At 67.4% G+C, this 56,309-nt stretch carries 48 protein-coding genes, 1 tRNA gene and 3 pseudogenes (1 of these 52 only partly in view); 24 read left to right on the forward strand and 28 right to left on the reverse strand.

The features are described 5' to 3' along the window. Positions 1–315 precede the first annotated feature (315 nt). Positions 316–1,113 carry a TIGR02391 family protein gene (locus LGM42_RS11895; RefSeq protein ID WP_059833452.1) on the forward strand — a complete coding sequence of 266 codons (798 nt, stop codon included), beginning with the start codon at positions 316–318 and terminating at the stop codon, positions 1,111–1,113. A gap of 124 nt (positions 1,114–1,237) precedes the next feature. Here the strand turns inward: LGM42_RS11895 and LGM42_RS11900 are convergent, their stop codons facing one another. The 3 genes from LGM42_RS11900 to LGM42_RS11910 form a co-directional block, all read right to left on the reverse strand. Beyond that, positions 1,238–2,452 (reverse strand): tyrosine-type recombinase/integrase, encoded by a 1,215-nt coding sequence (locus LGM42_RS11900; RefSeq protein WP_226232287.1) that lies wholly within the window; start codon positions 2,450–2,452, stop codon positions 1,238–1,240. A gap of 163 nt (positions 2,453–2,615) precedes the next feature. Next, positions 2,616–2,690: transfer RNA gene (locus LGM42_RS11905), tRNA-Arg, on the reverse strand. 147 nt (positions 2,691–2,837) lie between these two features. Then, complete coding sequence (locus LGM42_RS11910; RefSeq protein WP_006478164.1) at positions 2,838–3,020, reverse strand: rubredoxin; 183 nt, start codon at positions 3,018–3,020, stop codon at positions 2,838–2,840. Positions 3,021–3,218: 198 nt separating this feature from the next. Between LGM42_RS11910 and LGM42_RS11915 the strand changes: the two genes are divergently transcribed. From LGM42_RS11915 to LGM42_RS11935, 5 genes are all read left to right on the forward strand, one after another. Then, positions 3,219–3,623 carry a DUF4399 domain-containing protein gene (locus tag LGM42_RS11915; protein ID WP_059583762.1) on the forward strand — a complete coding sequence of 135 codons (405 nt, stop codon included), beginning with the start codon at positions 3,219–3,221 and terminating at the stop codon, positions 3,621–3,623. 230 nt (positions 3,624–3,853) lie between these two features. Then, entirely contained in the window at positions 3,854–5,839 is a 1,986-nt protein-coding gene (locus LGM42_RS11920; protein WP_179231736.1) for an ATP-binding cassette domain-containing protein, read from the forward strand. Between the two features lie 220 nt (positions 5,840–6,059). Continuing rightward, positions 6,060–8,042 carry a DNA topoisomerase IV subunit B gene (parE, locus tag LGM42_RS11925; protein ID WP_059583758.1) on the forward strand — a complete coding sequence of 661 codons (1,983 nt, stop codon included), beginning with the start codon at positions 6,060–6,062 and terminating at the stop codon, positions 8,040–8,042. A gap of 227 nt (positions 8,043–8,269) precedes the next feature. Further along, a complete protein-coding gene (gene parC / locus LGM42_RS11930; protein ID WP_059583757.1) occupies positions 8,270–10,591 on the forward strand; it encodes a DNA topoisomerase IV subunit A in 2,322 nt (773 codons plus the stop codon). Positions 10,592–10,854: 263 nt separating this feature from the next. Beyond that, positions 10,855–11,313, forward strand: coding sequence for a CopD family protein (locus LGM42_RS11935; protein WP_059583755.1), 459 nt, complete (start codon positions 10,855–10,857; stop codon positions 11,311–11,313). Between the two features lie 51 nt (positions 11,314–11,364). Here LGM42_RS11935 and LGM42_RS11940 read toward each other — a convergent pair whose 3' ends face one another. Then, entirely contained in the window at positions 11,365–12,249 is an 885-nt protein-coding gene (locus tag LGM42_RS11940; RefSeq protein ID WP_059583754.1) for a LysR family transcriptional regulator, read from the reverse strand. Between the two features lie 112 nt (positions 12,250–12,361). Between LGM42_RS11940 and LGM42_RS11945 the strand changes: the two genes are divergently transcribed. Then, positions 12,362–12,808, forward strand: coding sequence for a multidrug/biocide efflux PACE transporter (locus LGM42_RS11945; protein WP_226232288.1), 447 nt, complete (start codon positions 12,362–12,364; stop codon positions 12,806–12,808). A 45-nt stretch (positions 12,809–12,853) separates the two neighbouring features. On the opposite strand, the gene LGM42_RS11950 is transcribed toward LGM42_RS11945, so the two are convergent. From LGM42_RS11950 to LGM42_RS11980, 7 genes are all read right to left on the reverse strand, one after another. Next, positions 12,854–14,059 carry a chromate transporter gene (locus LGM42_RS11950; RefSeq protein WP_226232289.1) on the reverse strand — a complete coding sequence of 402 codons (1,206 nt, stop codon included), beginning with the start codon at positions 14,057–14,059 and terminating at the stop codon, positions 12,854–12,856. Positions 14,060–14,262: 203 nt separating this feature from the next. Further along, the gene (locus LGM42_RS11955) at positions 14,263–16,602 is read right to left on the reverse strand and encodes an EAL domain-containing protein (RefSeq protein ID WP_124659339.1); all 2,340 of its coding nucleotides are present in this window, start codon (positions 16,600–16,602) and stop codon (positions 14,263–14,265) included. A gap of 216 nt (positions 16,603–16,818) precedes the next feature. Continuing rightward, positions 16,819–17,703: a PhzF family phenazine biosynthesis protein gene (locus LGM42_RS11960; RefSeq protein WP_059583750.1), complete on the reverse strand. Its 885-nt coding sequence runs from the start codon at positions 17,701–17,703 to the stop codon at positions 16,819–16,821. 13 nt (positions 17,704–17,716) lie between these two features. Continuing rightward, positions 17,717–18,175, reverse strand: coding sequence for a RidA family protein (locus LGM42_RS11965; RefSeq protein ID WP_006478174.1), 459 nt, complete (start codon positions 18,173–18,175; stop codon positions 17,717–17,719). Positions 18,176–18,218: 43 nt separating this feature from the next. Beyond that, on the reverse strand, positions 18,219–19,412 hold the full coding sequence (locus tag LGM42_RS11970; RefSeq protein ID WP_226232290.1) for a PLP-dependent aminotransferase family protein: 1,194 nt from the start codon (positions 19,410–19,412) through the stop codon (positions 18,219–18,221). A gap of 151 nt (positions 19,413–19,563) precedes the next feature. Continuing rightward, entirely contained in the window at positions 19,564–20,472 is a 909-nt protein-coding gene (locus LGM42_RS11975; RefSeq protein WP_226232291.1) for a DMT family transporter, read from the reverse strand. A gap of 54 nt (positions 20,473–20,526) precedes the next feature. Then, positions 20,527–21,219, reverse strand: a complete 693-nt coding sequence (locus tag LGM42_RS11980; RefSeq protein WP_226232292.1) for a VOC family protein — start codon at positions 21,217–21,219, stop codon at positions 20,527–20,529. A 239-nt stretch (positions 21,220–21,458) separates the two neighbouring features. Here LGM42_RS11980 and LGM42_RS11985 point away from each other — a divergent pair, with 239 nt between their 5' ends. The 4 genes from LGM42_RS11985 (at position 21,459) to LGM42_RS12000 (ending at position 26,057) form a co-directional block, all read left to right on the forward strand. Then, positions 21,459–22,919 carry a PLP-dependent aminotransferase family protein gene (locus tag LGM42_RS11985; RefSeq protein ID WP_226232330.1) on the forward strand — a complete coding sequence of 487 codons (1,461 nt, stop codon included), beginning with the start codon at positions 21,459–21,461 and terminating at the stop codon, positions 22,917–22,919. A 158-nt stretch (positions 22,920–23,077) separates the two neighbouring features. Next, positions 23,078–24,976, forward strand: coding sequence for a molecular chaperone HtpG (gene htpG, locus LGM42_RS11990; protein ID WP_060010264.1), 1,899 nt, complete (start codon positions 23,078–23,080; stop codon positions 24,974–24,976). A gap of 8 nt (positions 24,977–24,984) precedes the next feature. Beyond that, complete coding sequence (locus LGM42_RS11995) at positions 24,985–25,581, forward strand: chorismate--pyruvate lyase family protein (protein ID WP_060312136.1); 597 nt, start codon at positions 24,985–24,987, stop codon at positions 25,579–25,581. Then, positions 25,581–26,057, forward strand: a complete 477-nt coding sequence (locus LGM42_RS12000; RefSeq protein ID WP_226232293.1) for a DNA-deoxyinosine glycosylase — start codon at positions 25,581–25,583, stop codon at positions 26,055–26,057. The genes LGM42_RS11995 and LGM42_RS12000 overlap by 1 nt, the downstream gene beginning before the upstream one ends. Positions 26,058–26,092: 35 nt before the next feature. Here the strand turns inward: LGM42_RS12000 and LGM42_RS12005 are convergent, their stop codons facing one another. Both LGM42_RS12005 and LGM42_RS12010 read right to left on the reverse strand, forming a co-directional pair. Further along, on the reverse strand, positions 26,093–26,521 hold the full coding sequence (locus LGM42_RS12005) for a hypothetical protein (protein WP_034174483.1): 429 nt from the start codon (positions 26,519–26,521) through the stop codon (positions 26,093–26,095). Then, on the reverse strand, positions 26,505–27,098 hold the full coding sequence (locus tag LGM42_RS12010; protein WP_060311978.1) for a nucleotidyltransferase domain-containing protein: 594 nt from the start codon (positions 27,096–27,098) through the stop codon (positions 26,505–26,507). The genes LGM42_RS12005 and LGM42_RS12010 overlap by 17 nt, the downstream gene beginning before the upstream one ends. Before the next feature lie 166 nt (positions 27,099–27,264). Between LGM42_RS12010 and LGM42_RS12015 the strand changes: the two are divergent. Beyond that, positions 27,265–27,630, forward strand: a pseudogene (locus tag LGM42_RS12015) (DNA-deoxyinosine glycosylase); the annotation flags it as partial. Between the two features lie 63 nt (positions 27,631–27,693). Here the strand turns inward: LGM42_RS12015 and LGM42_RS12020 are convergent. The 3 genes and pseudogenes from LGM42_RS12020 to LGM42_RS12030 form a co-directional block, all read right to left on the reverse strand. Continuing rightward, positions 27,694–28,017, reverse strand: a complete 324-nt coding sequence (locus tag LGM42_RS12020; protein ID WP_059583733.1) for a helix-turn-helix domain-containing protein — start codon at positions 28,015–28,017, stop codon at positions 27,694–27,696. Then, positions 28,014–28,375, reverse strand: a pseudogene (locus LGM42_RS12025) (type II toxin-antitoxin system RelE/ParE family toxin). Before LGM42_RS12025 ends, LGM42_RS12020 begins: the two are co-directional and overlap by 4 nt. 316 nt (positions 28,376–28,691) lie before the next feature. Continuing rightward, a complete protein-coding gene (locus tag LGM42_RS12030; protein WP_226232331.1) occupies positions 28,692–28,877 on the reverse strand; it encodes a hypothetical protein in 186 nt (61 codons plus the stop codon). A gap of 148 nt (positions 28,878–29,025) precedes the next feature. Here LGM42_RS12030 and LGM42_RS12035 point away from each other — a divergent pair, with 148 nt between their 5' ends. The 3 genes from LGM42_RS12035 to mctP all read left to right on the forward strand — a co-directional run bounded on the left by LGM42_RS12035 (position 29,026) and on the right by mctP (position 31,931). Beyond that, positions 29,026–29,943 carry a spermidine synthase gene (locus LGM42_RS12035; RefSeq protein WP_226232294.1) on the forward strand — a complete coding sequence of 306 codons (918 nt, stop codon included), beginning with the start codon at positions 29,026–29,028 and terminating at the stop codon, positions 29,941–29,943. A gap of 198 nt (positions 29,944–30,141) precedes the next feature. Next, positions 30,142–30,384: a DUF3311 domain-containing protein gene (locus tag LGM42_RS12040; RefSeq protein WP_006490660.1), complete on the forward strand. Its 243-nt coding sequence runs from the start codon at positions 30,142–30,144 to the stop codon at positions 30,382–30,384. After that, complete coding sequence (mctP, locus tag LGM42_RS12045) at positions 30,381–31,931, forward strand: monocarboxylate uptake permease MctP (protein WP_059583724.1); 1,551 nt, start codon at positions 30,381–30,383, stop codon at positions 31,929–31,931. The genes LGM42_RS12040 and mctP overlap by 4 nt, the downstream gene beginning before the upstream one ends. A gap of 89 nt (positions 31,932–32,020) precedes the next feature. Here the strand turns inward: mctP and LGM42_RS12050 are convergent, their stop codons facing one another. The 5 genes from LGM42_RS12050 to LGM42_RS12070 all read right to left on the reverse strand — a co-directional run bounded on the left by LGM42_RS12050 (position 32,021) and on the right by LGM42_RS12070 (position 37,155). Next, positions 32,021–32,476, reverse strand: a complete 456-nt coding sequence (locus tag LGM42_RS12050) for a VOC family protein (RefSeq protein WP_226232295.1) — start codon at positions 32,474–32,476, stop codon at positions 32,021–32,023. Between the two features lie 245 nt (positions 32,477–32,721). Next, positions 32,722–33,675 carry a transaldolase gene (gene tal, locus LGM42_RS12055; RefSeq protein ID WP_059583766.1) on the reverse strand — a complete coding sequence of 318 codons (954 nt, stop codon included), beginning with the start codon at positions 33,673–33,675 and terminating at the stop codon, positions 32,722–32,724. 168 nt (positions 33,676–33,843) lie between these two features. Next, positions 33,844–35,055: a benzoate/H(+) symporter BenE family transporter gene (locus LGM42_RS12060; RefSeq protein WP_226232296.1), complete on the reverse strand. Its 1,212-nt coding sequence runs from the start codon at positions 35,053–35,055 to the stop codon at positions 33,844–33,846. A gap of 55 nt (positions 35,056–35,110) precedes the next feature. Continuing rightward, positions 35,111–36,286 (reverse strand): vWA domain-containing protein, encoded by a 1,176-nt coding sequence (locus tag LGM42_RS12065; RefSeq protein WP_226232297.1) that lies wholly within the window; start codon positions 36,284–36,286, stop codon positions 35,111–35,113. A 26-nt stretch (positions 36,287–36,312) separates the two neighbouring features. Beyond that, positions 36,313–37,155 (reverse strand): AAA family ATPase, encoded by an 843-nt coding sequence (locus LGM42_RS12070; protein WP_059646686.1) that lies wholly within the window; start codon positions 37,153–37,155, stop codon positions 36,313–36,315. Positions 37,156–37,400: 245 nt separating this feature from the next. On the opposite strand from LGM42_RS12070, the gene LGM42_RS12075 reads away from it, so the two are divergent. After that, the gene (locus LGM42_RS12075) at positions 37,401–37,760 is read left to right on the forward strand and encodes a c-type cytochrome (RefSeq protein ID WP_006478192.1); all 360 of its coding nucleotides are present in this window, start codon (positions 37,401–37,403) and stop codon (positions 37,758–37,760) included. Between the two features lie 40 nt (positions 37,761–37,800). Then, positions 37,801–38,160, forward strand: coding sequence for a c-type cytochrome (locus LGM42_RS12080; RefSeq protein ID WP_006490657.1), 360 nt, complete (start codon positions 37,801–37,803; stop codon positions 38,158–38,160). Positions 38,161–38,270: 110 nt separating this feature from the next. Here the strand turns inward: LGM42_RS12080 and LGM42_RS12085 are convergent, their stop codons facing one another. Beyond that, the gene (locus LGM42_RS12085; protein ID WP_371090871.1) at positions 38,271–38,738 is read right to left on the reverse strand and encodes a DUF1841 family protein; all 468 of its coding nucleotides are present in this window, start codon (positions 38,736–38,738) and stop codon (positions 38,271–38,273) included. Between the two features lie 193 nt (positions 38,739–38,931). On the opposite strand from LGM42_RS12085, the gene LGM42_RS12090 reads away from it, so the two are divergent. Further along, complete coding sequence (locus LGM42_RS12090) at positions 38,932–39,861, forward strand: DMT family transporter (RefSeq protein WP_226232298.1); 930 nt, start codon at positions 38,932–38,934, stop codon at positions 39,859–39,861. A gap of 103 nt (positions 39,862–39,964) precedes the next feature. On the opposite strand, the gene nth is transcribed toward LGM42_RS12090, so the two are convergent. Both nth and rsxB read right to left on the reverse strand, forming a co-directional pair. Beyond that, positions 39,965–40,609: an endonuclease III gene (gene nth, locus LGM42_RS12095; RefSeq protein WP_006478196.1), complete on the reverse strand. Its 645-nt coding sequence runs from the start codon at positions 40,607–40,609 to the stop codon at positions 39,965–39,967. Then, positions 40,606–41,511: an electron transport complex subunit RsxB gene (gene rsxB, locus LGM42_RS12100; RefSeq protein WP_226232299.1), complete on the reverse strand. Its 906-nt coding sequence runs from the start codon at positions 41,509–41,511 to the stop codon at positions 40,606–40,608. Before rsxB ends, nth begins: the two co-directional genes overlap by 4 nt. Positions 41,512–41,774: 263 nt before the next feature. Here rsxB and LGM42_RS12105 point away from each other — a divergent pair, with 263 nt between their 5' ends. Next, positions 41,775–42,407 (forward strand): TetR family transcriptional regulator, encoded by a 633-nt coding sequence (locus LGM42_RS12105; RefSeq protein WP_059583716.1) that lies wholly within the window; start codon positions 41,775–41,777, stop codon positions 42,405–42,407. Between the two features lie 106 nt (positions 42,408–42,513). Here the strand turns inward: LGM42_RS12105 and LGM42_RS12110 are convergent, their stop codons facing one another. Both LGM42_RS12110 and LGM42_RS12115 read right to left on the reverse strand, forming a co-directional pair. Beyond that, the gene (locus LGM42_RS12110; protein WP_226232300.1) at positions 42,514–44,007 is read right to left on the reverse strand and encodes a polyhydroxyalkanoate depolymerase; all 1,494 of its coding nucleotides are present in this window, start codon (positions 44,005–44,007) and stop codon (positions 42,514–42,516) included. A gap of 212 nt (positions 44,008–44,219) precedes the next feature. Further along, positions 44,220–46,049 (reverse strand): glycoside hydrolase family 15 protein, encoded by a 1,830-nt coding sequence (locus tag LGM42_RS12115; protein WP_226232301.1) that lies wholly within the window; start codon positions 46,047–46,049, stop codon positions 44,220–44,222. A gap of 166 nt (positions 46,050–46,215) precedes the next feature. Between LGM42_RS12115 and LGM42_RS12120 the strand changes: the two genes are divergently transcribed. Next, the gene (locus LGM42_RS12120; RefSeq protein ID WP_226232302.1) at positions 46,216–47,463 is read left to right on the forward strand and encodes a lactonase family protein; all 1,248 of its coding nucleotides are present in this window, start codon (positions 46,216–46,218) and stop codon (positions 47,461–47,463) included. A gap of 121 nt (positions 47,464–47,584) precedes the next feature. Here the strand turns inward: LGM42_RS12120 and LGM42_RS33340 are convergent. Together LGM42_RS33340 and LGM42_RS12130 are read right to left on the reverse strand one after the other, a co-directional pair. Continuing rightward, a pseudogene (locus tag LGM42_RS33340) lies at positions 47,585–49,096 on the reverse strand (DNA translocase FtsK); the annotation flags it as partial. 2,631 nt (positions 49,097–51,727) lie between these two features. Further along, a complete protein-coding gene (locus LGM42_RS12130; RefSeq protein WP_059646481.1) occupies positions 51,728–52,273 on the reverse strand; it encodes an META domain-containing protein in 546 nt (181 codons plus the stop codon). Positions 52,274–52,489: 216 nt separating this feature from the next. Here LGM42_RS12130 and purT point away from each other — a divergent pair, with 216 nt between their 5' ends. From purT to LGM42_RS12150, 4 genes are all read left to right on the forward strand, one after another. After that, complete coding sequence (purT, locus tag LGM42_RS12135) at positions 52,490–53,704, forward strand: formate-dependent phosphoribosylglycinamide formyltransferase (RefSeq protein ID WP_059583706.1); 1,215 nt, start codon at positions 52,490–52,492, stop codon at positions 53,702–53,704. An 18-nt stretch (positions 53,705–53,722) separates the two neighbouring features. After that, complete coding sequence (locus LGM42_RS12140; RefSeq protein WP_006497052.1) at positions 53,723–53,908, forward strand: DUF6726 family protein; 186 nt, start codon at positions 53,723–53,725, stop codon at positions 53,906–53,908. A gap of 93 nt (positions 53,909–54,001) precedes the next feature. Further along, positions 54,002–54,382: an MliC family protein gene (locus LGM42_RS12145; protein ID WP_060010282.1), complete on the forward strand. Its 381-nt coding sequence runs from the start codon at positions 54,002–54,004 to the stop codon at positions 54,380–54,382. A gap of 394 nt (positions 54,383–54,776) precedes the next feature. Beyond that, positions 54,777–56,309, forward strand: partial view of a DEAD/DEAH box helicase gene (locus tag LGM42_RS12150; protein ID WP_226232304.1) — the 5' portion only. 39 nt of this gene lie beyond the right edge of the window; only the first 1,533 of its 1,572 coding nucleotides appear in the window; it begins with the start codon at positions 54,777–54,779; its stop codon lies beyond the right edge, outside the window.

A 56,309-nucleotide genomic window follows, 5' to 3' on the forward strand; every position in this document is an offset into this window, starting at 1 on the left:
AGGCGGGGGTCCGCGATGCGCCCCGATCGGGCATTGTTGCGCCGGCCGCAAGGGTCGGGGTGGCCGGAATACGGGGGACCCTGCGTCTAGGGCAAAGACGCGGGGGCTCACACCCGCGTGTTTTTCCTACTCCCGGCCCGCCTAAGGGGGGTCATATTCATACCGAAATGCAGGGAGCCGGCAGTGCAGTGCCAACTCTGAAAAGTCGGTGGGAGGTGCGCGACAAGGGGGGCATATCGTCGCGGAGGGTGTCGGGCTAGCAGGGGATGACGCCTGCTATGATCATCGGAAATCAACGGCGGCAAGAGAGACCAAATGGTGACGAGAAAAGCCCAGCCCGCACAACCTCGGCAGGCCAACCTTACGCCCGATCAGATGCGGGCCGCGATTCCGAAACTTGAGCGCAGAATCGCCGAATTGAGGGACTTCGATCCGACGACGGTCAACGCACGGAATGATCCACGAATCGGTGTCATGGATAAAAAACTGGAGCAGACAATAGCCGACGTTTTCGGCGTCGATACCGTCGAGTTCTCCCGGTATCGACCGCGCAGTATCGACAGAGGCAACATCTACTTCGGGTCCGAGCTTCCGCTGCATGAGGTGCGACAAGGCCTCAACTTGGGTAAAGCCGAGCAGACGGCTAACCTGCAAAGCATCATCGACCTATTCAAAGAAAACCTAGAAGACGGGGCGGAAACGCCCGCGAGTAAGGCGCGCCGTAGTTTCGGTGATCTTGATCTACATGCGGACATAGCGCGCGAGTGTTCGAAGCTTTTCGAGGACGGCCATTATGCACAGGCGGTCGAAACCGCGTGCAAGGTGCTGGATATGCTGGTGCAGTTCCGAAGTATGCGTCCGGATGTGACCGGTACGGCGCTAATGCGCTTGGTCTTCAGCCCGAAAGCGCCAATCCTCAAATTCAATGATCAACAAAACGACAGCGAAAAGAGCGAGCAGGAGGGGATGATGCACCTGTACGAAGGGGCGATGATGGCGCTTCGCAATCCACGTGCACATGGCATTACCCAAGATCACCCGGAGCGCGCAGTCGAGTACCTAAGCTTCGTTAGCATGTTGGCAAAGGCGCTGGATAGAACGCAACGGGCGTAACGCAGCAATCGCGACGTTGAGCAACAGGCGTCTCGGAGTTCGGTGAGTCATTAAAGAGTGCGCACTTCCATCGATGGTGTTGAAGGAAAGGCGTGCGCGAAGTGATGTGGGCGGCCCCGTTCCGCTATTGGGCTGATGCGATGTGCAGGACCTCCGCCCCCGTCGTGAGGCGGTCGAGGTGATCGCCCCATGCCTGCATCATTCGCCGACGTTCCGGCAGGTATTCAGCGTGGACATACGCGGCTGTCACCTGATTGCGCTCGGCGTGTGCCATTTGGCGCTCTACAACGTCCCGGCCGAAGCCAAGTTCACGCAGAGCCGTAGCCGCCAACCCTCGAAAGCCGTGCCCCGTCATCCGCGACTTGTAGCCCATGCGATAGAGCGCATAGAGCATCGTGTTGTTCGAAATGTGGCTCCGGCCTTGCACGCTGTAGAACACGAATCGATGCTGGCCATTGAGCGCGCGAAGCTGGGCGAGCACGTCGAGCGCCTGCCGCGATAGGGGCACGATGTGCGGGTCGCGCATCTTCATGCGTTCAGGCGGAATGCGCCATTCCGCTGCGGGCTCGTCAAACTCTGACCACTCTGCACGGATCATTTCCGTTGTCCGCACGAAGGTCAGAGCCATCAAGCGGAGCGCGAGCCGGGTAACAAGGTCGCCTTGGTAGGCGTCAATGTCGCGCATGAGTTGCGGAATCTCTGTCGCCTTGACGCGGGCCATGTGCTGCACGCCGGGACCTTTCTTCAAGACCGTCTGCGCATCGATGTCGGCCGCCGGGTTCCTGGAGCATCGTCCCGTCATGATCCCATACTGGAAGACCGCGCGAGAGCGCTGGAGAATCCGCTTCGCTGTCTCGCGCACTCCGCGCGCCTCGACCTCGCGAACGATGCTGAGCATCTGCGGCGAATCGATCTCCGCGATCGGGCGAGGGCCGATCTTCGGGAACACGTCGACCTCAAGCGAATTCAGCACCTTCTCCGCGTAGCCGTCGCTCCAGCCCATACGCTGAGAGTCGAACCACTCGCGGGCTACCGCTTCGAACGAGTTGGCCGCCGCGATCTCGGCGGCCCGTCTTGCGTCCTTCTTCGCCTCGCCCGGATCGATGCCGGCCGCGATCTGCTCGCGGGCCTCGTCGCGCTTCTTCCGTGCCGTCGCAAGCGTCACGGCCGGATAGACGCCGAGGGCGAGCGTCTTCTGCTTCCCAAGGAAGCGGTAGGACAAGCGCCAGTACTTCGCGCCGTTCGGTTGGACGAGCAAGAACATCCCGTTGCCGTCCGTCAGTTTGTATGGTGCCGCGCCGGCCTTCGCGTTGCGCACCTGTATGTCAGTGAGAGGCATTGTTGGTATCTGTGTTGTTGGTATCTGCTGATACCAACAAAAATGCCAACACTTTCGCTGGCTGTCACTGAGCAACCTTGGGTAACGATAGGAGCTAGAGCGCCGCCAGACGGGCTTGAGCGGGGGATTTCTTGTGAATCTTGGGGGAGGTTTGGGGCATGACTGGTCCCCCCGACAGGAATCGAACCTGTATCTAGCGCTTAGGAGGCGCTTGTTCTATCCATTGAACTACGGGGAGAGCCAAGTCCGGACAATCGCGCGAAAAACGCGAACCGGACGGCGGAGTGGACAGCGCGCAGAGTATAGCAAACGCGCGGCGCGTCGGCGGGGCGGAATGCACCCGCGACGCGCATAACGCGAGATTACCCGCGATCGAGGCAGAAAATCAGAAATCGACGACGACGAAATCTTCCTTGCCCACGTCGCACAGCGGGCAGCGCCAGTCGGCGGGAATGTCGGCGAAACGCGTGCCGGCCGGGATGCCTTCGTCGGGCAGCCCTTCCGCTTCGTTATAGACCCACCCGCAAATCAGGCAGACCCAGCTCTGGTATTCGGTTACTTCACTCATGTTGCGCTCGGGATAATGGAATTCGGCGATGCCGTCCGCAGCCCTCGCCAGCGGACGAAACGCGCAATGGTACCGGAATTTCGCCGAACGCCAGCGTAACGTCGTTTTAAACGTACGCATCGCGAACAACCGGCGCCATCGCGTCGGCCGGGCATGCGGTGTATGCTTCGTGGGCCTGTCAATCTGAAGGAGGAAACGATGCTCAACAGAAAGTGGATCGCGGGTGCAGTCTGTGTCGCGGCGATGGCCGTATCGACGCTCGCGCGCGCCGAAGCGCGTGTGTTCTTCGTCGAGCCGAAGGACGGCGCGACGGTGTCGAGCCCCGTGCACGTGAAGTTCGGTCTCGAAGGCATGGCGCTCAAGCCGGCCGGCGACATGACGCCGGATACCGGTCATCATCACCTGCTGATCGACGGCAAGCCGGTGCCGAAGGGCGACGTGATTCCGGCGACCGACCATTCGCTGCATTTCGGCAAGGCCCAGACCGAAACCGACGTAAAGCTGCCGCCCGGCCAGCACACGCTGACGCTCCAGCTCGGTGACGGCGCGCACCGTTCCTACGGTCCCGAATTGAGCTCGACGATCACGGTCAACGTGAAATAACCGCGGATTCCGCGCTGGCGCCCACGGCGCCGCGCGCGGGGTCCGCCGATCGGCCGGCCGCGGGCATCCGGCCGGCATTCGCCCGTTTCCGCGGGCATGCAAACCGCGGCCCGCCTCCGCACCGGAAGCCGGCCGCGCCTTGCTCACGGCACCGCGCCGACACGCTTCAAGCGCGCCCCGCGGCGCTCGTCCATCCAGCCGAGCCGATGCCAGCCTCCGCGCCCGGTACAATGGGCGCTTCCGATTTCTCTCTTCGCCGTTTCCCCATGTCGCTCTATTCCATTACCGGCGCGCAGCTCGCGTTCGGTCACGTCGCGTTGCTCGATCACGCGGATTTCTCGCTGGAAGCCGGCGAGCGGGTCGGCCTGATCGGCCGTAACGGCGCGGGCAAGTCGTCGCTGCTGAAAATCGTCGCCGGTCTTGCCAAGCCCGACGACGGGCTGATCACGCGCCAGCAGGAGCTCGTGACCGTCTACGTGCCGCAGGAGCCCGAGTTCGAGCCGGGCGCGACGGTGTTCGACGCGGTCGCGTCGGGGCTCGCGCATACGCGCGAACTGCTCGAAGAATACGATTCGATCGCGCACCGCCTCGCGGAGATACCGGAAGGCGCCGAGCACGATGCGCTGCTCGCGCGGATGAACGCGCTGCAGTCGTCGCTTGACGCGCACGACGCATGGAACTGGCGCACGCGCGTGTCGATGACGCTCGCGCAGATCGGCCTGCAGGACGGCGACGCCAGCGTCGACGCGCTGTCGGGCGGGATGCAGAAGCGCGTCGCGCTGGCGCGTGCGCTGGTGCTGCAGCCGGACGTGCTACTGCTCGACGAACCGACCAACCACCTCGATTTCGACGGCATCCGCTGGCTCGAGGAGTTGCTCGTCGCGCAGCGCGCGGGCCTGCTGTTCATTACCCACGATCGCGCGTTTCTCGATCGCGTCGCGACGCGCATCGTCGAGCTCGATCGCGGCCGGCTGCTGTCGTATCCGGGCAATTTCTCGGCATACCAGACGCGCAAGGCGCAGCAGCTCGAAGTCGAGCGCGTGGAAAACGAGAAGTTCGACAAGCTGCTCGCGCAGGAAGAAGTGTGGATCCGCAAGGGCGTCGAAGCGCGCCGTACGCGCAGCGTCGGGCGCATCGCGCGGCTCGTGCAGATGCGCAACGAGCGCGCGGAGCGCCGCAATGCGCAGGGCAACGTGAAGCTCGACGTCGCGCAGGGCGAGAAGTCCGGCAAGATCGTCGCGGAGCTGACCGACGTGACGAAGCGCTACGGCGGCCGCACGGTGGTCGACCGCTTCTCGACGACGGTGATGCGCGGCGACAAGATCGGCTTCGTCGGCCCGAACGGCGCCGGCAAGACCACGCTGCTGAAGTTGATCCTCGGCGAGCTGAAGCCCGACGAAGGCACGGTGCGCACCGGCACGAACCTGCAGGTCGCGTATTTCGACCAGATGCGCGCGCAGCTCGACCAGGAAAAGAGCCTGGCCGATACGATCAGCCCCGGCAGCGAATGGGTCGAGATCGGCGGCGTGCGCAAGCACGTGATGAGCTATCTCGGCGATTTCCTGTTCGCGCCGGAACGCGCGCGTTCGCCGGTGAAGTCGCTGTCGGGCGGCGAGCGCAACCGGCTGCTGCTCGCGCGCCTGTTCGCGCGTCCGGCCAACGTACTGGTGCTCGACGAACCGACCAACGACCTCGACATCCCGACGCTCGAACTGCTCGAAGAGCTGCTGGCCGACTACGACGGCACGGTGCTGCTGGTCAGCCACGATCGCGCGTTCCTCGACAACGTCGTGACCTCGGTGATCGCGGCGGAGGGCGACGGCAAGTGGCGCGAATACGTCGGCGGCTTCACCGACTGGCAGATCCAGAGCGAGCGCTCGGAGCAGCTCGCGCAGCAGGAAGCGGCGAAGCGCGCGGTCAAGGAAGCGGCGCCCGCGAAGGACGAACCGGCGAAGAGCGCGGCCGGCCGCAACGCGCAGCGCACGGTGAAGCTGTCGTTCAACGAGCAGCGCGAACTCGATTCGCTGCCGGAGAAGATCGCCGCGCTCGAAGCGGAGCAGAAGACGATCAATGCGCAGCTCGAGGACGGCGCGATTTTCGCGAAGGATCCGCAGGAAGGCACGCGCCTGACCGAGCGGTTCGCGGCGATCGACGACGAATTGCTCGCCGCGCTCGAACGGTGGGAAACGCTCGAGGCGAAGCGCAAGCCGGCGTGACGCGCACGGCGCGCGCCGATCCCGAGATTGGCGCGCCACGCGGAACCAGTAAAATACCGCGCGTCCAGGGTCGCGCCGCGCACGCCGCGCGCCCGCTTTCGGAGCAGTCCAAGCACACCGTTGTTTCGATTCGCTTTTTTACGGAACTCAACGTTTTGTCCACGACGTTATCCACACGAGGTGTGGACAACGTCCCGATGAATGACGAAATTCAGCGCCTATGTCAACGAAGAAACCCAGCGCGGCCTATAGCGAAGCATCGATCAAGGTGCTCAAGGGTCTCGAGCCGGTCAAGCAGCGGCCCGGCATGTACACCCGTACCGAGAATCCGCTGCACATCATCCAGGAAGTCATCGACAACGCGTCCGACGAGGCGCTCGGCGGCTACGGCAAGCAGATCACGGTCACGCTGCATGCGGACCAGTCGGTCTCGGTCGAGGACGACGGCCGCGGCATCCCGTTCGGCATGCATCCCGAAGAAGGCGTGCCGGTCGTCGAGATCGTGTTCACGCGCCTGCACGCGGGCGGCAAGTTCGACAAGGCCGCGGGCGGCGCCTATACGTTCTCGGGCGGCTTGCACGGCGTCGGCGTGTCGGTGACGAACGCCCTCGCGACGCGTCTGGACGTGACGGTCTGGCGCGACGGCAAGATCGCCGAGCTCGGCTTCGCCGACGGCGACGTCGTGAAGCCGCTCGCCACGCAGGCGGCGGGCCGCGGCGAGAAGAAATCCGGCACGCGCGTGCAGGTGTGGCCGAATCCGAAGTACTTCGATTCGCCGAACCTGCCGCTCGGCGAGCTGCAGCGCCTGCTGCGCTCGAAGGCCGTGCTGCTGCCGGGCGTCGAGGTCGTGCTCGTCAACGAAAAGACGGGCGAGCGCCAGACCTGGAAGTATGAAGACGGCCTGCGCGGCTACCTGCTCGACGAAATGAACGGCAGCGAGCTGCTGATCCCGCTGTTCGAAGGCGAGCGCTTCGCCGACTCGCGTTCGACCGACGAAACCTTCGCCGAGGGCGAGGGCGCGTCGTGGGTCGTCGCATGGAGCGAGGAAGGCTCGCTCGTGCGCGAGTCGTACGTGAACCTGATCCCGACGCCGGCCGGCGGCACGCACGAGTCGGGGCTGCGCGACGGCCTGTACCAGGCGGTGAAGAGCTTCGTCGAACTGCACAACCTGCAGCCGAAGGGCGTGAAGCTGCTCGCGGAAGACGTGTTCGCGCGCGTGTCGTTCGTGCTGTCGGCGAAGGTGCTCGATCCGCAGTTCCAGGGGCAGATCAAGGAGCGGCTGAACAGCCGCGACGCGGTGAAGCTCGTGTCGTCGTTCTCGCGTCCGGCGCTCGAACTGTGGTTGAACCAGCACGTCGAGCACGGCAAGAAGCTCGCCGAACTCGTGATCAAGCAGGCGCAGGCGCGCACGCGCGCGGGCCAGAAGGTCGAGAAGCGCAAGAGCTCGGGCGTCGCGGTGCTGCCCGGCAAGCTGACCGATTGCGAGACGGAAGATATCGCGCGCAACGAACTGTTTCTCGTCGAGGGCGACTCGGCGGGCGGCTCCGCGAAAATGGGCCGCGACAAGGAATACCAGGCGATCCTGCCGCTGCGCGGCAAGGTGCTGAACACGTGGGAAACCGAGCGCGACCGCCTGTTCGCGAACAACGAGGTGCACGACATCTCGGTCGCGATCGGCGTCGATCCGCACAGCCCGGACGACACCGTCGACCTGTCGAACCTGCGCTACGGCAAGATCTGCATCCTGTCGGACGCGGACGTCGACGGCTCGCACATCCAGGTGCTGCTGCTCACGCTGTTCTTCAAGCATTTCCCGCAACTGATCGAGCGCGGCCACGTGTACGTCGCGCGCCCGCCGCTGTTTCGCGTCGATGCGCCCGCGCGCGGCAAGAAGCCCGCGCAGAAGCTCTATGCGCTCGACGACGGCGAGCTCGAAGCGATCCTCGACAAGCTGCGCAAGGACGGCGTGCGCGACACGCAGTGGAGCATCAGCCGCTTCAAGGGGCTCGGGGAAATGAGCGCCGAGCAGCTGTGGGACACGACGATGAATCCCGACACGCGCCGCCTGATGCCGGTGAAGCTCGGCGAGCTCGACTACGAGGCGACCGTCGCGCGGATGACGATGCTGATGGGCAAGGGCGAGGCAGCCGCGCGGCGCGGCTGGCTCGAGGAAAAGGGCAACGAAGTCGAAGCGGACATTTAGTGCAGTGTTCGACGCCAATCGGCACTGATGCGCGGCAGCTTCGCGCCCGTGGCGGCGTCGCAAATCCTCGCGATGCGTCTGGCATCCGCTGCGGTTTGCTTCTTGCCACGAACGCGCATCCGCTGGCGCATCAGCACCGCTTGACATCGAACACTGCACCGCCGCTTCCGCGCGGCCGGGCGTGACGCCCGGCCCGGCCTCACGCCACTTACGAATACGGAATTCAGATGGACGACAATACTTCCGATCTCTTCGCCAGCCCCGACGCGCCCGAGAGCGACGCGCTGACGCTCGGCAACTACGCGGAGCAGGCATATCTCAGCTACGCGGTCAGCGTCGTGAAAAGCCGCGCGCTGCCCGACGTGTGCGACGGCCAGAAGCCGGTGCAGCGCCGGATCCTGTTCGCGATGAACGAAATGGGCCTGGGGCCCGACGCGAAGCCGGTGAAGTCGGCGCGCGTGGTCGGCGACGTGCTCGGTAAATACCACCCGCACGGCGACCAGTCGGCGTACGACGCGCTCGTGCGGCTCGCGCAGGATTTCTCGCTGCGCTATCCGCTGATCGACGGGCAGGGCAACTTCGGCTCGCGCGACGGCGACGGCGCGGCGGCGATGCGTTACACCGAAGCGCGGCTCACGCCGATCTCGAAGCTGCTGCTCGACGAAATCGACCAGGGTACGGTCGACTTCATGCCGAACTACGACGGTTCGTTCGAGGAGCCGAAGACGCTGCCGAGCCGCATGCCGTTCGTGCTGCTGAACGGCGCATCGGGCATCGCGGTCGGCCTCGCCACCGAAATCCCGTCGCACAACCTGCGCGAAGTCGCGGCCGCGGCGGTCGCGCTGATCCGCAATCCGAAGCTTACGCACGCGGAGCTGATGAACCTGATTCCCGGCCCGGATTTCCCCGGCGGCGGCCAGATCATCTCGAGCGACACCGAAATCTCGGCGGCGTACGAAACGGGCCGCGGCAGCCTGAAGGTGCGTGCGAAGTGGAAGATCGAGGATCTCGCGCGCGGCCAGTGGCAGCTCGTCGTGACCGAGCTGCCGCCGAACACGTCGGGCCAGAAGGTGCTCGAGGAAATCGAGGAGTTGACCAATCCGAAGCTCAAGCTCGGCAAGAAGACGCTGACGCCCGAGCAGCTGAACACGAAGAAGGCGATGCTCGACCTGCTCGACGCGGTGCGCGACGAGTCGGGCAAGGAAGCGGCGGTGCGGCTCGTGTTCGAGCCGAAGTCGCGCACGATCGACCAGACGGAATTCGTGAACACGCTGCTCGCGTACACGAGCCTCGAATCGAACGCGACGCTGAACCTCGTGATGATCGGCGCCGACGGCCGGCCGGGCCAGAAGGGCCTGCTGACGATCCTCGACGAATGGGTGAAGTTCCGCCAACTGACGATGACGCGCCGTTGCCGCCATCGTCTCGCGAAGGTCGACGATCGCATCCACATCCTCGAAGGGCGGATGATCGTCTTCCTGAACATCGACGAGGTGATCCGCATCATCCGCGAGTCGGACGAGCCGAAGGCCGCGCTGATGAGTGCGTTCGGCCTCAGCGAGCGGCAGGCCGAGGATATCCTCGAAATCCGGTTGCGCCAGCTCGCGCGGCTCGAGAAGATCAAGATCGAGAAGGAACTCGAAGGGCTGCGCGACGAGAAGGCGAAGCTCGAGGAACTGCTCGCGAACGAAAGCGCGATGAAGCGGCTGATGATCAAGGAGATCGAGGCCGATGCGAAGCAGTACGGCGACGATCGCCGCACGCTGATCCAGCAGGAAAAGCGCGCGACGTTCGAGGCGAAGGTGGTCGACGAGCCGGTGACTGTCGTCGTGTCGCAGAAGGGCTGGGTGCGCGCGCTGAAGGGCCACGGGCTCGATCCGGCCGGCTTCACGTTCAAGGCGGGCGATCACCTGTACGCGGCGTTCCAGTGCCGCACGCCGGATCGCCTGATCGCGTGGGGCAGCAGCGGCCGCGTGTACTCGGTCGACGTGGCGGTGCTGCCGGGCGGGCGCGGCGACGGCGTGCCGGTCACGTCGCTGATCGAGCTCGAATCGGGCTCGCACCTGATGCACTACTACGCGGCGCCGGCCGACCAGCAACTGCTGCTCGCGTCGAGCAACGGCTTCGGCTTCCTCGCGAAGGTCGGCGACATGGTGAGCCGCGTGAAGGCCGGCAAGTCGTTCATGACCATCGATGCGGGTGCGGTGCCGCTCGCGCCGATGCCGGTGCTGCCGAACGCGACGCAGGTCGCGTGCCTGTCGAGCGGCGGGCGCCTGCTCGTGTTCGGGATGGACGAGATGAAGACGCTGTCCGGCGGCGGGCGCGGCGTGATCCTGATGGCGCTCGACGACAAGGAAACGCTCGTGCAGGCGCTGGCGATCGATCCGGCCGGCGTCGTGCTGATCGGCACGGGCCGCGGCGGCAAGGTGCAGGACGAGACGCTGTCGTACGCGGGGCTCGCGCCGCACATCGGCAAGCGCGCTCGCAAGGGCCGCGCGCCGGACACGAAGCTCAAGGTCGTCACCGAGCTGCGTCCGCTGCTCGGCTGACGTCGCGCGGTCGTCCGGTTCGTCCGGAACATCCGGTTCGGCCGCGGTCGCAGGCCGCACGTCCGCTTCGGCGGGTGTGCGGCTTTTTCTTTTGGGCGAGGGATTCGGGTAAGCAAGCGTGGCGCTGTCACGCGGAATTTGCAAAATAGTGTGAAATCGCGCCGAGGGCCTGAACCGCCGCGCGGCTGGCGGGTCGAACGTCGCTTGATGCCGCGTGCGACGCGGCCGTTCGCTGCACCCCCACTCATCACAGGATCGTCCCCATGTCCCACGCCGTTGCCGTCGCGCTGTTTCTTCATCTGCTGGCCGTCGCCGTGTGGGTGGGCGGGATGGTCTTCGCACACTTCTGCCTGCGCCCGGCGCTGTCCGACTTGTCGCCGCAGCTGCGCTTGCCGCTGATCGAGGGCGTCTTCGGCCGCTTCTTCAACTGGGTTTCAGGGGCCGTGATCGTGATCCTGCTGTCCGGCGGCTTCCTGCTGATGAGCTTCGGCGGCGCGCATGCGACGTGGTCGCTGCACGCGATGGCTGGGCTCGGCGTCGTGATGATGCTGATCTTCGGGCACATCCGCTTCGCGCTGTTTCCGCGCATCCGCCGTGCGGTGCAGGCGCAGAACTGGCCGGACGGCGCGCGCGCGGTGAACGCGATGCGCCTGCTCGTCGTCGTGAACCTCGTGCTCGGCGTCGTCACGATCGGCGCGGCCGTGCTGTCGCGCGGTTTCTGACCGGCCGGCGTCAGGCCGCTGCCCTTCGTCGCGGGCCGACGGCACGCACCGCTACGCGGCCAGCATCGCATCGAGCAGCCATGAACCGGCCGGGCCGAGCGGCCGGTTGCGCGACCAGACCGCGTCCACCCGCACGCGGCGAGGCCACCCGCGTGCACGCAGCTCGCACAGGCGGTCGCGCGCGAAGTGTTCGACCATCCAGCGCGGCAGCTCCGCCCAGCCGAACCCCAGTACCGCCATCTCCAGCAGCATCAGGTAGCTCGGCGCCAGCCAGTGCTGCGTGCCGACGACGATCCGGTCGTCGGTGCCGCGGCCTTCGGTCGTCACGTAGGTATTGAGGCGCAGTTCGCGCACGTCGCGCAGCGCCGCATGCGGCACTTCGGCGTCGCCGTATTCGGCGAGCGCATGCGTGCGGCCGACGAACAGCCCGATCTCCGATTCCTCCGCCACCGTCGCCGCGCCGATATCGGCCGGGTAGGCCGCGCGGGCGGCCATCAGCCCGAGTTGCGCGCGGCCTTGCTGGATCAGGTCGAGCACGTCGTCGTGCTCGGCGATCTGGCATTCGAGTTCGAGCGCCGGAAAGCGCCGTTCGAGCGCCATCAACGTTTCCTCGTAGCGCTTCGACTGGTACGTATCGGACACGACGAGCGTGAGCCGCGCTTCCTCGCCGCGCGCGAGCCGGGCGGCCGTGCGATCGATCGCCGCGCTGGCCTCGAGCGCGCGCTGCACCTGCGGCAGCAGCGCGCGACCGGCCTCGGTCAGCGTCGGCGCGCGCGTCGAGCGATCGAACAACTGCACGCCGAGATCGATTTCGAGATTCGCGATCGCTTCCGACACCGTCGACTGACGCTTGCCGAGCTTGCGTGCGGCGGCCGTAAACGAGCCGAGCAGCGCCGCTTCGACGAAGGCGAGCAGGGCTTCGGGGGCGTGGTGCATGCGGTGCTCCGGGCAGTGTTATATCGGTAAAACCGATGATATCAAACTGGATTGGCACGGTATCGCCGATCAGAATGGCCGGCATGGATCAGCTAACGCATGGGAGCGCATCATGAAACAGGTCAACAAAACGGTGACGGAGCGCCTGCTGCACGCGCTGACGTTCGAACTGGTGGCGATCGCGCTGTGCGCGCCGATCGGCGCGTGGCTGCTCGATATGCCGGTGTCGCACGTCGGCGTGCTGACGGTGATGGTGTCGCTGATCGCGATGGCGTGGAACATGACCTTCAACGCGCTGTTCGACCGCTTCGAGCGGCGCGCCGGGTTGTCGCGCACGCTCGGCATGCGGATCGCGCACGCGGTGACGTTCGAGCTCGGCCTCGTCGCGATGGTGGTGCCGGTTGCCGCGTGGTGGCTGAACGTGAGCCTCGTCGAGGCGCTGCTGCTCGACCTCGGCATCGTGCTGTTCTTCCTGCCCTACACGTTCTGCTTCAACCTCGCGTACGACGCGCTGCGTGCCCGCTGGATGGCACGCCGGGTCGCCGTGCAGGCCGGTTGAGGCGGCAACGCGGGCCGCGCCGGGCAGGGCGACGGCCGCCGCCCGTCAGTGCGCGGCCCACTGCCACACGCTGCATGCGACGGCGACCGCGCCATACACGGCATAGACGGGCACCTTGAGGCGCGTGAAGCACAGCGTCGCGAAAGCGCCCGTCAGCCAGTAAACGGGGTCGGCCGGCTCGCGATGCAGGATCTTCACGACGGCGACGACGAGAAAGCCCGTCGTCGCCGCGCGCAGCAGGCGCATCCCGTGCTCGAAGCGCGAATGGCGCTTGAGCCGGAGCAGGTGGTTCTGCGCAAATACGACGAGGCATCCCGACGGAATGAACAGCGCGGCCGTGGCGAGCAGCGCACCGATCCAGCCGTCGGTCAGGTAGCCGAGAAACGGCACGACGTTCAGCAGCGGCCCCGGCGCGACCGGCGACAGCGCGAAGGCCAGCGTGAAGTCGTGATCGGAGATGCCCGTCGCCGGCGACACGAACAGCGTCTTGAGCACCGGCAGCGCGGAGAAGCCGCCGCCGAACAGCGTCATGCCGGCGCCCGCGAGGCGCGGCCAGAGCAGGTCCGCCTGGTAATCGCCCGGCAGCGGCACCGCGAACAGCACGACGAGCACGCCGAGCAGCACGAGCAGGCCGCGGTCGCGTTTCGACAACGTGAAATCGACCGCGTCGCGTTGCGACGGGCCCGTCAGCCAGCCCGCTGCAAACGCGGCGAACAGAATCCCGACGAAAGCGGCCGGACTATGCGCGAAAGCGAGCAGAATCGTCGATAGCGCGGCGATCGTCTGTTCGAACCGCGTGCGCGCGAGCGAGCGCACCTGCTTGACCCACGTGACGCCGATCAGCGCGGCGAGCACCATCCCGAAGTGATTGATCAGCACCGGCGCGGCGAGCGAGCGCACGAGCGGCGTCTGATAGAAGATTGCGAACAGCGTCATCAGGATCGAGAACGGCAGCACGCTCGCGATGCCGGCGACCCATGCGCCGGCGCGACCGTGCAGCGTCTGGCCGACCTGCACGGCGACGTTGCAGCCGACAGGACCCGGTACGAGCCATGCGAGTGCGACGAGATCGCCGAAGACGTGCGGCTCGATGCGCTGCAGCCGCTCCACGTAGTGGCGTTCGAGTTGCGCCATCATCGAAAGCCCGCCCCACGAGACGGCCGAAATGCCGGCGACGACCTTGAACAAGGCCCATAGGGATGCGGGTGCCTCTTCGACACGCGCGGTCGCTTCGACTTCGACGGTTGTCATGATTGTGTGGTTGGCGCAGGGCCGGATCTTTCGCGTAGGGCCGTGCCGGCGGCCCGCCGACACGTCGGCCCTCCCGATTGTCCGCCGCGCATCGTGACACTACCATGCGCGAAAACGCTAGTTAATGAACTAAACGATCGGATCGGAAAACGTAACAATTGCGGCGGCGCGCAACCCGCGCCGCGGCGGCAGCGGTGTGGTGTTCAGCCGCCCGTGCTGCCGGTCGCGCGTTGCACGACGACGTTCGGACGCTCGCCGCGCACGCCGAAGCGTGCGATCAGCGCGGGAATCGCGTCGGCCGGCACCGGGCGCGAGAACAGGAAGCCCTGTGCCTCGATTTCGCCGAGTGCGGACAGCCACGTGATCTGCTCCTCGGTCTCCGTACCCTCGACGACGACGGTCAGCCCGAGCGAGCGCGCAAGATGCACGATCGACGACACCATCACGCACACGCTGCGATCGTTCGGAATCGCCTGCACGAACGAACGGTCGACCTTCAGCGTGTCGACGGAGAAGCGGTGCAGGTACGACAGCGACGAATAGCCGGTGCCGAAATCGTCGAGCGCGATCCGGATGCCGAGCTTCTTCAGCGCGACGATCTTCTCGGACACGAGTTCCGGATATTCCATCATCGCGGTTTCGGTGATCTCGATCTCGAGCCGGTTCGCGTCGATGCCGGTGTCGTGCAGCGCCTGCGAGATCGTCTCGATCAGGTCGCCGCGCCAGAACTGCACGGGCGAGATGTTGACCGCGAGCGTCAGCGTGTCGTGGCCCTCGTCGCGCCAGCGCGCGATCTGCTCGCATGCGGTGCGGATCACGAAGTCGCCGATCGGCACGATCAGGCCGGTCGATTCGGCGATCGAAATGAATTCGTTCGCGGAGATCACGCCGTGCTCGGGATGGTCCCATCGTGCGAGCGCCTCGAAGCCGGTGATCGTGCGGTGCGTGAGGTCGATCTTCGGCTGGTACGCGAGGAACAGCTGCCCCTCGGCAAGCGCGACGCGCAATTGCTGTTCCCAGCGCATCAGGTGGTCGGCGCGATGCGACAGGTGCGGCGCATAGAACTGGTAGCAGTTCTTGCCGGCGTCCTTCGCGCTGTACATCGCGAGGTCGGCCTTTTTCAGCAGGTCGATCTCGCTTTCGTTCGCGACGGTGTGCAGCGCGATGCCGATGCTCGCATGCAGCACGAACGAGCTGCCGCGTACGTCGAACGGCTCGCTGAACATCCGGATGATCGCTTCCGCGAGCCGCACCGCGCGCCGCTCGACGTCGTCGCCCTTCATCACGACGACGAACTCGTCGCCGCCGATGCGCGCGAGCGAGCCTTCGTCGCCGACCGCATCGGCCAGGCGCGACGCGGTCATCTGCAGCACGATGTCGCCGGCGTTGTGGCCGAGCGTGTCGTTGACGGTCTTGAAGTTGTCGAGATCGATGAACAGCAGGCCGAGCCGCGACAGGCTCGCGGGCATCGACACGTCGTTGCGCAGCCCGCGCAGCGTCGCATAGCGGTTCGCGAGGCCGGTGAGCAGGTCGTATTCGGCAAGCTGGGTCATTTCGCGCTCGCGGCCGAGCAGCTTGCCGATCAGGCCGGTCGCGACGCCGAAGAACGCGAGCATCGCGAGCGTGATGAAGCTCGTCATCAGCAGGTAAACGTTGCGCGTGTGGGTGTAGTCCGCGAACTCTTCCGTCTGCGACAGCCCGACCATCACCGCGAGCGGGTAGCCGTCGAGGTGGCGGTACGACACGATGCGCGTCACGCCGTCGATCGGATCGATGATCGTGCCGGTCACGCGCTCCGCGATCGGGTAGACGCCCGACGCGGAGAACGCGCCCGGCGCGTTGTTCACCGAGCCCGTGCGCCGCGCGAGCACGGCGCCCGTGTCGGACACGACCGCGATCACGCCTTCCTTGCCGATGGCCGCGTTGTTGTAGAAATCGTTCGTGAAGTAGCTCGGGTCCTCCGACACCACGACGATGCCGGCGAAGCTGCCGTCCGGATTGTTCAGGCGCCGCGTCATCTGCAGCGTCCAGTGGCTCGACACGCGGCCGAGCACGGGCTTGCTGATGAAGAGGCGATCGTCGTTGTGCGCGAGGTGGACCTTGAAGTGCTCGCGGTCGGACAGGTTGATCGGCTGCGGATGGAGTTCGGCGGTGTTCGCGAACAGGATGCCCTTCGCGTTGACGAGCGACACCTGGATCAGCGTATCGCTCGGCACGACGCCTTTCTCGACGGCGCTCGCGAGATTGAAGCGCGCCGGCGATTTCTCGAATTCGAACTTGACGAAGCGGGTGATCTGGTCGACCTGGTGGATCGCCTTGACCGTATGCTGCTCGAGCGCGGACGACAGGATCGCCGCGGAAGCGGCCGCTTCCTTGTACGCACTGTCCTTTTCAACGGACAGGCGCGCGATGATCACGGCCCACAGCAGCGCGAGCGCCAGCATCCCGAGCAGCGGGATGGCAAACAGCGCACGCCGGCGCGACTTGCGCGGCGCGCGCAGCGGCCGGTTCGGCGGCGTGTGGTTGGACCGGGCGGAGCTCATCGAAGAGGGTGGCGTCCTGCTCGCGTGCGCCATCCGTCTGGATGGCCGGCTATGGTTCGGATTGTCCCGACGTCTGTTCGTTCGCGGGACGCGCAACCATGGACAGACCTCCGAAACAACGGATTAGGCCCGATATTACTGGTTGGAACGTTTTTGCGATAGTTGGGCAAAGCGCGGGGCGCCGGACGCGCCCGTACCATCGCACATCGCGAAATGTCAGTGGGGGGAACGGAACGTGCCGTCGACGACCGTGACGACTTGGCCGCCGATCCAGGTCGTGCCGTCTTCGTCGTAGCGGACGAAGACGCGGCCGTCGCGGCCGATCGCCGTGCCCTGGCGGGCCGTATACGACGGGCCGGGGCGGCGTTCCTGCCGCGTCAGCAGCCCGGCCAGCGCGGCGTTCGCGCTCCCGGTGACGGGATCCTCGCCGGGCGTGCCGAACGTGCCGCCCGTCATCAGGCAGCGGATCTCGAACGTCGCGGGCCCGCCTTCGGCGTGCGGTGCATAGGCGGCGAGGCCATCCACGCCGTAGCGGCGGGTCAGCGCCGCCAGTGCGGCCGGGTCGGGCGACAGGCCGATGCACGCGTCGGCCGACTTCAGCCGCACGACCAGCCATGGCGCGCCGTTGTCAACCGCGCACGGCTCGGCATCGAGGTCGAGCGCGTCGCTGCGCAGCGCGGCGGCCAGTGCCGCGTAGTCCGAACGGTCGAGCGGCGTGACGCGCGCCGGCGGCGCGGCGAACGCCCAGCCGCCGGCCTGCTCGCGCAGCGCGACCCGGCCGACCCCGCACTGCTGGATCAGCCGGCCCGGCGTGCGCGGCCGCGCGCCGCTTTCGAGGAACGCGTGCGCGGTGCCGAGCGTCGGGTGGCCGGCGAACGGCAGTTCGCCGCCCGTCGTGAAGATCCGCACGCGATAGTCGGCTTCCGGATCGGTCGGCGTGCAGAGGAACGTCGTTTCCGACAGGTTCGTCCAGCGGGCGATCTCGAGCATGGTGTCGTCGCCGAGCGAATCGGCGTCGAACACCACGGCGAGCGGATTGCCCTTGAACGGCGCCGACGTGAACACGTCGACCTGCTTGAAGCGAACCGGACGGCCGGCCATCGCGACGCGCGCGTTACGCGACTTCGGCGATCAGTTCGATCTCGACGCACGCGCCGAGCGGGATCTGCGCGACGCCGAACGCCGAGCGCGCATGCTTGCCCGCGTCGCCGAACACTTCGGCGATCAGCTCCGACGCGCCGTTCGTCACGACGTGCTGTTCGGTGAAGTCGAGCGTCGAGTTGACGAGGCTCATCAGCTTGACGATGCGCGTGACCTTGTTCAGGTCGCCGGTGTGCGCGTGCAGCGTCGCGAGCAGGTCGATCGCGATCGAGCGGGCGGCCGCCTTGCCGTCTTCCGTTTGCAGATCCGCGCCGAGCTTGCCGGCCCAGACCTTGCCGTCCTTCTTCGCGATGTGGCCCGACAGGTAGACCGTGTTGCCGCTTTGCGCGCTCATCACGTAGGCGGCGGCCGGTGCGCCGGCGGTCGGGAGCTCGATGCCGAGCGACTTCAGTTTGTCGTAGACGTTAGCCATGCGTTCGATTCCTCGTAGAGAGTCGTGACAGGGAAAAAGGGGATCAGAGGCGCTCGCCGAGGCGCTCGCGCAGCAGCTTGCCGAGGCGCGCGACGCCTTCCTCGATCTTCTCGGGCGGCACCGTCACGAACGAGAGGCGCAGCGTGTTCTGCTGCGCGTTCTCCGCGAAGAACGGCGCGCCCGGCACGAAGGCGACATGGTTGTCGACGGCCGCGGCGAGCAGCTTCATGCTGTCGATCTGCGCGGGCAGGTTCACCCAGATGAACATCCCGCCTTCGGGGCGGTTCCACGTGACGCCTTCCGGCATGTGGCGCGCGAGCGCGCCGAGCATCGCGTCGCACTGCGCGCTGTACAGCTCGCGGATCGTCGGGATGTGCTCGTCGAGGAAGCCGTCCTTGATCACTTCGTGCGCGATGCGCTGCGTGAGCGTCGGCGTGTGCAGGTCGGTGGCCTGCTTGGCCTGCACGAGCTTGAAGTGAAGCTCCTCGGGCGCGATGATGTAGCCGATCCGCAGGCCCGGCGCGAGCACCTTCGAGAACGTGCCGAGGTGCACGACGTGGTCGGGCGCCATCGACAGCATCGTCGGCAGCGGCTCGCCCTGGTAGTTCAGCGCGCCGTACGGATCGTCCTCCAGCACCGGGAACGGGCTCGTCTGGGCGAACGCGGCGAGCGCGCGGCGGCGCTCGACGGGCAGGCGGCGGCCGGTCGGGTTCTGGAAGTTCGGCTGCGCGTACAGCAGGCGCGCGCCTTGCGTGAGTTCGGGCGTGAGGCCTGCCGGCAGCAGGCCCTGCTCGTCGGTCGGCACCTGCACGTAGCGCGGCTCGTACAGCGAGAACGACTGCAGCGCGCCGAGGTAGGTCGGGGTTTCGACGAGGACCGGGCTGTTCGGGTCGATCAGCGCCTTGCCGAGCAGGTCGAGCGCCTGCTGCGAGCCGGTCGTGATCAGCACCTGCGACACGCGCACGCCGTAGCGCTCGGCGATCCACTCGCGCAGCGGCAGGTAGCCTTCGGTCGCGCTGTACTGGAGCGCGGCGGCCGGCGCGTCGCGCAGCACACGGTCGGCGGCGGCGCGCATGCGTTCCGCCGGGAACGTCGCGGGAGCGGGCAGGCCGCCGGCGAACGAGATGACCTCGGGGCGTTCCGTGACCTTCAGGATCTCGCGGATCGCAGAGCTCGTCAGCTTGCGGGCGCGTTCGGAAAGCTGCCAGTGCGGCGGATGCAGGTCGCTCGGATTCATAGTCTCCTCGTTCGGATATCGTGGTCAGTCAAGAAAGGTCGTTCGGGCGGATCGCTTCGACGCCGCCGGGTGGGCAGTGCGGGCACGATGAAGCCTTCGCGGCTGGGTAGGCAATACCGATCAGGCAAAACGTCCATTATGGCGCACCTCATCAGCCGGCGCGAGCGGGGCGCGGTGCCGTGGCCACCGCCGAGCGGCGCCCGAGCACCACGGTCGCGATCACGGCCGTCGCGAACAGCCACGTGGACGGCGTGACCGTTTCGCCGAACAGCAGCGCGGAAAAGGCGATCGTGAAGAAAATCTGCAGCAGCTGCACCTGGCCGACGCGCGCGGTGCCGCCCATCGCGAGCCCCGCGTACCACGCGAAAAAGCCGATGAATTGCGAAAAGAGGGTCACGTACCCGAACGCGAGCCACGTGCGCAGGGCGAGCGGGCCCGGATGCGCGGCGTGCTGCGTCCACGCGAGCCAGCCGACCGGCACCACGAGGAACGGCGCCGACACGACGAGCGCCCAGCAGATCACCTGCCAGCCGCCGATCTGGCGCGCGAGGCGCGCGCCTTCCGCATAGCCGAGCGCGCCGATGCCGACCGCGACGAGCATCAGCGCGTCGCCGGCCTGCACGGTGCCGCCGCCGTCGCGCAGCGCGAACGCGATCACGAGCGCGCTGCCGGCCACCGCGCTGGCCCAGAACGCCTTCGACGGCCGTTCGTGCGACAACCACGCCGCGTACAGCGCGACGAACAACGGTTGCAACCCGTTGACCACCGCGCCGTGCGAGGCCGGCACCGATTTCATCGCCCAGGCGGAGAACACCGGATACGCGGTGATCACGCCGGCCGACGTGATCGCGAGGCTCTTCAGTTGCGCGCGGGTCGGCAGCGGCTCGCGGCGCCACCACAGCAGCAGGCCGGCCGGCACGGCGGCGGCGAGCGCGCGGCCGAGGCCGTTGAGCAGCGGATTGAGTTCGGATACGACGATCCGCGTCATCGGCAGCGTCAGGCTGAAGATCATCACGCCGATGAGGCCGAGCAGCATGCCCCGGGTTTCGCGCGAATTCATTCGTGGGTGTCTCCGTCTTGCAGGGTGTGTGTAATGGAACGGGCGTCAGCGAGCTCAGCGCAGCGTGCGCGTGCCCTGCGGCGTGTCGAATTCGGCGACGAGCGCGGGCGGGCCGTCGGTGGATTCGACGTCGAGCAGGTGCGCGGCGCCGAGCCAGTCGAGTTGCTCGCGGACCGTATCCGCACGCGGATGGGCGCCCTTGAGCGCCTTCAGCGCGACGCCGTCGTTCGGCAGCGAGTCGGCCGGATGGCGCGGGCTGTCCCACTGGATCAGCGACGGCACGAGGCCGTCGCCCGCGCCTTGCCATGCGGGGAAGCTGCCGTCGTCGGGCACCGTGAGGCCCCAGCTCAGGTCGCCGCGCCGCATCGCGACGACGGGCGCGATGCGGGCCGGGTACTGGCGCTGCCACAGCGCAAGCTGGCGCGGGCGGTCGACGCGGGCGACCCAGTGCGCGAGAAACGGGCCCTGCGCGAGCCGAGCCTGAATCGCCGGATCGTCGAGCCCGAACAGCCGCGCGCGCGGCGGCTTCGCATCGTCGCCCGGCGCGGGCGCATCCGAGTCGATCGCGATCACTTCGAGGTAGAGCCCGCCCCATGCGCCGAACAGCGCATTGTGGGTCCGCATCAGCGGGTGGCGGCCGCCGCCGGCCGGTTCGATGCCGAGCGCGTCGGCGACATGGCGCACGCCTTCGTCGAGGGTGCGCGCGGCAATCACGAGATGGTCGAGTGTCAGGGAGCGGGCTGGCATGAGCGTCGGTCGGGAAGCGAAAGTGTCATGGTAGGCGGACGACGTACCGGGCGGGGGCCGGGCCGGCCGGCGCACCGGCCGCGACGCGGGCCGGCGGGCGCGGCGCCTGGTATGGCGCGGCCGGAACGGCGGCCGCACGATCGCCATTCCGGTCAACTGTAATCGTCGCTACCGGCACAGTAACGGTACAATCGGCGCGATAGCCTTCGGTACAGTTGGAGCCGCCGCCCATGTCCACCATGTCCACCGTCCCACTCGCCCAGATTCCCGCGCCGCACGACACCGCCACGCTCACGCTCGTCGACCAGCTGGTCCAGTGGGCGCGGCGGCGGATCGACGAACGCGTGTTCCGTCCCGGCATGCGCATGCCGTCGATCCGCAAGCTCGCGCTCGACAAGGGCGTGTCGCGCTTCACCGTCGTCGAGGCCTACGAGCGCCTCGTCGCGCAGGGCTACCTCGACTCGCGGCGCGGCTCCGGCTTCTACGTGCGCGAGCGCACGGGCGCCGGCCCGCAGCCGGCCGACGGCGTCGCGCGCGTGGCCGAGGCCGCGCCCGTGCACAACACGATCGACGTCGTCTGGCTGCTGCGCAACATGCTGCACACCGTCAGCCCGGAGAAGGGCCCGGGCCTCGGCTACCTGCCGGGCCGCTGGCTCGACGGCGAGCTGATCACCGGCGCGCTGCGCGCGCTCGGGCGTCAGTCGGGCGCGCAGATGCTCGGCTTCGGCACCGCGCAGGGCTTCCTGCCGCTGCGCCAGCAACTGCAGACGCGTCTGGCCGAAGTCGAGATCGGCGCGAAGCCCGAACAGATCGTGCTGGTGTCGGGCATCACGCAGGCGATCGACCTGATTTCGCGGATCTACATGCGGCCGGGCGATGCGGTGATCGTCGGCGATCCGGCATGGTTCCAGATGTTCGGCCGGTTCGCGGCGCAAGGCGCGCAGCTCGTCGGGATGCCGTATACGCCCGACGGCCCCGACCTCGACGCGCTCGAAACCCTGGTGCAGATGTGGCGGCCGAAGATGCTCGTGATCAACTCGGTGCTGCAGAACCCGACCGGCACGTCGCTGTCGGCCGCGCAGGCGTTCCGGATCCTGAAGCTCGCGGAGGCCTACGATTTCCTCGTCGTCGAGGACGACGTGTACGGCGACCTGTGCCCGCCGAGCTATCCGGCCACGCGCCTCGCGAGCCTCGACCAGTTGAAGCGCGTGATCTATCTCGGCAGCTATTCGAAGACGCTCGCGGCGAACCTGCGGGTCGGCTACGTGGCCTGCGCGCCGGAAATCGCGAAGGCGGTGACCGACCAGAAGATGCTGGTCGGGATGACCACGCCCGAGCTCAACGAGCGCGTGCTGTACAAGATCCTGACCGAAGGGCATTACCGGCGCCACGTCGAGCGGCTGCGCGCGCGGCTCGACGGCGTGCGCGACAAGACCGCGCGGATGCTCGAGCGCACGGGGCTCGGGCTCTTCACGATGCCGGCGGCCGGGATGTTCCTGTGGGCCGATACGAGCGTCGATTCGGACGCGCTCGCGGCGGTCGCGCACGAAGCCGGCTTCCTGCTGACGCCGGGCAGCCTGTTCTCGCCGCAGCAGTCGCCGTCCACGTGGATGCGCTTCAACGTCGCGAATTGCGGCGATCCGGCGCTGCCGGGGCTGCTGGCGGGCTATATCGACTCGGCGGTGCGGCGCGCGTCGTGACGCGGAATGGGGGGCCGGCTCTTGAAATGCCGCGCGCCGTCCCCAGATACGCGCGCAAACCGCTGGCGCCAGGCGGTCATACGTCACGGGTCCGCCGGCATCGCGCGCCGGGCGCCGGCGTCACCCCTTTTCAGTTCAAGTAAGAGGAAACAGCATCCATGGCACATGAAACGATGAGCTTTCAGGCAGAGGTCAAGCAACTCCTCCACCTGATGATTCATTCGCTCTACAGCAACAAGGAAATCTTCCTGCGCGAACTGGTGTCGAACGCGTCCGACGCGGCCGACAAGCTGCGTTTCGAAGCGCTCGCGGACAACGCGCTGTACGAGAACGATCCGAACCTACGCATCCGCATCGGCTTCGACAAGGCCGCGCGCACGATCACGATCGACGACAACGGTATCGGCATGAGCCGCGACGAGGCGATCGCGAACCTCGGCACGATCGCGCGTTCGGGCACCAAGGAATTCTTCACGAAGCTGTCGGGCGACCAGCAGAAGGACGCGGCGCTGATCGGCCAGTTCGGCGTCGGCTTCTACTCGGGCTTCATCGTCGCGGACAAGATCACCGTCGAGACGCGCCGCGCCGGCCTGCCGGCGAACGAGGCCGTGCGATGGGAAAGCGCCGGCGAGGGCGATTTCACGATCGACGCGATCGAGCGCGCGCAGCGCGGCACGACGATCACGCTGCACCTGCGCGAAGGCGAGGACGACTTGCTGTCGTCGCACCGCCTGAAGTCGATCATCCAGAAGTACTCCGACCACATCGCGCTGCCGATCCTGATGCGCAAGGAAGAGTGGGATCAGGAAAAGGGCGAGATGGTCCTGAAGGACGAGGACGAAACCGTCAACCAGGCGAGCGCGCTGTGGACGCGTTCGAAGAGCGACGTCACCGACGAGCAGTACACGCAGTTCTACCAGCACATCGCGCACGATCACCAGGATCCGCTCACGTGGACGCACAACCGCGTCGAGGGCCGCAGCGAATACACGCAACTGCTGTTCGTGCCGGCGCACGCGCCGTTCGACCTGTGGAACCGCGATTATCGCGGCGGCCTGAAGCTGTACGTGAAGCGCGTGTTCATCATGGACGACGCCGAGCAGCTGCTGCCGCAATATCTGCGGTTCGTGAAGGGCGTCGTCGATTCGGCCGACCTGCCGCTGAACGTGTCGCGCGAGATCCTGCAGGAAAGCCGCGACGTGAAGGCGATCCGCGAAGGCGTGACCAAGCGCGCGCTGTCGATGCTCGAGGAACTCGCGAACGCGGAAGACGACGCCGGCAAGGAGAAGTACAAGACGTTCTGGCGCGCATTCGGCCAGGTGCTGAAGGAAGGCGTCGGCGAGGATCACGCGAACCGCGAGCGCATCGCGAAGCTGCTGCGCTTCGCGTCGACGCACGGCGACACCGACGCGCAGGACGTATCGCTCGCCGACTACGTGTCGCGCATGAAGCCCGAGCAGAGCAAGATCTACTACGTGACCGCCGATACGTGGCAGGCCGCGAAGAACAGCCCGCATCTGGAAGTGTTCCGCAAGAAGGGCGTCGAGGTGCTGCTGCTGACCGATCGCGTCGACGAATGGATGCTGTCGTTCCTGCATGAGTTCGACGGCAAGCCGCTCGCGAGCGTGGCCCGCGGCGATCTCGATCTCGGCGAGCTGAACGACGAGGAAAAGAAGGCGCAGGAGCAGGCCGGCGAGGCGATCAAGCCGGTCGTCGAGAAGATGAAGGAAGCGCTCGGCGACAAGGTGAAGGAAGTGCGCGTCACGTTCCGCCTGACCGATTCGCCGTCGTGCCTCGTCGCGGACGACAACGACATGAGCGGCTACCTGCAGCGGATGCTGAAGGCGGCCGGCCAGAACGCGCCGGCGATGCAGCCGATCCTCGAGATCAATCCCGAGCACGCGCTCGTGAAGCAGTTGAATGCCGACAGCGCCGATTTCGGCGACTGGTGCCATCTGCTGTTCGATCAGGCGCTGCTGGCCGAAGGCGGCATGCTCGACGATCCGGCGAGCTTCGTGAAGCGGACCAACGCGCTGCTGCTGTCGCGCGCCGCGTGAACGCGCGCATGCGATTCGACGGCGCGCAGGCCGGCTGGCGCGAGACGCCGCGGCCTGGCTGCACGCTCGACCAGCGCGACTGGCTGACGCGCGGCGGATCGCTGACCGCGCATCTCGCGCGGCTCGGCCGCGTGAACGTGCGCGTGACGCGCGAGGCCGTCGACCGTCCGTGGTTCGACGAGCCGGACGCGCTCGCCAGTTCGCCGCGCGCGCCGATGTGGGTGCGCGAGGTGATCCTGTCGGTCGACGGCACGCCGTACGTCGCCGCGCACAGCATCGCGCCGCTCGCGGCCAGCAAGGGTGTGTGGCAGGCCATGCGGCGGCTGCGCACGCGGCCGCTCGCGGAGCTGCTGTACAGCGATCCGCAGGTCGAGCGCTCGGCGCTCGTCAGCCGGCGCGTGATCGCCGGTCATCCGTTGTATGCGCTCGCGAGCCATGCATTGCAGGGTGCGCGCGCGCCGCATGCGTTTGTCGCGCGGCGCTCGGTGTTCCAGCGTCACGGCAAGCCGCTGATGGTGACCGAGTGCATGCTGCCGGCGCTGTGGCGCCATCTCGCCGCGCACGGCGACGGGCCGCGATCCGTCGGGCCGTACGGAGACGCGTGATGCTGCAAGGCTTTCCGCCGGTCGTCGCGGCGAATACGCACACGATGATCCTCGGCAGTTTTCCGGGCGAGGCGTCGCTCGACGCCGCGCAGTATTACGCGCATCCGCGCAACCAGTTCTGGCGGCTGCTCGGCGCGGTGCTCGGCGAACCGACGCTGCATGAACTGCCGTACGACGCGCGGCTCGAGCGCGTGCTGTCGCACCGCATCGGCATCTGGGACGTCCTCGATGCATGCCATCGGCAAGGCAGTCTCGATTCTGCGATCCGGAATGCGAAGCCGAACGACTTTGCGTCGTTGCGCGAGCATGCGCCGTTGCTGAAGAAGGTGTGTTTCAACGGGAAGACGGCGGGGCGCTTTGCCGACGTGATCGGGCAGGCAGGGTATGAAACGCTGGTGCTGCCTTCGTCGAGCCCGGCGAATGCGATGCTGTCGTTCGAGCAGAAGCTGGAGCAGTGGCGCGGGATTCGTCCCTGAAGCTCGTTGGATTCAGCGTATCCCGCGAAGCAGTATCAGGTGGACGGCAGCAGGTGGTCGAGTAGAGATACGGTTTCAATGAGTTCAGCAGTGAGCCGAACCAACTCGGCGGTCAGACTCGCTGGAAGATCTATGTTGCCCTCGTATTCGGCCGCATTGCGCCTGCGATGGCAGGTATCGAGCACGCGCCATTTTTCGGTCGGCCAGCCGATCGTGTGTTCGAGACACTGAAAGACCAGATATCGGTCGTCGCTCCGGTATCCGTGAGCCCGTAACGCGGCGCGTGATGCGGCGTGAGCGGCATCGTAGGCGAGGATGAACTGGCTCTCCGTTGCCATTCCGTTACTGCTTGTGACGGTATCGAGCAAGGTTCGAGCGAGGCCGAGCAGATGCTCGAATTCGCCGCGGTTCGCCGGAAGGGGTTTGAGTTTTCCGATGCGTACGAGGTTATCCAATGCGGTCAATGTCGTCCTCGGTTCCTATAATCATCAGCTTCGGCTGGCGCAGCACTTCCGCGAGGAACGGATGACTTTTGCGTTTCCGTTCGAGAAATTCCTCGTGAGTGTATTGTGTGATCTGGACCGAGCGGCCGAGCTGTCTTTCAGCCGATTCGAGTGCGGCCATGATTTGTCCATAGCTGAGCGTCTCACTGACCAACATAACATCGACGTCGCTACCGGCGTGGTCGCTGCCTTGGGCAACCGAACCGTATACAAAGGCGAATTGTATCTCTGAGGTCAGCGGTGACAGCGCTTCGCGGAGCACCTCGACGACCCCGAAGGTTTTGAGGATGATGAGACGCAGCTCGCTGAAAATGGGGCTGCCGGCGAACGCTCGCACCTGTTTGAGATTGGCGATGCGTCTGGTTTCGATGAGGCCACCTTTTTCGAGACGATTCAGTTCACGCTGGACGCTGGCACTACCGAGACTGGTCAGCCGGATCAACTCTTTGACGTGAAACCACTGTTCGGGCTGCCCAAACAGGCAGGCCAGAATGGGTTGCTGTGCACTGGAAAAGAGGGCGTCGCCGAGCTTTGTCATAAGCCGTGAGAATAGCACGATCGAGCCAGAATTTAGCACAATCGAGCCAAATTTTAGCTCGATGAGCGACCGTTTCGGCGGATCTAGATAGCAGGGATATCGCGAGACGTTGGTGATGGCCCACGGCGAGCCGTGATGGGCCAGATGTCAAATTGACCAAAATACCAACCAGTTCTGGCGGCTGCTCGGCGCGGTGCTCGGCGAACCGACGCTGCATGAACTGCCGTACGACGCGCGGCTCGAGCGCGTGCTTTTGCACGGCATCGGCATCTGGGACGTCCTCGATGCATGCCATCGCCAGGGCAGTCTGGATTCCGCGATCAGGAACGCGAAGCCGAACGACTTCGATTCGCTGCGCGAGCATGCGCCGTTGCTCAAGCGCGTGTGCTTCAACGGCAAGACGGCCGGGCGGTTCGCCGACGTGATCGGCCGGGCCGGGTACGAGACGCTCGTGCTGCCTTCTTCGAGCCCGGCGAATGCGATGCTGTCGTTCGAGCAGAAGCTCGAACACTGGCGCCGAATCGTGCTTTGATCGGCCGACGCTGCCGGTAGCCTGGACGGCCCGCGCATCGGAGCGATCGAAACGACGCTGTCGTCAGGTGGCGAATACGACTTCGATGTGCCCTTCGGCTTCCGACCGACGGTCGGGCCCGACGACGATCCGCACGTCGCGTCCGAGCTTCGCCAGGCATTCGAGCATCTTCATTTCGCTCACGCCGCGAAACTGTCCGCGCAGCATGTTCGACAGCTTCGGCTGAGGGACGCCGAGCAAGCGTGCCGCGTGCTGCTGCGTCCATTGGCGCGCCTTGATGATTTCCGCGATCTTCGCGGCGAGTTGGGCCTTCACCCTCATTTCATCGGCATCGCGCATGCCCAGGTCCGCGTAGACGTTCCCGCTGCCCTGTTCGATTTCGATCATCGCCTTTCTCCTGTTGCGTGTGCTTCGGCTGCTTTCAGACGCGCGCGGATCAGATCGCTGTCCGGCTTCGGTGTCGCGATGCCGCTCGGCGATTTCTTCTGGAAACAGTGCAGCACGTAGACGCTGTTTCCAAGCTTCACCGTGTAGACCGCGCGGTACGTGCCGTTGTCTTCCGATTCCACGATCTCCAGCACGCCGGCCGAGCCGAATCCCGCCAAGGGCTTGGCCTGATCGTGCTTGCGCCCTGTCTGCGCCAGATACAGCGCATAGCCGAACGTGTGCTGCACGGTTTCGGGCATGACCTTCAATCCTTGCGCGCCGAACCGAGCCAGTACAGCGGTTTGATGTATGGATCCATCGACGAATTTATCCCTATTTGGGTATATTTTTCAAGGGCCGCGCAGGCATTCGGCGCGGCCGTTCGAATGCGGTGTCAGGAGCGGGCAGGCGAGAAGTGGCCACCGACGGGCGGTGGCGGTTCAGCAATCGGATGCTGCCGACGGGAAATGCGATGTGAACTCCCTGCCGGGCGGCCGTTGCTTCACATTGTTGCGTCGCGTGGAGAGTCGAGACAATTCAGCCGTTCGACAGAGCGCCGTCGCGGCGCATCGATGACGGAAGGAAGGGCGTGGCTGACGAACCGCGACGCATGGGCTTGCGTGTCGCGTCGACGCTCAGTCGTCGTTGCCCCATCGCCAGCGGGGCTGCTCGCCCTTGAGCCAGCACACCGCAGTCAGCAGCGCGACCAGCACCACGAGGCAGGCGGCGTACACCACCGGCGACCGATGCGGCGGCACGAGCCAGGCACTCGCGATGACGCCGATCGCGATGGTCTCTTTTGCATCGCGATTGCGATACATTATCCCGTACGCCCATGTCGCCTGCAGGTCGCCCGAATGGCCAGTCGACCGACCGCTTTCGCCACCGGCGGCCCTGACCCCCACCAATGCTATCCTCTCGTCCGCTCATCCAGCGTCACCCAGCATCACCCAGCGAGATTCAACCATCATGACCCGACTGATCAAGCGTGCGTCCGCCGAGGCGCGCGCGTTCAAGCAACGCCAGCCGTCCGCGTACAACGGCTCCGAAAAACTCCAGCCGCCGCGCGTGAAGCGCCGCCCGGACATCGACGAACACGACGACGTGCCGGTGCTCGAAGCGCCGCGCAAGCCGCGCTTCGCGCCCGTTACGTTCTCCGAAGAAGGCGGCGTGCGCTTCCTGCACTTCGGCACCGAGTGGGTGCAGGGCGCGATGCGGATCTCGAAGCCGCTGCATATCGAGCTCGAATACGCGCAGCAGATGATGGCGTGGCTGCTGTTCCTCGAAACGCCCGAGCGGATCGTCCAGCTCGGGCTCGGCACCGGCGCGCTGACGAAGTTCGCGCATCGTTTCCTGCCGCACGCGAAGGTCGAGGCCGTCGAGCTGAACCCGGCCGTGATCGTCGCCGCGCGCACGATGTTCGCGCTGCCGCCCGACGACGCACGCCTCGTCGTGCACGAAGCCGACGCATGGGATTTCGTCAACGATGCGGCCAACCGCGGCACGACCGGCGCGATCCAGATCGACCTGTACGACGCGACCGCGCGCGGCCCCGTGCTCGACAGCGTCGCGTTCTACCGCGCGGTGCGCGGCTGTCTGGCCGATGCCGGCATCGCGACGATCAACCTGTTCGGCGATCACCCGAGCTTCGTGCGCAACATGAAGCACCTGAACGCGGCGTTCGATCACCGCGTGATCGCGCTGCCGGAAGTGCACGACGGCAACCGGATCGCGATCGCGTTCTCGGGCCCGGCGCTCGACGTGCCGTTCGCGCAGCTCGACGCCCGCGCGAAGCTGATCGAGGACGCGCTGAAGCTGCCCGCGCGCAAGTGGGTGAAAGCTTTGAAAGCCACGACCGGCGCACGCGACACGTCGTTCGCGATCTGACGCCGGAGGCACTGGCGCGGGCCGGTGCATCCACGCGACAAGGGGCGGATCACCTCGGGTTCGCCCCCGCTTGACCGCGTGCTCGCGGCTCCTATACTGGCGCGAAGCCAGGGGAGCCGCAGCCTACCCGTGTTGCCGCTCCTCTCGGCGCCGTACCCGCTCAACAAGATCGATAACCGGGATAGAAGAGGAGACGTCATGGCTCACGATGCCGACGCCAACCGGGCCGCCAAGCGCTGGCTCTGGCTGCTGGTGCTGCCGCTGATCGCGATGGTCTGGGTGCCGTCGTACAGCAAGATCGAACCGCAATGGCTCGGTTTTCCGTTTTTCTACTGGTACCAGTTGCTTTGGGTCTTCATCAGCGCGGTGATCACCGCGTTCGTGTACTTCAAGACCAAGAACGCGTGGAAGGCGAGCGGCACGCAAGGAGGTGCGCAATGAATCTCGGCGCGACTTTCGTCTTCGTCCTGCTGTTCATCGGCGTCACGATCATCGGTTTCCTGGCCGCGAACTGGCGGCGCGGCGATCTCGCCCATCTCGACGAATGGGGCCTCGGCGGACGCCGCTTCGGCACGATCGTCACGTGGTTCCTGCTCGGCGGCGATCTCTACACGGCCTATACGTTCGTCGCGGTGCCAGCGCTCGTGTTCGGCGCTGGCGCGATGGGCTTCTTCGCGCTGCCGTACACGATCCTGATCTATCCGTTCGCGTTCGTCGTGTTCCCGAAGCTGTGGAGCATCGCGAAGCGGCACGGCTACGTGACGGCCGCCGATTTCGTCAACGCGCGCTACGGCAGCCGGATGCTCGCGCTCGCGATCGCGGTGACGGGCATCGTCGCGACGATGCCGTACATCGCGCTGCAGCTCGTCGGCATCGAGGTGGTGATCGGCGCGCTCGGTTTCGACACGACCGGCTTCGTCGGCGACCTGCCGCTGATCATCGCGTTCGCGATCCTCGCCGCGTACACGTACACGTCGGGGCTGCGCGCGCCCGCGATGATCGCGATCGTGAAGGACGTACTGATCTACATCACGATCGCGGCCGCTGTCATCGTGATTCCCGCGAAGCTCGGCGGCTTCGGGCACATCTTTTCCGCGGTGCCGCCCGCGAAGCTGCTGCTGAAGGCGCCCGACGCGGCGAGCCTGAACGGCTACAGCGCGTACGCGACGCTCGCGGTCGGCTCGGCGCTCGCGCTGTTCCTGTATCCGCACTCGGTCACGGCGATCCTGTCGTCGTCGTCGGGCAACTCGATCCGCCGCAACATGGCGATGCTGCCCGCCTACTCGTTCGTGCTCGGCCTGCTCGCGCTGCTCGGCTACATGGCGCTCGCCTCCGGCGTGAAGGACATGCCGCAATACGCGCCGTACTTCAAGGCGTTCGGCCCGAACTTCGCGGTGCCCGCGCTGTTCCTCGAGTACTTCCCGTCGTGGTTCGTCGGCGTCGCGTTCGCGGCGATCGGCATCGGCGCGCTGGTGCCGGCGGCGATCATGTCGATCGCGGCCGCGAACCTGTACACGCGCAACATCCACCGCGAGTTCGTGAACCGCAACATGTCGCACGACCAGGAAACGCACGTCGCGAAGCTCGTGTCGCTGATCGTGAAGGTGGGCGCGGTGGCGTTCATCCTCGGGCTGCCGCTGACCTACGCGATCCAGCTGCAACTGCTCGGCGGGATCTGGATCATCCAGACGCTGCCGGCGATCGTGCTCGGCCTGTACACGCGCGTGCTCGACCATCGCGGGCTGCTCGCCGGCTGGGCGGCCGGCATCGTCTGCGGCACGTGGATGGCGATCTCGCTGAAGCTGGCGAGTTCGATCTTCACGATCCACCTGTTCGGCCTCGCGATTCCCGGCTACGCGGCCGTGTGGTCGCTGGTCGTGAACCTGGTGGTGTCGGTGGTCGTGAGCGTGCTGGTGCGCGCGATCGGCATGGCGCATGCGGAGGATCGCACGCGGCCGGAGGATTATCTCGACGTCGTCGAGGGTTGATGCGGGCCGAGCGCGGCGGCGTGCCGCGCTCGCGCCGCGCGGCAACGAAAACGCCCGCCACCGCGAGGTGGCGGGCGTTCGTTCCTGCGTCAGCCCTGTGCGCGTTTCGCGAGTTCCTCGCGCTGCGACAGGTCCTCGACGTTGACCATCCAGTGCACGCCGAAACGATCCTTCGCCATCCCGAAGCCGAGCGCCCAGAACGTCTTGCCGAATGGCATCGTCACTTCGCCGCCGTCGGCGAGCGCATTGAACAGCTTCTGGCCTTCGTCGACCGTCGCCGGGTTCAGCGACAGCGAGTAGCCGGCATGCGCGGCGCCGGCCGGCTGGCTGCCGTCTCCGTCCGAGCACATGATCATCGAGTCGCCGATCGTGAAGCTCGCGTGCATCACCTTGTCGGCCATCTCCGGCGACATCGGGTAATCGGGATTCGGCGGTGCGTCCTTGAAGTGCATCTTGAACACCGTCTTTGCGCCGAGTGCCTTTTCGTAGAACTGAAGGGCTTCGTCGGCACGACCGTAGAACGTCAGGTACGGTTGAACTTGCATCGTTGTCTCCTGTGGGCCGGGCAGGCAGATCGGCGCCGGCTCGGGTACTGCGGGGATTGACCGGGACGGGCGCGACGGGATGCGGCCGCCGCACTCGTGACGTGGATTGTAGTGCGCGTGCTCGACGATGGAATGAAAAATAAAAACGGCCGCGAACAGGCAGTTCGCGGCCGTTCGTCGTGCCTGTTGACGGCTGTTGTCAGTCTTGCTGACAGATCAACCGACACCCGTCACGCACGCGCGATTCAGCGCAGCGCGTCGATCAGCTTCTCGAGCTTCACCGCGTCGGCGGCGAACACGCGGATGCCTTCGGCGAGCTTTTCGGTCGCCATCGCTTCGTCGTTCAACTGGAAGCGGAACGATGCCTCGTCGATCGCGACGCGCTCGGACGGCTTGTCCTGCAGCGTGTCCGGCGACAGCTTGCGGGCGACCGTCTCGTTGCTCTCCTGCAGCTTCTGCAGCAAATCGGGACTGATCGTCAGCAGATCGCAGCCGGCGAGCTCGGTGATCTGGCTCGTCGTGCGGAAGCTCGCGCCCATCACTTCGGTCTTGTAGCCGAACGTCTTGTAGTACGTGTAGATGCGGCGCACCGATTGCACGCCCGGATCGTTCGCGCCGCCGTCCTTCGCTTCATTCCATTCCGCGCCGGCCTGCTTCTTGTACCAGTCGTAGATGCGGCCGACGAACGGCGAGATCAGTTGCGCGCCGGCTTCCGCGCACGCGGCGGCCTGCACGAGCGAGAAAAGCAGGGTCATGTTGCACTTGATCCCTTCCTTCTGCAGCACCTCGGCCGCGCGAATGCCTTCCCACGTCGATGCGAGCTTGATCAGGATGCGCTCGCGGCCGACGCCGGCCGCTTCGTACAGCTTGATGAGCTCGCGACCCTTGTCGATCGAGCGCTGCGTGTCGAACGACAGGCGTGCGTCGACCTCGGTCGACACGCGGCCCGGGATCAGCTTCAGGATTTCGGTGCCGAATGCGATCAGCAGGCGGTCGATGATGAAATCGGTGCTTTCGTTGCGGTGATCGCGGACGGTTTTCTCGAGGATCGGCTTGTACGCATCCTTCTGGACGGCCTTCAGAATCAGCGACGGGTTCGTGGTCGCGTCCTGCGGCTTGTATTGCGCAAGCTGCTGGAAGTCGCCCGTGTCGGCGACGACGGTCGTATACTGCTTCAGCTGGTCGAGTGCGGTAGTCATGGCGATTCGGAAGAAGAGCGCGGGGCGCCGGGTTCTCACGGGCCGCGCGAGCGCGGCGGCGAAGCGAAGCGGCGCCGGGCGCCGCTTCCGATCCATCATTTTAGGCCCGATTCGTGTCGGGCACGTTTTGGCGTGCCGGGCGCGCGCCGCGGCAGGCTGCGAGCCGCGTCACGCGGGGCGCCGCGCGTTCAGGATCACCTGCGTGACGACGCCCGCGACGAGCCCCCAGAACGCGGAGCCGATCGACAGCAGCGTGAGGCCCGAAGCCGTGACCATGAACGTGACGAGCGCCGCTTCGCGCTGCTTCACGTCCTGCATCGCGTTCGCGAGCCCGCTCATGATCGAGCCGAACAGCGCGAGCGCCGCGACCGACACGACGAGCGCCTTCGGCAGCGCCGCGAACAGCGCGGCGATCGTCGCGCCGAAGATCCCGGCGATCAGGTAGAACGTGCCGCACCACACGGCGGCCGTGTAGCGCTTCGCGTGATCCTCGTGCGCTTCGGGGCCCGTGCAGATGGCGGCCGTGATCGCCGCGAGGTTCACGCCGTGCGAGCCGAACGGCGCGAGCAGCAGCGACGCGAGGCCGGTCGTCGCGATCAGCGGCGACGACGGCGTCGAATAGCCGTCCGCGCGCAGCACCGCGATGCCCGGCACGTTCTGCGACGCCATCGCGACGACGAACAGCGGAATGCCGATGCTGACGATCGACGCGATCGAGAACGCGGGCATCGTGAACACGGGTTGCGCGAGCGCGATGTGGAAGCGGCTGAAGTCGAGCAGCCCGAGGCCGCCGGCCACGGCCGTGCCGACGATCAGCGTCGTCGGAATCGCATAGCGCGGCGCGAGCCGCTTCACGATCAGATAGGTGAAGAACATCGCGAGCACAAGCGCGGTCTGGAACTGCGCGGCGCGGAAGATCTCGATGCCGATCTCGAACAGGATGCCCGCGAGCAGCGCGGCCGCGATGCCGGCCGGAATCCGCTTCATCAGCGTGTCGAACAGCCCGCTCACGCCGACGGCCGTCAGCAGCAACGCGCACACGACGAACGCGCCGATCGCTTCGCGGTAGGGCACGCCGGGCAGCGACGCGATCAGCAGCGCGGCGCCGGGCGTCGACCACGCGACGACGACGGGCGCGCGAAAGCGCAGCGACAGGCCGATGGTCGTCAGCGCCATGCCGATCGACAGCGCCCAGATCCACGACGAGATCTGCGCGTCGGTGAGGTGGGCGGCGCGGCCGGCCTGGAACATCAGCACGAGCGAGCTCGTGTAGCCGGTCATCATCGCGACGAAGCCGGCGACGAGCGCGGACACGGACGTATCGGCGAAAAAGCGGCGGCCGCCGGCGCGGCTGGCGCTCGCGGTGGGCGAAAGGTTCATGCTCTCTCCGGGGCGGCCGCTCGGATGCGGCCTGGGTATCTGCGGGTGGGTGTCGTTACTTGCTGAGTGCGCGCATCGCGGTTTCGAGGCCCGCGAGCGTGAGCGGATACATGCGCTGGCCGAGCACGTCGCGAATGATCGAGACGGATTGGCGGTACTCCCATAGCCGCTCGGGCTCGGGGTTCAGCCATGCATGGTGGGGGAACTGGTCGGCGAGACGGCGCAGCCACACGGCGCCGGCTTCCGGGTTGTTGTATTCGACCGAGCCGCCGGGCTGCAGCACCTCGTACGGGCTCATCGTCGCGTCGCCGACGAAGATCAGCTTGTAGTCGGGCGTGAACTTGTGCAGCACGTCCCACGTCGCGGTGCGCTCCGAGTGACGGCGGCGATTGTTCTTCCACAGATGGTCGTACACGCAGTTGTGGAAGTAGAAGAATTCGAGGTGCTTGAATTCAGCCTTCGCGGCCGAGAACAGCTCTTCGGTGCGCTTGATGTGGTCGTCCATCGAGCCGCCGACGTCGAGCAGCATCAGCACCTTCACGTTGTTGTGGCGCTCGGGCACCATCCGCAGGTCGAGCCAGCCGGCGTTCGCGGCCGTGCTGCGGATCGTGCCGGGCAGGTCGAGCTCCTCGGCCGCGCCTTCGCGCGCGAAGCGGCGCAGCCGCCGCAGCGCGACCTTGATGTTGCGCGTGCCGATCTCGACCGAATCGTCGTAGTCGCGGTAGGCGCGCGCCTCCCACACCTTCACCGCGGTGCGGTTGCCGTTCGACGGGCCGCCGATGCGCACGCCTTCCGGGTTGTAGCCGCCGTGCCCGAACGGCGACGTGCCGCCCGTGCCGATCCACTTGTTGCCGCCTTCGTGGCGTTCCTTCTGCTCGTCGAGCAGCGCCTTCAAGCGCTCCATCAGCTTGTCGAGGCCGCCCATCGAGTCGATCTGCGCCTTCTCCTCCGGCGACAGCTCGCGCTCGAGGCGCTTCTCGAGCCAGTCGAGCGGGATGTCGAACGCCTCGGACGGCAACGCGGACACGCCGTGGAAATACGCGCCGAACGCCTGGTCGAACTTGTCGAAGTACTGCTCGTCCTTGACGAGCGTCATCCGCGCGAGGAAGTAGAACGCGTCGATCGACGGCGAGATCAGCCCGGCCTTCAGCGCTTCGAGCAGCGTCAGGTATTCCTTCACCGAGACGGGCAGCTTGGCTGCGCGCAGCGCGTAGAAGAAATTGAGCAGCATGGCCGGGCCTTCGCGGGTGAGGGGGATTACCGGTTGTGCCGGTTCATGTAGACGAGCCGTTCGAGCAGGCTCAGATCCTGCTCGTTCTTCAGCAGCGCGCCCGCGAGCGGCGGCACGATCTGCTTCGCGTCCGCGCCGCGCAGCGCGTCGGCCGGGATGTTCTCGGCGAGCAGCAGCTTCAGCCAGTCGAGCAGCTCGGACGTCGACGGCTTCTTTTTCAGGCCCGACACGCCGCGCAACTCGAAGAAGCTCTCGAGCGCCGCGCGCAGCAGTTCCTCGCGGATGTTCGGGAAGTGCACCGCGACGATCTTCTGCATCGTCGACGGGTCCGGAAACTGGATGTAGTGGAAGAAGCAGCGGCGCAGGAACGCGTCGGGCAGCTCCTTCTCGTTGTTCGACGTGATGATGACGAGCGGGCGGTGCTTCGCGCGGACCGTCTCGCGCGTCTCGTACACGTGGAATTCCATCCGGTCGAGCTCACGCAGCAGGTCGTTCGGGAATTCGATGTCGGCCTTGTCGATCTCGTCGATCAGCAGCACGCTCGGGCGCTCGGCGTCGAACGCCTGCCACAGCACGCCCTTGACGATGTAGTTCGCGATGTCCTTCACGCGCGCGTCGCCGAGCTGCGAATCGCGCAGCCGCGATACGGCGTCGTATTCGTACAGGCCCTGCTGCGCCTTGGTGGTCGACTTGATGTGCCACTGCAGCAGCGGCATGTCGAGCGCGGCGGCCACTTCCTCGGCGAGCATGGTCTTGCCGGTGCCGGGCTCGCCCTTGATCAGCAGCGGGCGTTGCAGCGTCAGCGCGGCATTGACCGCGAGCTTCAGATCGTCGGTGGCGACGTAGTGCGAGGACCCTTCGAAACGCATGGCGACGCTCTTCTTCATCGGGAAAAAAACCCAGTATAAGTCAGAAGGGCTGTGCGGGCGGGCCGCGCCCGCGTATCGTTGCGGGGCTGCGGCGGGGCGAGCCGGGGGCGCCGTATGGACGCGTTCCCCGCCGACGCGGTACAATCTGGCCGTTTTTTTTGGCCTGCGTGGCGACCGACAAGCAAAACGGCGCGGGCCGTTGCCGCTTCGGCGCCAGTTTCCCCTCAAGCTAGGTTACAAGAGCTATGAACAAATTCGTCGGCAAACACGTCGTTGTCGCAGCGCTCGTGGCGCTCGCGGGCAGCGCGCAGGCGGCCGGTGTGGTCGGCAACCCGAAGGACGGGGCGAGCAAGGCCGCCATGTGCATCGGTTGCCACGGCATCCAGGACTACCGCGCGGCGTACCCGGAGGTCTACCGGGTGCCTGTCCTCGGCGGCCAGAACCAGCAATACCTCGAGAACGCGCTGAAGGCCTACCGCAAGAAGGATCGTCACTTCCCGTCGATGAATGCGATCGCCGGCTCGCTGACCGACCAGGACATCGCGGATCTGTCGGCGTACTACGCCGCCCAGAAGGCCGACACGAAGGACAACCCCTACAAGTAAAGCGCGCGCCGCCGATCTCTCCGGCGGGACAGGAGCATTCATGAACAACGCATTCAAGACGGCGGCGGTTGCACTGGCGGCCGGCCTCGCGATCGGTACCGCCCACGCCGCGGACATCTCGAAGGGCAAGGAACTGGTCGAATCGCACAACTGCGCGGCCTGCCACGGCGCGCAACTGAACAAGCCGATCAACGCGGAGTACCCGCGTCTGGCCGGCCAGCACGCCGACTATCTCGTGTGGGCGATGCGCCAGTACCAGATGGGGCTGACGAACCCGCTGCTCGGTCGCAACAACGCGATCATGCAGGCGCAGGTCCAGAACCTGTCGGTCAGCGACATGAAGGACATCGCGTCCTACATCGAGTCGCTGAAGGAAACCGACCTCGTATTCAAGAAGTAAGCGCGACGGGCCTCACGGGCTCGCGCAGCAAGCATGCCCCGCCTCGGCGGGGTATTTTTTTGCCCGCTTCACGGGGCCGCCGGCGCGGGCCGGGGTGCCGGCCGGCGCACTTAGTCGCGCGACGCGCGGCGCAGGATGCGCTGCAGGTACGCGTCGGTATCGGGCGGTGTGTTCGTCCGCTGCGCCTCCCAGATCGTCTCGCCGAGGCATTCCATGATCGCGTGCTGCGCATCGTGGGTCGAGTCGAGCTTCGCGGCCAGCTTGTCGTGCGCGGCGCGGATGCCGGGCGGCTGGTCGATCGACAACTGCTCGCTGATCGCGAGGTGCATCGACAGGTGCAGGAACGGGTTCGTGCGGCCTTCCTCGGGCGTGTAGTTGCGCGCCGCCGCGCCGTCGGCGTCGGCCAGTTCGTCGTGGTATTCGGGATGCTCGACGATCCAGTCGGCTGCGATCGCTTCCAGCGGCGTCAGGATCTCGCCCGCGCGCTGCTTGCGCCAGGTCTCGGTGAAAAAGCGACGCACGTCGTCGCGGCTTGGATTGAACATGGTGGGGAAACGTCGTGATTCGGGCGGCGTCATGCCGCGTCGGGCATTGTACGCCGGCGCGGCGGACGGCGCTGGCGGTGGCCTCGGGCGGCTGGAGGCGGGCGGCACGGCGCGGGTCGTTGCGGCCGCCCGTCGCGCAACGGGTAAGCGCGGGCTAGGCTCGCCGCCGCCGCGCCGCTACACTCCGACGATTCCCGTCACGGCGCCTTGCTCGCCCGCTTTGACCATGACCGCCACCGTCCGCTCATCGTCCGCCGCCCTGCAGGGCGCGCTCTACGTCGCGTTGTCCGCCGCCGCGTTCGGCGCGATGGCGATTTTCGGCCGCTATGCGTACGCGGCCGGCGTCGACGTGCTCGGGCTGCTGATCGTGCGCTTCGCGATCGGCGGCGCGGTGCTCGCCGCCATCGCGCGGCAGCGCGGCGTCGCATGGCCGCGCGGCCGCGCGCTCTTGCCGCTCGTCGCGATGGGCGCGCTTGGCTACGTCGGGCAGTCGTTCTGCTATTTCAGCGCGCTGCAGCACGCGCAGGCGAGCCTCGTCGCGCTGCTGCTGTACCTGTATCCGGCGTTCGTCACGCTGCTGGCCGCGTGGTGGCTCGGCGAGCGGCTGACGCGCGCGAAGGCCGTCGCGCTGGTGCTGTGCGTCGCGGGTTCGGCGCTGATGGTCGGCGGCGGGCACGGCGAGCCGCTCGGGATCGCGCTCGCGCTGGCCGCCGCGGTGATCTACTCGCTGTACATCGTCGGCGGCACCAAGGCGACGCGCGGCGTCGATCCGCTCGCGACCACCGCGATCATCTGCCTGTCGGCCACCGCGATGCTCGTCGCGATCGCCGTCGTGCGAACGGCGGCGTTCGGCGCGCCGCCGCGGTGGCCCGCGACGGCCGGCGGCTGGGCATCGATGCTCGCGATCGCGCTGGTGTCGACGGTGGCGGCCATGCTCGCGTTCTTCGCCGGGCTCGAGCGGCTCGGGGCCGCGCGCACGTCGATGCTGTCGACGCTCGAACCGGTCGTGACGGTCGCGCTCGCGGCGCTGCTGTTCGGGGAAGCGTTGTCGCCGCTGCAGTGGGCGGGCGGTGTCGCGATCCTGGCGGCCGTGCTGGCGCTCGTGCGCGCGGGCGGCGCGGCCGCCGACGACGCGACGGCGACGTCCAACGCGTAGTCGGGAAGGGGGGCGCCGCCAACGCCGCGGCGGGGCCGGCCGGTTGTCGCGCGTGGCCCGGGCGGCCGGCGCGGCGCGTCGATACGTCAGCCGCGGCTGATGCTCACTCGTTGGGCGGTGGCGTCTTCGGCCGGAATTCGCACAGCGGTTCGATCGCGCAGTGCCAGCATTCGGGCCGGCGGGCCTTGCACACGTAGCGCCCGTGCAGGATCAGCCAGTGATGCGCATCCTGCAGGAATTCCTTCGGCGTGAACTTCTCGAGCGCGGCTTCGACGGCCCGCACGTCCTTGCCCGGCGCGAGCCCGGTGCGATTCGCGACGCGGAAGATATGCGTGTCGACCGCGATCGTCGGCTGGCCGAACGCGGTGTTCAGCACGACGTTCGCGGTCTTGCGGCCGACGCCCGGCAAGCCTTCGAGCGCTTCGCGATCGGCCGGCACCTCGCCGTCGTAGCGCTCGAGCAGGATCCGGCACGTCGCGACGACGTTCTTCGCCTTGGTGCGATAGAGGCCGATCGTCTTGATGTACTCGGTGACGCCTTCCTCGCCAAGCGCGACGATTTGTCGCGGGGTATTCGCGACCGGAAACATTTTCCGCATCGCCTTGTTGACCGACACGTCGGTCGCCTGCGCGGACAGCATCACGGCGATCAGCAGTTCGAACGGCGTCGAGTATTCGAGCTCGGTGGTCGGATGCGGATTGAGGCTCTGCAGCGTTTCGTAGATCGCGCGTCGTTTGCTGGCGTTCATGGAGCGTTCTGGTCGGGCGGCGTGGACGGGCCGTCCGGATCGTCGTTGCCTGCGTCGTTGTCGTGGTCGTCGCCGCCCGATGCCGCGTCGGCGTCGCACTGCGCCTGCTGTTCGGCGAGCCGCTTGCGGCGGGCCTCGGCCGCGTCGATCTGCGCCTGCACGGCCGCGCTCACGCCTTCGGTGTTCTTCGGCCCGGCGCCTTGCCCGGACAGTTCTTCCTTCTTCTTGCGCGCGCGTTCGAGCGCGGCGGCGATGATCGCGCGTTTCTTCGCTTCGGCGTCGTCGGCGGCCGGCGTGCCGGGCTGCGAACCAGGCTGCGCGGCCGATGGCTCCGCGGCCGGCTTCGCGGCGGTGGCCGCGCGGCGGGCCGCGGCGCGCGCTTCGGCGGCCTCGCGCTCGCGACGCTGGCGCGCGAGCCGCAGATCGTGGCGCTCGCGCGCGGCGTCGGCCTGCTCCTGCGACCACGCATCCCAGCCCGTGCGATCGCCGGTCACCGGCAGCATCGCGATGCAGTCGACCGGACACGGCGGCACGCACAGGTCGCAACCCGTGCACAGCGACGCGACGATCGTGTGCATCTGCTTCGGCGCGCCGACGATCGCGTCGACCGGGCACGCCTGCATGCACAGCGTGCAGCCGATGCACAGGTTTTCGTCGATGAACGCGACCGCGCGCGGATGTTCGCTGCCGTTCACGGGGTTCAGCGGAATCACCGGCTTGCCGAGCAGGCGCGCGAGGCGCGCGATGCCTTCGGCGCCGCCGGGCGGGCACTGGTTGTAGTTCGCGTCGCCGGCGGCGATCGCCTCGGCGTACGGACGGCAGCCGTTATAGCCGCACTTCGTGCATTGCGTCTGGGGAAGCAGATCTTCGATGCGATCCGCGAGTGTTTTGGAATCGGTCACGGTGACAACAGGCTGACAACGGGCGCCGCGGCGCCGAATGGCTCTCGGCCGCATCGGGCGCGGCCGGAAAGGTTTGCCAAAGCTCGATTATCGCCGATTTCCCGCATTGCGCTGGACGCCGTCTATGCGCATAATCGAACCGCTTTTTTGCAGGGGCTCAGCAGGAGGGTGGCCGCCCGCGGCGCGCCCGTTCCAGGGCGGCCGGCGCCGAGGCGGTGGGGGTGCCGGTCCGGATCAAGCGGCTCACATAGCAAAACGCCACCATGAATCAGCCAAAAATCAAAAGAGATCCTGAAGGTACGCGCCGCCGCATCCTGATGGCGGCTGCCGAAGAGTTCGCGAATGGAGGGCTGTTCGGCGCGCGCGTCGATCAGATCGCGCGCCGGGCCGAAACGAACGAGCGCATGCTCTATTACTACTTCGGCAGCAAGGAGCAGCTCTTCACCGCCGTGCTCGAACACGCGTTCTCCGCGCTGACGGAGGCCGAGCGCGTGCTGGATCTCGATGGCGTCGCGCCGGTCGAAGCCGTCACGCGGCTCGCGCATTTCGTGTGGGATTACTACCGCGACCATCCGGAACTGCTGAGGCTCATCAACAACGAGAACCTGCACGAAGCGCGCTATCTGCACAAGTCGACGCGGATCCGCGAGATGATGTCGCCGATCGTCGCGAAGCTCGGCAACGTGCTGATGCGCGGCCAGAAGGCCGGGCTGTTCCGCAGCGACGTCGATCCGCTGCGGTTCTACGTGACGCTGTCGGGGCTCGGCTACTACATCGTGTCGAACCGCTTCACGCTCGCCGCGACGCTCGGCCGCGACTTCACCGATACCGACGAGCGCGCGGAGATGGTCCGGATGAACACCGAGGTGCTGCTCGCGTATCTGCTGCGGCGCTGACGCGACGCATGGAGGAGCCGGTGCGCCGCTGGTTCGCGGCCGCGCCCGGATAAGAAAACGCCGCCGTGCGCAAGCTACGGCGGCGTTTTTGCGTCGGAGCGGTGTGTCAGGCGGCCTTGCGGGCTCGCATGGCTTTGGCGCGCGGGCTGCCTGCCGCGCGCTTCGCGGCCGGCGCGGCCTTGGCGGCGGGCGCGACCGTCACGGCCGGCGCCTTCGCGCGCGTGCCGCGCGTGCGTTTGGCGGCGGTGGCACGCACCGCCGTTTCCGGTTCCGGCTCCGCCTTGGCGGCCGGCACGACGCCGATCGCGGTCGCATCCTGCGCATCGACGGGCAACTTCGCCGCGCCGTTCTTCGGCTCCGGCGCATGCTCGCGGATGAAGTCGCGCAGTTGCGGGTAGATGATCGTGCGCCAGCGGCGGCCCGAGAAGATCCCGTAGTGGCCGCACTTCTCGGCGGTCAGGCTGCGGCGATCGTCTTGCGGGATGCCCGTGCACAGCTCGTGCGCGACGTGCGTCTGGCCGCTGCCCGAGATGTCGTCGAGTTCGCCCTCGATCGTCATCAGTGCGGTGTGCTTGATGTCCTGCGGCCGCACGCGCTCGCCCTCGACGTCCCACGTGCCTTCCGCGAGCCGGAATTCCTGGAACACGACGCGGATCGTCTCGAGGTAATACTCGGCGGCCATGTCGAGCACCGCGTTGTACTCGTCGTAGAAGCGGCGGTGCGCTTCGGCGTCGTCCTCGTCGCCGCGCAGCAGGCTCTGGTAGAAATCCCAATGCGATTGCGCGTGCCGCTCCGGGTTCATCGCGACGAAGCCCGTGTGCTGAAGGAAGCCCGGATAGACCTGGCGGCCTTCGCCCGGATAGTTCGCGGGCACCGTGTGGATCACGTTGTTCTCGAACCACGAGGTCGAGTGCTGTGTCGCGAGCGAGTTCACGGAAGTGGGGCTGCGGCGCGCGTCGATCGGGCCGCCCATCATCGTCATCGTGAGCGGCGTGTCCTCGCCGCGGCTCGCCATCAGCGAAATCGCCGCGAGCACCGGCACCGTCGGCTGGCATACCGAGATCACGTGCAGGTTGCGCGCGCCGATGTGACGGATGAATTCCTGGATGTACGCGATGTAGTCGTGCAGGTGGAACGGGCCGACCTCGACCGGCACCATCCGCGCGTCGATCCAGTCGGTGATGTAGACCTTGTGATCCTGCAGCAGCGTGCGCACCGTGTCGCGCAGCAGCGTCGAGTGGTGGCCCGACAGCGGCGCGCAGACCAGCACGACCGGTTCGTCCTTCAGTTGCGTGACGGCGTCGGCGTCGTCCGAATAGCGCTTGAAGCGCAACAACCGGCAGAACGGCTTCTCGATGATCGTCTGCTCGACGATCGGGATGTTGTGGCCGTCCTTGACGATCTGGTGAATGTTGAATTCCGGCTTTTCGTAGTCCTTGCCGAGCCGATACATCAGCTCATAGGCGGCCGCCATCCGCGGTGCGCCGGGCATCAGCGAGAACGGGCTCGACGGATTCGCGAACGACTTCGACGCGGCCTGGGCCCAGGCCGTGAGCGGGCTCAGCATGGCCCGCTGGAATTCGTGCAATTGGTAAAGCATGCAGACTACTCCCGCGTGGGGGACGGTGCGCAAGGGCGGCGTGGGGCGTCGCGGCGTGCCGTGTGGGTCAGCGACCGGCCATGTTGCAATGCAGCCGGACAATCGTGTCGATCATATCGGACAACGATCGGTGTTGCAATGCAACATTTCCTCGGGTTTTCATCAAAGTTTTGCGAATTGACGATCTCTGAACAAGGCTTCCCGGCCGCCGCTCAGCGGCCGGTGGCCACGGCCGGCGCGGGCTGGCCGGCCGCGCGCGCCATCGCGTCTTCGTGGTGCATCAGGTTCATCGCGGTATGCACGAGCGCCACGTGCGAGAACGCCTGCGGGAAGTTGCCGACGAGCCGGCCGGCCACCGGGTCGTATTCCTCCGCGAGCAGCCCGAGGTCGTTCGACAGCGCGAGCAGCCGGCTGAACAGCCGATGCGCGTCGTCGATCCGGCCGAGCAGCGCGTAGCTGTCGACCAGCCAGAAGCTGCACGCGAGAAACGTGCCTTCGCCGGGCGGCAGGCCGTCGTCGTATTCGGTCGTGCGGTAGCGCATCACGAGCCCGTCGTGCAGCAATTCCCGTTCGATCGCATCGACCGTGCCGACGATGCGCGGATCTTCCGGCGGCAGGAAGCCGAGCTGCGGCAGCAGCAGCACGCTCGCGTCGAGCTCGTCGCTGCCGTAGCTCTGCGCGAACGCCTGCTTGCCTTCGTGCCAGGCGTTCGCGCAGACGTCCGCGTGGATGCGCTCGCGCAGCGCGCGCCAGCGGTCGAGCGAGCCGGGCAGCCGGAACATTTCCGCCGACTTGATCGCGCGGTCGAACGCGACCCACGCCATCACCTTCGAGAACGTGAAATGGCGGCGGCCGCCGCGCGTTTCCCAGATCCCTTCGTCGGGCTCCTGCCAGATCTTCTCGAGATGGTCGAGCAGCGCGCACTGCACGGACCAGACCGTGTCGTCGGCCTGCAGGCCGCCCACGCGCGCGAGGTGCAGGGCGGCCATCACCTCGCCGAACACGTCGAGCTGGAGCTGGTTCGCGGCGCCGTTGCCGATGCGTACCGGCAGCGAATCCTGGTAGCCGGGCAGCCAGTCGAGCTCCATTTCCGGCAGCCGGCGCTCGCCGGCGATCCCGTACATGATCTGGATCTGCTCGGGCGAGCCGGCCATCACGCGGCCGAGCCACGTGCGCCACGCGCGCGCCTCGTCGTAGTAGCCGCCGCGCATCAGCGCGAGCAGCGTGATCGTCGCGTCGCGCAGCCAGCAGTAGCGGTAGTCCCAGTTGCGGTTGCCGCCGATCTTCTCGGGCAGCGACGTGGTCGGCGCGGCGACGATGCCGCCGGTCGGCTCGTACGCGAGCGCCTTCAGCGTGATCAGCGAGCGGCGCACGGCGGCCGCGTAGCGGCCCTGCACCTGGCAGCGGCCGGACCATTCGAGCCAGTAGTTCTCCGTGCGCGCGAGCATCGACAGCGGGTCGCGCGCGGGCGGCAGCCGCATGTGCGACGCCGCGTAGCCGAGCGAGAACGGCACGCGCTCGTCGGCGCGGACCGTGAATTCCGCGAGCGTATGGAGGTTCTTGCCGGTGAGCGACACCGGCGTGCGCAGCACGACGGTATCGGGGCCGGCGATGGCCTTCATGCCGTCCTCGCGGGTCAGTTGCGTGACCCACGGAATCGAGAAACCGTAGTCGAAGCGCAACACGAGCTCCATGCGCATCTTCATCGTGCCGTGGCGGCCGACGACGATCCGCACCAGTTCGGACCAGCCATTGCCGGGCGGCATGAAGTCGATCACGGTGACGGCGCCGTCGGCGCTTTCGTAATCGGTTTCGAGAATCAGCGTGTCGCCGCGGTAGCGGCGTGTCGTGTGCGTGATCGCGGCGTCGGCGGCCGGAGCAAGCAGCCAGCGGCCGTGCTCGGGTGTGCCGAGCAGCGCCGCGAAGCAGGCGCCCGAATCGAAGCGGGGCCAGCACAGCCAGTCGACGGAGCCGTCTTTTGCGATCAGCGCGGCCGTGTGGCCGTCGCCGACGAGGGCGTAGTCTTCGATCAGGGCGGGCATGGGCAGGCGATCCTTGGGTATTCGAATTCACAATGCGGACGTCGGCGGCCCGGACTTCACGCCCGGGCGCCGCGCCCCGTATACTCGGCCGGGCGGCGGAGCGCATGAACGGCCGGCGTTTCGTCCTATCTCAACACTTGAAGCGACTCGATGCAAGGAGGATTCAATGCCCAACCGTTTACGGGAGCGTGACGCACGCGCTTCGACACGAGGGTTCCCGCTTAGGTTCGCTCACTGGATGAAAGGTTTCGCGATCGTGCTTTCCCTGTCCGCGACCCATGCATTCGCGCAGCAATCGTCCGCCCCGGCCGACGGCGTCTACAACCTGCTCGTCGGCACCTATACGGGCGGCGGCAGCGACGGGATCTACGTTTACCGCTTCGACACCAGGACGGGCAGCGTCGCGCCGGTGTCGTCGGCGAAGACCGTGAATCCGTCGTATCTGTTGCCGAGCCGCGACGGTCGCACCGTCTACGCGGTCAACGAGCTGCCCGGCGACGACGGGCCCGCGACGCAGCGCGGCGGCGTCAGCGCGTTCCGCTTCGACGCGAAGACGGGCGCGCTCAGCTTCATCGACCGCGTATCGTCGGAGGGGAACGACCCTTGCTATCTCGCGCTGTCGCCGGACGGCAAGTACCTCGTCACCGCCAACTACTCGGTTGCAGCCGACCCGGGCGGCAGCTTCGCGGTGTTTCCGCTGCGCGACGACGGCGGGGCCGGCCAGGCCGTGCTGACCGTCCACCACGAAGGCACCGGGCCCGTGAAGGGCCGCCAGGACGGCGCGCACGTGCATTCGACGGTGTTTTCGCCGGACGGCCGCTACCTGTTCGTGCAGGATCTCGGCGCCGACAAGATCTACGGCTACCGCTACACGGTGGACGGCAGCCGCGGGTTGATCAGCCCGACCGACACGCGCTACACGCCGGTGAAGGCCGGCTCGGGCCCGCGTCACATGGTGTTCGGCGCCGACGGCCGCTTCGCGTACGTGACGAGCGAGCTCAACGCGTCGGTCGAGGTGTTCGGCTATCACGACGGCAAGCTGACGCCGGTCCAGACGGTGCCGATGACGGCGCCGGGCTTCAAGGGCAAGGTCGGCGGCGGCGCGATCCACCTGTCGCCGGACGGGCGCTTCCTGTACGTGAGCAACCGCGGCGACGCGAACGACCTCGTGATCTACGCGGTGAACAGGGCCGACGGCCGGCTCAAGCACGTCGGCCGCCAGTCGAGCCTCGGCAAGACGCCGCGCGAGTTCCTGATCGATCCGACCGGCAAGTGGCTGATCGTCGGCAACCAGGACAGCGACACGTTCTATGTGTTCAGCCGCGATGTCGAAACGGGGCAGCTCGGCGCGAATCCGCAGAAGGTCGCGGTCGGCAAGCCGGTCGACTTCAAGCTGGTGCCGGTCGAGCAGTAAATCCCGGTCGATTCCCGGCCGATGCAAGAAGGGCGCTGCCGATGCAGCGCCCTTCGTATTTGGGGCAGCCGCTTGCGCGGCGCGCCCGTATCGATGAATCGCGGCCGGCGGGCCGCCGGCCTCAGTCGGCCGCGGCCGGCACGAGCACCTCGCGGCTGCCGTTGATGCCCATCGCCGATACGAGGCCCGCCGTTTCCATCTGCTCGACGAGGCGCGCCGCGCGGTTGTAGCCGATGCGCAATTGCCGCTGCACCGACGAGATCGACGCGCGCCGCGTGCGCACGACGAACGCGACGGCTTCGTCGTACAGCGGATCGGCTTCCGCATCCGGCGCGTCGCCGAACAGGTCCTGCGTCGCGCCGTCGGCGGCCGGGCCGTCGAGGATGCCTTCTTCGTACTGCGGCTCGCCGAACTGCTTCAGATACTCGACGATCCGGTGCACTTCCTCGTCGGCGACGAACGCGCCGTGCACGCGCTGCGGATAACCGGTGCCCGGCGGCAGGAACAGCATGTCGCCCATCCCGAGCAGCGACTCCGCGCCCATCTGGTCGAGGATCGTGCGCGAATCGATCTTCGACGATACCTGGAACGCGACGCGCGTCGGGATGTTCGCCTTGATGAGGCCGGTGATCACGTCGACCGACGGACGCTGCGTCGCGAGGATCAGGTGGATGCCGGCCGCGCGCGCCTTCTGCGCGAGGCGGGCGATCAGTTCCTCGATCTTCTTGCCGGCGACCATCATCAGGTCGGCCAGTTCGTCGATCACGACGACGATCAGCGGCAGCGTCGACAGCGGCTCCGGATCGTCGGGCGTCAGCGAGAACGGGTTGCCGATCTTCTTTTCCTTCGCTTGCGCGTCGCGGATCTTCTGGTTGAAGCCCGCGAGGTTGCGCACGCCGACGGCCGACATCAGCCGGTAGCGTTTCTCCATTTCGCCGACGCACCAGTTCAGCGCGTTCGCCGCGAGCTTCATGTCGGTGACGACCGGCGCGAGCAGGTGCGGGATGCCTTCGTAGACCGACAGTTCGAGCATCTTCGGGTCGATCATGATGAGCCGCACGTCTTCCGGCGTCGCCTTGTACAGCAGCGACAGGATCATCGCGTTGATCGCGACCGACTTGCCCGAACCCGTCGTGCCGGCCACCAGCATGTGCGGCGCCTTCGCGAGATCGGTGACGACCGGGTGGCCGGTGATGTCCTTGCCCATCGCGATCGTCAGTTGCGACGGCGAATGCTGGTACTGGCGCGATTCGAGAATCTCCGACAGGCGGATCATCTGGCGCTTCGCGTTCGGCAGTTCGAGGCCCATGCAGGTCTTGCCGGGGATCGTCTCGACGACGCGGATCGACGTGAGGCCGAGGCCGCGCGACAGGTCCTTCATCAACCCGACGATCTGGCTGCCGCGCACGCCGAGCGCGGGTTCGATCTCGAAGCGCGTGATCACGGGGCCGGCCGATGCGCCGACCACCGTCACCGGCACCTTGAATTCCTGCAGCCGCTGTTCGATCACCTGCGCGGTTTGCGCGAGGTGTTCCTCGGTGATCGTTTCGACGTCGTCGGACGCAGGCTCGAGCAGGTCGAGCGTCGGCAGTTCGACGTTGAACGACGCGGGTGCGTGGAATTCGAACGCGTTCGGGCGCGGCTGACGGGCGGCGGCCGGGGCCGGTTCGGTGGCCTCGGTCGCCTGGGTGGCCGGTGCGCCGATCGGTGCGACAGTGGGCGGTGTCGGCGCGGAAACGATGGCCGCCGACGGATGCGGGAGGCTCGCGCCGGGGAGGGCCGTTGCCGGCGCTGCCGTGATCGGCGCCTCGGTCACGTCGTGCGACATGGACCAGCCCGACGACGTGGCGGCAGCGGCGGGCGGTGTCGTGAACGTCCGCGTTGCGACCGTGGCAGGGTCGAACGCGATCGACGGGGCCTGCGTCGCGGCGGGCGCATCGATCGACATCAGCGGTCCGGTTGCGGCGGCAGGCAAGCCCGTGACCGGGTGAGCCGGCGTGGCGGCTAGCGCGGCTGTCGGCGCGATCGCGCTGAAGGATGGCGACGTCGTGGCGGAAACGGCCGGCGACGCGGGAAGGGCGATGGCCGGCTGCGGAGCGACGGCGCCGGATGAGCCGGGTGAGCCGGATGGAGCGGAGGTCGTCGTACCGGTCGAGGTGATCGTCGTGTCGGCTGGACGCGTCGATGCCGGCGCGGAAGACGGCGCCGCGATCGGCGTGGTTGCGGAAAGCGCGCGCGCCGACGTTCCGGCGATCGACGAAGAGGGCAGGGCGGCGAACGGGACGGTACCGTCGGCGGGCTTCACGTCTGCGTGCGCATCGGCGGCACGTTCAGGCACGTGGGCCGATGCGGCGCGATCGATGACAGGCGCCGGTTGCGTGTCGTCCTTGTCGTCGGTATCGGGCGATCCGGCCGGATGGCGGGTGGCCGGGTCGCGAACCGCCGTATCGTCTGCCTGCGCGGAGGCGGGATCGGCGGATTCCGATCCCGCGGTGTTCGCCAGCGGTTCGGCGACCGGATTCCCGGTCGACACGTCGAAGGCAGAAGCCGGCGGGCTGGCGACGTCTTCCCACGGCGCGACGTCGATGGGCATGTCAAACGAAGGCGCGGCGGCGATCCCGAATGCCGGCGCGGCGGGCGCATCGTCGACGGGAGGGATCTCGTCGTCGGCACGAGGCGAAAACACGCGATCGTCGACGCGGGTATCCGGCAGCGCGTGCGGTGTGGCGTCACCGAACGACGGGGTGGGCGAATCGCCGACCGGAGCCTGTGTCATGCCGGATTCCGCCGGCATGAAGGCGTCGAGCACGATCGGCGCAGTGTCGTCATGCGCAGGTGCGGCTTGGTGTTCGGCCGGGACAGGGATGTCCTGCGCTGCGATGCCGTGCGTCGCGGAGACGAGCGCGTCCGACACAGCCGCCGCTGCCGGCGCGGCCACGCCACCTGCTGCCGCGGCGACGCCAGCAGCGGCTGCGGTAGCGGTTGCCGTGTGCGTCGCGTCGGCCGGCTGCGCGCCGCCCAGCGTCGCCCATTGCGCGGTGCTGGCTTCGATCGCGCGCAGCGTGTCGTGAACGCTTGGCGCAGGCGTGATCGGCGCGGCCGGTTTTTCCGTCCACGCATAGAGCGGCGCGCGTGCCGGCGCGGGCGGCGCCGGGCGGCGTCGTGTCGCGTCCGGCGGCAGGCCGGCTGCCGCCGTGCCGGCGGCCGGACGCACCGGCGGACGCTGCGGTGGCGTACCGGCCGGTCGCGGCGCGACCGTGGCGCGCGGCGTAGTCTGCGTGAGCGCGGCGGTGGCCGGCCGCGCGGCGGTCGGACGCGGCCGGACGGGTTCGAATCCCGCCGGAAGCGGAGCGGGCGCGGGGCGCGGCACTTGCGCGTTCGCCGCGGCGCGCGCGAGGCTGGCGGTGCTGCCGGTGGTCGGCGGCGGCATCGCGCTGGCCGGGATCGGCGCGGGCGGCGCCGGTGTGCGTTGCGGCGCGGCGGGCTTCAGCCAGCCCGACGGCGCGACGGGCTCCGCGAGCGGGCGCGGCGGCGTCTTGCTGCGCGGCTTCGGTCGCGCCTGCGGATCGGGCTTCCACACGGTCGGGCGCGAATACCGGCCGTTCTGGCTCGGCGCCATCGAGTTCACCGTGTGCGCGGTGGTCGGCTGCACGACGTCGTCGTCGCGATGCAGCGCACTGCGCGGCAGGTCGGCGATCCCGCGCGCGTCGTCGTCGCCGTCGCGCGATAGCTTGACGCCGAACGACGTGTCGACCCACGCGGCGAACTGCCGCCAGCCGATGCCGGTCAGCCACGGCAAGCCGGCGAACAACAGCACGACCATCGCGACCGGCGTGCCGATCGGACCGAGCACGCGGGCGAAGCCGGCCGAGCACGCATGGCCGAGCGCGTTCGTGTCGGGGCCGGACAGCGGGCTCGTCAGCGTGCAGCTGGCGACGAATACCGCGGCGAAGCCGAGCCACAGGCGGATCGAGCCGCGGCCGGCGAGCCCGCCGCCGCCGGGCAGCATCGCCTGGACGAGACGCCAGAAGAGAAGGAGGAACCAGACGGCGGAGATGCCGAACCAGCCGAAGACAACCGTGTGCATGCTTTGAAACAGGAGTGGGGAGGGGCGCGCGGGGCGCGACCCGCCGAGTTTAACCGGCCGGCGAACAAGACTCTAACGCGGCGTGATTCCGATTCACGCCGCGCGACGCACGTGGGTGGCACATGCGCGTGGCGCGCCACGCGAAGGCGGTCGGTCGGCCTTCGCGCGCGCCGGGCGTCAGGGGCTCCGGTGCGTGAACGTCAGCGTCGCGCCGGCCTCCGTCACGATCTGCAATTGCTGCGGCGCGCGCATCTGCACGCCGGTCTTCGCGATGTGGGCGAGCGCGTCGAGGTACGCGGCTTCGAGCTGGCCGCCGAGCGTGTTCGGGCAGGCCATTCGCGTGCCGGCGAGCGGGCCGAAGCTCAGCACGCCATTCTTGATCGCATAGGTGCCCATGTAGCGGTTGCAGCCCGAGAACCCGCTTGCGCGCCGGATGCCCGAATCGGTCGACAGCGCGAGCTTGATCGGCTCGCCGTTGTCGCCGTGCGGGATCGCGCGTTGCGTGCCGTCGGCGTTCACCCAGCGGGTGAGCTCCCAGCTCGTGTCGTCGAGCAACTGGACGGCGGCGGGGTTGTACGGGTCGGGTTCGGGGGCGGCGGAATCGGGATGGGTCGGCATCGCGCAGGCGGCGAGAAGCGTGGCAAGCGTCAGCGCGCAAAGCGGCGCGCGCAACGGACGAAACAGGCCGGTGCGTGCGCGTGCGGCCGCGGACAGGTGGGACATGAGCCTCGTTCCTCTTCGGATTCTGATCAAGGCGTAAGAGTAACGCACCCGCCCCGCGGCAGGCGAGCCGACACTTCGCGCGTGAAAACGTTCGCGGGCCGCCCACCGGCCTCGCACGACGACGCGCCGGCGCGGCCAAACCGCCCGAACCGGCCCGGATGCCCGTGTTAACATCGAAGCCGTTTTCGTCCTCCAACAGAACCAGCGGGAAATCACATGCAGATCGGTCAGCGGCTCGGTACGCCGCTTTCACCCTCGGCCACGCGCGTCATGCTGCTCGGCGCGGGCGAACTCGGCAAGGAAGTCATCATCGCGTTGCAGCGTCTCGGCGTCGAAGTCGTCGCGGTCGATCGCTATCGGGACGCACCGGGCCACCAGGTCGCGCATCGCGCGCACGTGATCGACATGACGGACCCGGCCGCGCTGCGGGCGGTCGTCGAGGCCGAGCGTCCGCACCTGATCGTCCCCGAGATCGAGGCGATCGCCACCGACGCGCTCGCGGCGATCGAGGCGGCCGGCCTCGCCGAGGTGATCCCGACCGCGCGCGCGACGCAGCTCACGATGAATCGCGAAGGGATCCGCCGGCTCGCGGCCGAGGAACTCGGCCTGCCGACCTCCCCGTATGCGTTCGCGGATTCGTTCGAAGCGTTCAGCGCGGCCGTCGCGAAGATCGGCATGCCGTGTGTCGTGAAGCCCGTGATGTCGTCGTCGGGCAAGGGGCAGTCGGTCGTGAAGACCGAGGCCGACGTGAAGCCGGCGTGGGACTACGCGATGGCTGGCGGGCGCGTGAACCATGGCCGCGTGATCGTCGAGGGCTTCGTCGATTTCGACTACGAGATCACGCAACTGACCGTGCGCGCGATCGACCCCGCGACGCTCGACACGCGTACCTATTTCTGCGAGCCGGTCGGCCACGTCCAGGTGGCGGGCGACTATGTCGAATCGTGGCAGCCGCAGCCGATGAGCGCGGCGGCGCTCGAGAAGTCGCGCGAGATCGCGCACAAGGTGACCGAGGCGCTCGGCGGGCGCGGGCTGTTCGGCGTCGAGCTGTTCGTGCGCGGCGACGACGTCTGGTTCTCCGAGGTGAGCCCGCGGCCGCACGATACGGGCCTCGTCACGCTGGCATCGCAGCGCCAGTCGGAATTCGAGCTGCACGCGCGGGCGATTCTCGGGCTGCCGGTCGATCCGGCGCTCGGCACGCCGGCCGCGTCGGCGGTGATCTACGGCGGGCTCGACGAGCGCGGGATCGCGTTCGAAGGCGTGCGCGACGCGCTCGCGGTGCCGGGCGCGGACCTGCGCCTGTTCGGCAAGCCGGAAAGTTTCGCGAAGCGGCGCATGGGCGTCGCGCTGGCGACCGGCGCGACCGTCGACGAAGCCCGCGAACGCGCGAAGCGCGCGGCCGCGGCCGTGCGGCCCGTGTCGGCGCGCTGACGGAACGAGGAGCGGACGATGGCGTCGAGGTGGTTGCGTATCGGAAAGCTGGGCGCCGCGCTGGCGCTTGTCGCGAGTCTCGCCGGCTGCGGCCTGGCGGCCGCGCCGTGCCGCGTGGCGTCGGCGGGCCTCAAGATCGTGCCGCTCGTCGGCCATGTCGCCGCGGCGCCGACCGATGCGTGCGCGGACGTGATCGATCCCTGATTTCGGCCGCCGACGTGCCTTCCCGTCAACCGTATGGACAATCACCCCGCGCGCCGCGATGGCGCGTTTCCACCGTCTCGTGAGAGGACCTGCATGATTCGCTACACCCTCGCCGCGCTTGCGCTTGCCGGCGGTGCCGTTTCCGTCGCGCATGCCGCGCGATTGACCATCGAAGAGATCGACGCCGACACGCGCCAGCAGGTCGTCTACCAGTGCGCGAACCAGAAGCAGCCGGTGCGCGTGTCGTACTGGCTCGCGGGCAACGGCCAGAGCTTCGCGCTCGTGCCGGTCGACGGCAAGCGGTTGCTGTTCGTCGACACGGTGTCGGCGTCGGGCGCGCGCTACCAGGCCGGCCGCTATACGTGGTGGACGAAGGGCAAGGAAGCGACGCTGCGCGACGAGATCGCCGACCCGAAGTCGCCGCCGCTGCTGGGCGACTGCGTGCAGGTCGAGAAGAAAAAGAAGCAGGGCTGAGCGGCGGGCGCGGTTGCGGCACGCATTCGCGTATTCGCGCGTCGTGACGGCTGTCAGGCTGAAGGCCCGGTACGCGGATGGGCGGCGGACCGACTGGTGCGAGGCTTCGGCATCGAACCCCCATTCTTGTTTACTGCCCGATACGGATAACCCGAGCGGGCGACCGCTCGCCCGCACGGGCTGGGGCAGTCCCGCCGCGCGAACCGCCGCCGCGGCCGTTCGCGGCGTTGTCGCGGACAGATTCCCGCACGGTGCTACAATACGGCCCTTTCCGCCGGCATTCGCGCCGAACGGAGTCCGCACGGCCTGGCGTCCAGCGTTCGCATTGAACCGGTCCCAAGCGCCAGAGCGGCGCCGCGCGGCGCGCCGCGGCTCCGTCTATTTCCGAATTGTGATGAGCGCAGGCCCGGCCGGCCTGACGCACGATGTCCCCGCCGCGCCTTTTGAGCGAAACGCCACCATGTCCGATTCTGTCGCCAAGCCCGTCGACGCAACCTTCGATCAATTCGGCCTTGCCGCCGATATCCTGAAAGCCATTGCGGAGCAGGGTTATACGACGCCGACGCCGATCCAGGCGCAGGCCATTCCGGTCGTGCTCGCCGGCCGCGACGTCATGGGCGCCGCGCAAACGGGCACCGGCAAGACCGCGAGCTTCTCGCTGCCGATCATCCAGCGCCTGCTGCCGCAGGCCAACACGAGCGCGTCGCCGGCGCGCCACCCCGTGCGTGCGCTGATCCTCACGCCGACCCGCGAACTCGCCGACCAGGTCGCCGCGAACGTGCACGCGTATGCGAAGCACACGCCGCTGCGCAGCGCGGTGGTGTTCGGCGGCGTCGACATGAACCCGCAATCGGCCGAACTGCGTCGCGGCGTCGAGATCCTGATCGCGACGCCGGGCCGTCTGCTCGATCACGTGCAGCAGAAGACGGCGAACCTCGGCCAGGTGCAGATCCTCGTGCTCGACGAAGCCGACCGGATGCTCGACATGGGCTTCCTGCCCGATCTGCAGCGCATCCTGAACCTGCTGCCGAAGGAGCGTCAGACGCTGCTGTTCTCGGCCACCTTCTCGGGCGAAATCAAGAAGCTCGCGTCGACCTACCTGCGCAATCCGCAGACGATCGAGGTCGCGCGCAGCAACTCGACGAACGCGAACGTCACGCAGATCGTCTACGACGTCGCCGAAGGCGACAAGCAGGCGGCCGTCGTGCAGTTGCTGCGCGATCGCGGGCTCAAGCAGGTGATCGTGTTCTGCAACAGCAAGATCGGCGCGAGCCGCCTCGCGCGCAATCTCGAGCGCGACGGCGTGGTCGCGTCGGCGATTCACGGCGACAAGACGCAGATCGAGCGGATGCAGGCGCTGGACGCGTTCAAGCGCGGCGAGATCGAGGCGCTGGTCGCGACCGACGTGGCCGCGCGCGGCCTCGACATCGCCGAGCTGCCGGCCGTGATCAACTTCGACCTGCCGTTCAGCGCGGAAGACTACGTGCACCGGATCGGCCGTACCGGCCGCGCGGGCGCGACGGGCGACGCGCTGTCGCTGTGCAGCCCGAACGAGCGCAAGCAGCTCGCCGACATCGAGAAGCTGATCAAGCGTCCGCTCGAAGTGCAGACGCTCAAGCTCGACAAGCCGGCGCGCCATCGTCACGACGATCGTGGCGGCGAGCGCGGTGGTGAACGCACCAGCGAGCGCGGTGGCGAGCGCGGTGGCGAGCGGGGCGGCCGGCGCGATCGCGACGAGCATCGCGGCGCATCGGCTCGCCGGTCGGGCAGCGCCGAGCGCGGCGGCCATCATCGCCGCCACGAAGCGCCGGTCGACGACTTCTTCCTGAAGCCGTACGAGCCGCAGGCGTCGGCGAAGCAGCCCGACGACGCGCAGCCCGTGCAGCAGCCCGAGAAGAAAGGGCCGAAGCGGCAGGTCGCCGCGCTG

Origin of the sequence: Burkholderia sp. AU39826 (assembly GCF_020419965.1) — a bacterium.
In the GTDB taxonomy this organism is placed as follows: domain Bacteria; phylum Pseudomonadota; class Gammaproteobacteria; order Burkholderiales; family Burkholderiaceae; genus Burkholderia; species Burkholderia semiarida.

Bases quoted from the DNA above. Each gene is read 5' to 3' on its own strand.
- LGM42_RS11895 (WP_059833452.1), top strand. From the start codon at position 316: ATGGTGACGAGAAAAGCCCAGCCCGCACAACCTCGGCAGGCCAACCTT.
- LGM42_RS11900 (WP_226232287.1), bottom strand. From the start codon at position 2,452: ATGCCTCTCACTGACATACAGGTGCGCAACGCGAAGGCCGGCGCGGCA.
- LGM42_RS11910 (WP_006478164.1), bottom strand. From the start codon at position 3,020: ATGAGTGAAGTAACCGAATACCAGAGCTGGGTCTGCCTGATTTGCGGG.
- LGM42_RS11915 (WP_059583762.1), top strand. From the start codon at position 3,219: ATGCTCAACAGAAAGTGGATCGCGGGTGCAGTCTGTGTCGCGGCGATG.
- LGM42_RS11920 (WP_179231736.1), top strand. From the start codon at position 3,854: ATGGGCGCTTCCGATTTCTCTCTTCGCCGTTTCCCCATGTCGCTCTAT.
- parE (WP_059583758.1), top strand. From the start codon at position 6,060: ATGTCAACGAAGAAACCCAGCGCGGCCTATAGCGAAGCATCGATCAAG.
- parC (WP_059583757.1), top strand. From the start codon at position 8,270: ATGGACGACAATACTTCCGATCTCTTCGCCAGCCCCGACGCGCCCGAG.
- LGM42_RS11935 (WP_059583755.1), top strand. From the start codon at position 10,855: ATGTCCCACGCCGTTGCCGTCGCGCTGTTTCTTCATCTGCTGGCCGTC.
- LGM42_RS11940 (WP_059583754.1), bottom strand. From the start codon at position 12,249: ATGCACCACGCCCCCGAAGCCCTGCTCGCCTTCGTCGAAGCGGCGCTG.
- LGM42_RS11945 (WP_226232288.1), top strand. From the start codon at position 12,362: ATGAAACAGGTCAACAAAACGGTGACGGAGCGCCTGCTGCACGCGCTG.
- LGM42_RS11950 (WP_226232289.1), bottom strand. From the start codon at position 14,059: ATGACAACCGTCGAAGTCGAAGCGACCGCGCGTGTCGAAGAGGCACCC.
- LGM42_RS11955 (WP_124659339.1), bottom strand. From the start codon at position 16,602: ATGAGCTCCGCCCGGTCCAACCACACGCCGCCGAACCGGCCGCTGCGC.
- LGM42_RS11960 (WP_059583750.1), bottom strand. From the start codon at position 17,703: ATGGCCGGCCGTCCGGTTCGCTTCAAGCAGGTCGACGTGTTCACGTCG.
- LGM42_RS11965 (WP_006478174.1), bottom strand. From the start codon at position 18,175: ATGGCTAACGTCTACGACAAACTGAAGTCGCTCGGCATCGAGCTCCCG.
- LGM42_RS11970 (WP_226232290.1), bottom strand. From the start codon at position 19,412: ATGAATCCGAGCGACCTGCATCCGCCGCACTGGCAGCTTTCCGAACGC.
- LGM42_RS11975 (WP_226232291.1), bottom strand. From the start codon at position 20,472: ATGAATTCGCGCGAAACCCGGGGCATGCTGCTCGGCCTCATCGGCGTG.
- LGM42_RS11980 (WP_226232292.1), bottom strand. From the start codon at position 21,219: ATGCCAGCCCGCTCCCTGACACTCGACCATCTCGTGATTGCCGCGCGC.
- LGM42_RS11985 (WP_226232330.1), top strand. From the start codon at position 21,459: ATGTCCACCGTCCCACTCGCCCAGATTCCCGCGCCGCACGACACCGCC.
- htpG (WP_060010264.1), top strand. From the start codon at position 23,078: ATGGCACATGAAACGATGAGCTTTCAGGCAGAGGTCAAGCAACTCCTC.
- LGM42_RS11995 (WP_060312136.1), top strand. From the start codon at position 24,985: ATGCGATTCGACGGCGCGCAGGCCGGCTGGCGCGAGACGCCGCGGCCT.
- LGM42_RS12000 (WP_226232293.1), top strand. From the start codon at position 25,581: ATGCTGCAAGGCTTTCCGCCGGTCGTCGCGGCGAATACGCACACGATG.
- LGM42_RS12010 (WP_060311978.1), bottom strand. From the start codon at position 27,098: ATGACAAAGCTCGGCGACGCCCTCTTTTCCAGTGCACAGCAACCCATT.
- LGM42_RS12020 (WP_059583733.1), bottom strand. From the start codon at position 28,017: ATGATCGAAATCGAACAGGGCAGCGGGAACGTCTACGCGGACCTGGGC.
- LGM42_RS12030 (WP_226232331.1), bottom strand. From the start codon at position 28,877: ATGTATCGCAATCGCGATGCAAAAGAGACCATCGCGATCGGCGTCATC.
- LGM42_RS12035 (WP_226232294.1), top strand. From the start codon at position 29,026: ATGACCCGACTGATCAAGCGTGCGTCCGCCGAGGCGCGCGCGTTCAAG.
- LGM42_RS12040 (WP_006490660.1), top strand. From the start codon at position 30,142: ATGGCTCACGATGCCGACGCCAACCGGGCCGCCAAGCGCTGGCTCTGG.
- mctP (WP_059583724.1), top strand. From the start codon at position 30,381: ATGAATCTCGGCGCGACTTTCGTCTTCGTCCTGCTGTTCATCGGCGTC.
- LGM42_RS12050 (WP_226232295.1), bottom strand. From the start codon at position 32,476: ATGCAAGTTCAACCGTACCTGACGTTCTACGGTCGTGCCGACGAAGCC.
- tal (WP_059583766.1), bottom strand. From the start codon at position 33,675: ATGACTACCGCACTCGACCAGCTGAAGCAGTATACGACCGTCGTCGCC.
- LGM42_RS12060 (WP_226232296.1), bottom strand. From the start codon at position 35,055: ATGAACCTTTCGCCCACCGCGAGCGCCAGCCGCGCCGGCGGCCGCCGC.
- LGM42_RS12065 (WP_226232297.1), bottom strand. From the start codon at position 36,286: ATGCTGCTCAATTTCTTCTACGCGCTGCGCGCAGCCAAGCTGCCCGTC.
- LGM42_RS12070 (WP_059646686.1), bottom strand. From the start codon at position 37,155: ATGCGTTTCGAAGGGTCCTCGCACTACGTCGCCACCGACGATCTGAAG.
- LGM42_RS12075 (WP_006478192.1), top strand. From the start codon at position 37,401: ATGAACAAATTCGTCGGCAAACACGTCGTTGTCGCAGCGCTCGTGGCG.
- LGM42_RS12080 (WP_006490657.1), top strand. From the start codon at position 37,801: ATGAACAACGCATTCAAGACGGCGGCGGTTGCACTGGCGGCCGGCCTC.
- LGM42_RS12085 (WP_371090871.1), bottom strand. From the start codon at position 38,738: ATGACGCCGCCCGAATCACGACGTTTCCCCACCATGTTCAATCCAAGC.
- LGM42_RS12090 (WP_226232298.1), top strand. From the start codon at position 38,932: ATGACCGCCACCGTCCGCTCATCGTCCGCCGCCCTGCAGGGCGCGCTC.
- nth (WP_006478196.1), bottom strand. From the start codon at position 40,609: ATGAACGCCAGCAAACGACGCGCGATCTACGAAACGCTGCAGAGCCTC.
- LGM42_RS12105 (WP_059583716.1), top strand. From the start codon at position 41,775: ATGAATCAGCCAAAAATCAAAAGAGATCCTGAAGGTACGCGCCGCCGC.
- LGM42_RS12110 (WP_226232300.1), bottom strand. From the start codon at position 44,007: ATGCTTTACCAATTGCACGAATTCCAGCGGGCCATGCTGAGCCCGCTC.
- LGM42_RS12115 (WP_226232301.1), bottom strand. From the start codon at position 46,049: ATGCCCGCCCTGATCGAAGACTACGCCCTCGTCGGCGACGGCCACACG.
- LGM42_RS12120 (WP_226232302.1), top strand. From the start codon at position 46,216: ATGCCCAACCGTTTACGGGAGCGTGACGCACGCGCTTCGACACGAGGG.
- LGM42_RS12130 (WP_059646481.1), bottom strand. From the start codon at position 52,273: ATGTCCCACCTGTCCGCGGCCGCACGCGCACGCACCGGCCTGTTTCGT.
- purT (WP_059583706.1), top strand. From the start codon at position 52,490: ATGCAGATCGGTCAGCGGCTCGGTACGCCGCTTTCACCCTCGGCCACG.
- LGM42_RS12140 (WP_006497052.1), top strand. From the start codon at position 53,723: ATGGCGTCGAGGTGGTTGCGTATCGGAAAGCTGGGCGCCGCGCTGGCG.
- LGM42_RS12145 (WP_060010282.1), top strand. From the start codon at position 54,002: ATGATTCGCTACACCCTCGCCGCGCTTGCGCTTGCCGGCGGTGCCGTT.